Consider the following 55,792-nt stretch of genomic DNA (forward strand, 5'->3'; position numbering starts at 1 on the left):
ATCTCGAGGATCCGCCTACAAATACCCTTCTCCTGATGCGAAAGCACCTTACATCAAAAAACACGGCCTCAGGGCAAAGCCAATTTTCCTCTCCCTCGCCGGCCCGCGTCTGCTCCGCGCGGGCCGGCGCGTTCACGTCCTGGCACCGACTCTCGAATTGGAAAAGAGCGACCTTCGAGGCCGAGGCGCGTCCTGAGTGCGCACCCCGCCCTATCAATAGAATCCCGAAAAATCGCCTTCCAGTTTCACCATTCCGGACGAATTCTCCAATTTCCGCGATTTGCCCCATTTCAGGTCCGGTAGCAAGGTCATGTGGCCGAACCGCTCCGGGGCAGTCCGGCGGAACGGGCAAGAGCGTCTTGAAGAACGAAGCGCGAGTGGTCAGGTTAGGGAAGCGGGAACTTGGTCGTTAGGCGGCTCACATGGAAGGCGTCTCCGACGTGGACAGCTTCACCATCAACGGCTCCAAGTTCGGCATCGACGGCAACAAATCACGCCTTGCCTTCGCCCGAACTGCGGGCGGTACTTTTACGATGGACCTCATCGTCTACGGTGAACCTTCGACCTATGCCAGACTGGCAGAAGGCCCCGCTTGGTCCTGGTCTCTGTACCCGCCCAAGTTCTATCTGAACGATTACCCCGTTCCGAACGCTGATGGCTTCGTGGTCCATCTGACCGCTGAGGACTACGAGGACTACGACACGGCGATCTACATGATGGAACACAACCCGATCGAGTCCGTGGTGGTAAGGGTCACGCACGGTTCCAGGGTTGAAGCCCGCGGCAAAGTGGCATTGTCGGGCAGGATGGTCGAGTTCTCAATCTGCTGGACTGCTGCCGAAGCCGCCGCCTGATCTCACGCTGCATCGAACCCGGCCCGCCGCGGCGGCTTCTGGTCAGTCAACGGTACACTCGGCGGGCCGGTCCGCTGAGCCTGGTCGTTAGGCGGTGGGAGACAAGCCATGGCCGAATCCGCAGCGATCGACGCCATCCGCTCGAACGCCGCTCTCGTCCGCAGCGTCGCCCGCGACCAGCTCGGCGAGGAGCTCGCTTACGACGAGCAAGCCGTCCGCTGGCTCGACGGCTACATCCAGCGGCAGCACCAGTCTGGCGACCGAGCCGATCGCGACGCCTTGGTCAGCACCCTTGGTTCCTTCCTCGGCGAATGCCTCGTCCACAGCTTCGGCGGCCACTGGGCGATCATCGATGGATCGTGGGGGATTCGCTTCGACGAGAAGAATGCCGCTTTCCCGTTCGCCAAGGTCGCCAAACAGTTGGAGAACGGCTCGGCGGATTCGGTCCTGAGCTTCTTCACCGTGATCCCGATCGTATCCCGGCCGGCCGGAGGCACCGCCTAACCTCGTGCTGCATCGGCCCCCGAACCTGCGCCGGACTTTTAGTGCTATTATCGTGTTACTCGGCGGTGCAGGGCCGCTGAGCTTCGTTGTTAGGCGGCGGGGGCTCCCCGTGTGTCGTGGTATCTGACGATTCGCCGCGATGCCGCGTACTCCGAGTCTGTGCCGGCCAGCCGGGCCATCGGCCTGCTCGCGGGGCTGTCCGAACTCCGTCAGTCCGGCCCGGCATCCTTCGAGGGCGCGCCGGGCATGCCCTGGGTTCACGCCATCGTCGCTCAGGCCGGATCCTCCGGCAACTATGCCGTCGGCGATTGTGCCCTGTCGTCGGTAAACGTCATCGAACTGGTCTGCTCGTATTCCGAGGACGCGGCCTGGTACGACGCCCTGGCGGGCCGCATCGCCCGTGCGTTGGGCTGGGCGGCGGTCGAGGAGCATGAAGACCGACAGGTGTGGCCGCCGCGAGACTCGGCCGCCGTCTAACCTCGCGCCGCGGCGGCCCCCCGCACCGCCGCGGTGTCTTCCGTGCTATCATCGCGTAACTCGGCGGTGCGGGTCCGCTGAGTTTGGCTGTTAGGCAACAACAAAGGCACCTCGTGGAGTGATCGACATGCGACGATCCATCCCGCTCGCCGCGATCGCGGCGGCCCTGCTGGCAGCCTGGATTTCCTACGCCTTTGCCCAGGATGCGAAGCGGGGCGGCGGCGATGCCACTCGGGCTTGGGAATATCGGATCGTCGTCCTGACGGATGTCGTCAACGTTCAGCAGGCGTTCGGGCAGGAGCCCGGAAAGACGGCGGCCGCCATCGAGTCGAAGTTCAACGAACTGGGGCGGGATGGCTGGGATTATTGCGGCGAGTGGCCAGGCGTGGCGGTATTCAAGCGACCGAAGCCTTGAGCCGCCTGACCTCGCGCCGCAGCGGAACCGGCCCATCGCGGGCGCAATCGGTCGTTCATGTAGCTTATCGTCGGTGGTGCGGGCCCGCTGAGCTTGGTCCTTAGGCAAAGGGAGCAACGCGAGTCGATGACACGTCTTCGGGGAGCGATGGCCGGCCTCGTCGGTCCGCCAGTGGCGGTTACTACCATCGGTGCTGCCCTCGGCTTCGTCTGCGGTTGGGCTCCGTGCCACGGCGTCCCTTTCTCGTTCAGCGGTGCCTACTTCGGGGCGCTCGTCTTCGTCTGGTTTTTCGGGCTGCCGTCCGCAGTACTCGGCGTCGCCATCGGGGCGGCCTTCTCCCACGGCCTGCGCGGCTTGAGTATCGGCATGATGATGGCTGTGGTAGCGGCCTTGGCGGTGGCCCTCGGCCTCACGGTGCCGTACCTCCTGCCGGCTAGGGGCGCGGAACTCGCCCCCGTCGTCGCCGATCCGTAGCGCCGCCTACCTCGCGCTGCAGCGGACCCCGCACCGCGGCGGCGTTCTCCGTGATCTCATCGCTCGCTCGGCGGTGCGGGGCCGCTGAGCTTTGGCGTTAGGCGGCGGAGGGCACCCTTGACGTACGAGGTTTTCGAGGAGGATCGGCCGTCGTACCTCCCGTCGTACATCATGAGCGCGTTCTTGCTCGTCGCCGTCGTGTCGGTCGCCGACAAGGTGCCGGCGTGGCCCCCGGCCCCTGCCACGGTCTTCCTCGCCATCTGGTTCGGCGTCCTCTTCTACTGGATCGCCCGGAGCGCCAGCCAGCAGAGGGTGTTCAGCTCTCACCGGCTGTCCGTCACGGCCACCGCGTACCGGCACTCGTTCCGTTACGCGGTGGCGGAGGCCACTCACGTCGAATTGCCGCTGTCCGAGATCACGGAGGTTCGGATCACCGCCGACGAACCGCGTCTGATCGAGGTGACCGGGGTGTCGGACTCGGACCTCTGCTTCCTGCCGGCGTCCGCGGATATCGGGCAACTCGTCGCCGCGATCAAGGCAGGCAACCCTGGGGTGCGGGTCATCGCCGAACCAGGCGCTGCAGCAGACGTCGGGGCACGATAGGTTTCTGAGACTTCATGCTCGCCGTGGCCCCGCCGCTGCTGAGCTGAGTCGTTAGGCGGCCCTGGTTACCGGGACAAAGACGCCTTGGGGCTGCGTCCTGTGGGCGTCATCGAGACGTGCGAAATTGAGCGGTGGCTGGTGGTCATGCGGCGCGGCGTCACGTGGTGAAAGCGGCCTGGAGTCGGCCGACTAACCTGTCGCTGAAGCCGACCCGGCCACGCGGGCGGTTTGTGGTCATTCGAGCGGTTCCGGTACGTGGCCGGTCCGCCGAGCTTTTCTGTTAGGCGGCGTCAGTCCTCCGATGCTCGCGTGGCTCAGGAAGCGTCGTCTCCGCGTTGGTCGCGAGGTCGTCCGCTGGCCGGCGAAGGACCTCCGCGAGGATCTCCTCATCGCCGATGTGTCGCGGCTCTCTGAAGGTCTTGTCGGCGTGCGTCGCCGTCGCTACGGTGTCTATCGGCGCGTGGGGCCGCCCCCGCCGTACCCTGAGGATGTCGAGTATGTCGGCCTGTCCTCCGTGCGAGGCCGACGCCTAACCTCGCGCTGCAGTGGACCTGGACCGCCGCGGCGTGTGTGGCGAGATCGAATCTCGGCTTGGCGGGCCGGTCCATTGAGCTTTGTCGTTAGGCGGCGGAGAAGCCGATGCGAATCACCTGGAACGAACTCACCGTCAGCCCTTACGACCTGGACCTGGATGGGCTCTTGTGCGAATGGCGATGGCTCGTCGATGAGACGTTCCATCCCGTCGTCATCAGCGCCCTTGGCGACCTGTTCCTCCGGCACGACGACGGCCGCATCTTCTGGCTCAGTAGCGGGTGGGGCCAGCTCGCAGAGGTAGCCAGGGATGCCGACGAGTTCAAGCAATTCATGGTTCGGCCTGAGAATGCCGGGGCCTGGTTCATGCCTAACCTCGTCGGCGACATCCTGACGCAAGGCCAGAGGCTCAGCCCCGGCCAGTGTTTCGGGTACAAGGTCCCCCCGGTTCTCGGGGGTGAGTTCAAGCCCGACAACTTCGAGCCGACCGACTTGCAGGTGCATTTCGGCATCCTGGGGCAGATCCATCGCCAGGTCAAGGACTTGCCGACCGGCACGCCGATCAGTGAAATCAAGATCGAGGGCTTCGACGGCTAGCCTCGCGCAGCAGCAGAGTTGGCTCGCCTCGGCGCCCCTCGTGCTTTCATGTTTCCAGTCTCCGGTGACGGTTGGCGACGGACTTGCCAGAATCAGGAAGCGATGAGAGACCTTCCCGCTACCTCCGACTGCAGCGGACCCCGCACTGCCGCGGCGCTCTCTGTGCTATCATCGTCACCTCGGCGGTGCGGGTCCGCTGAGCTTGGTGGTTAGGCGGCGGGGCTCGATGCCACACGACCGGCTGAGCAGCGAAATGGTGCATGCTGTCGTCGCTGGCGATATTTGCCGCGTCATGGCGTTGCTCGACACGGGGATCGACATCGACGCCACGAACGAACACGGCGAGACGGCGTTCAGCTTCGCCTGCGCGAACAACGCTCTCGGAGTCGCCAAGGCCCTTTATCGGCGTGGTGCCGAGATCAACACGCTCGATGCGGGCGGTGGCTCACCGCTCGATTGGGCCGTATGTTGGGCGTCGCCAGAGTTCCGCAACTGGCTCATCAGCGTCGGCGGCGAGCGCCGCGACAACAGCTATGAGCCCTGGCCCTGGCCACCAAAGTCGGAGGGAGCGTGCCCAGGCACCGCCTAACCTCGCGCCGCAGCGCCCCCCGCAGCGCCGCGGCGGAACGTCGGAAATCCAAGGTCTTCTCGGCGGGTGGGTCCGCTGAGATTGGTCGTTAGGTGTTATCAGCCAGGAGTGGGCCGTCGCGATGGGCGTCGAATACCGTCTCCGCTTCGCTCACACCGACGGAGACGTCGTCGCATCCGTCCTGCGACGGCTCCCCCAATTGCGGGCGCTCGCCTCGCCCGGGGCCTTCGAGCTACGCCTCGCCGGTCCGTCCGAAGGCCCTCCAGATGCATCGCTGCAAGTCGAGCCTTGCGGCGTGTGCTTCTGCTGGTATGGTGTAGCCGGGCGCGAGTTCCTCGGCACCGTGATTGCCCGCCTCGTCAGTGAGTTCGGGCCGGTCACGGTCGAGGACTGGGAGTGACCCCTAACCTCGCGCTGCCGCGGACCCTCCTCCTGAGGCGCCGTGTGCTATCATCGCGTATCTCGACGGGTGGGGCCGCTGAGCTTGGTCGTTGGGAGACGGAGGCGCGAGTCTTGTTGATCAAGCTCAATCGTTTCACCGCCGGCGTTCTGCTCGTCGCGCTGGCCCCGATCGCTCTGACGATCAGGCTGTTTAACGCGGTGACGGGAAGGGGAAAGAAGCCGTCTTACGTTAGCACCATCGACGGCGATCCGCTTGAGTATGATGGCGAGCGGCCCATCCTGATCGCGGTCTGGGCCCCCTGGGCGAGCGTGTGGCGGGCCGCGACGGAGCATGTCGTCGAGCAGTTGCGCGACGAATTCGGGGGGCGTTGCGAGTTCGCCTACGTCGAATGTGCCGGCCGTTCCATCAAGGACGCCTATCGCGCCGATGTCGTGCCCGTCCTGATCCTGCGGAAGCAGGGGGCGGAGCTGGCCCGCTTCGCGAATACGCTCGAGCCGGAGGCGGTCCGGAAGGCGATCGCGGAGGTTAGCGACTGAGCTTCGACGCGCGGTCTCCGCCCGCCCTGGTCCTTCCCAGGTCGGCCAAACCCACAAGCCCACTCGGCGGCGCGGGCCGGCTCGACGGGTGGCCTGCTCGGCGGTAGAATGGTGACATGACCGTACAGGCCTTCCGTGAGCTCCTGACGCAGCGTCCGTTCAAGCCGTTCCGGCTCGTCATCTCGAGCGGCCAGAGCTACGAAGTGCGCCATCCTGAGATGGCCCTGCTCACTCGAACGAGCATCCTGGTCGGCGTCGACATGGCTGACGATGGGGTGCCAGCAGAATTCAAAATCTGTTCCCTCCTCCACGTCACGGCTATCGAGCCCGCCGAGCGTACGGCTACCCCGGCCTAACCTCGCGCTGCAGCGGACCGCGCACCGCCGTCGCGGTTTTCGTGGTGTCATCACTAACTCGGCGGTGCCGGTCCGCTGAGCTTGATCGTTGGGCGGCAATCCTGGGGGCCAGATGCTGGGGGCGATCGCGGGCGACATCATCGGATCGGTGTACGAGGGCAAGAAGCGGTGGCTGGTGGAGCGGTCCCCCGACTTCCAGCCGCTGTTCGCGCCGAAGGCCCGCTTCACCGATGATACGGTGCTCACCGCGGCCGTCGCCGACTCGCTGCTCCACGGCGGTGACCTGGCCGGCGTCTTGAAAGACTACTTCTGGCGCTATCCGGGTGCCGGCTTCGGTAGCGACTTCAAGGCCTGGGCGGCGTCCGAAGAAACCGGTCCGTACAACAGTTGGGGCAACGGCTCAGCCATGCGTGTCAGCCCCGTCGCCTGGGCATTCGACACATTCGATGAAGCCTTACATCGGGCGAAGGAGACCGCGCGGGTCACGCACAATCATCCCGAGGGCATCAAGGGTGCACAGGCGACGGTGACGGCGATCTTCCTCGCCCGAAAGGGCGCGGCCAGATGGGAAATCCAGGAGGAAGTGGAGCGACGGTTCCATTACGACCTGTCGTTCCGCCTGGATGACATTCGCCCCTTCTACTCATTCGATTCCTCGTGTCAGGGGACGGTTCCCCAGGCGATCGTCGCCTTCCTGGAGTCGACCGACTTCGAGAGCGCCGTCCGGTTGGCCATTTCGTTGGGCGGAGACTCTGATACGTTAGCCTGCGTCGCGGGCAGCATCGCGGCGGCATTTTATGGAGGTGTCCCCGACTCGATCCGCCAACAGGCTCTGGCACACCTGGACGAGCATCTGGTCGATGTCCTGACCGAATTCGAAGGCCGTTACCCCGAGTCGGCAGGCGCCGCCTAACCTCGCGATGCAGCGGCTCCTGCCCGCCGCGGCGATCATCGCGCCATCCTGGCCGTCTCGGCGTGCCGGTCCGCTGGGCCTGGTCGCCGGACACCTTCCCCAACAAGAGGAATATCGGCATGTCAAAAACGATCACCATCAGCCTGCCCGTGACGAACCTCGATCGATCCAGGGCGTTCTATTCCGCCCTCGGCTTCGAGCCCAACCCGGATTTCTCCGACCCCACGGCGGCGATGATGGTCTGGAGCGAGAACATCAGCGTCATGCTGCTAACCCACGACAGGTGGCGAACGTTTACCACTCGCCCGATCCCTCCGAACACCTCAAGTGAGGTCGCACTGAATATCTCGTGCGAGTCACGCCAGGCTGTGGATGCCATGGCCGAATCCGCGGGCCGAAATTGCGGGACGACCGACATCAACCCCGTCGAAGATCACGGCACCATGTACGGCCGGGACTTCTGCGACCCGGACGGACATGTGTGGGGCGCCATGTGGTTGGACGCCGATGCCGGGCCAAACGGGTGCAACCCCTCGTCGGGCACCTGACAATTCACCCTGGCCGACGCCGCGTCACGGCGGGGCTTGATCCGGGCGATAGGCGGCAAGGACCGTATGGCGTCTCCAGAGCTGCAAGAACGTTGGCGCAGGACGGCGGAGCTTCTTCGCGACGCTCGTTCGCATCTCTCCGAGGCTGCCGAAGGAATCGGCGCCGACGAGATTGCGGAGTTCGAGGATCACCTCGGCCACAACGAACTGGAACTGGCCTTGGACTCATTGGAGTCGGCCGTTTTCCGCTCCGGGCTCGAGTCTTCTCGCATCCTTGAATTCCTCATATCAGCGGCCGAGAGCATGGATCTGCAGCGTCACGTGGCCCGTTATCGTTCTGTCATCGGATCGACACGGCAGGACACGGGGCAGGGATGGTAGCGCCGGCCACCGCGATGATGCCGGCCAACCTGGTAAGTGCCTGGCCACCGACATCCCGACATCGTCGCTTTCGCGACCTCGTTCTCCGAGGAGAGACAACCGGCCATGGCCACTCTGGGCCTGATTCGGCCGGCGGGGTATGCTGGCTGGGGGTGAATTCGCCGCGATGCCGGCGAGGCCCCAGCCACGGAGAGACGGTGTCGTGGGGGGATGTGATGTCGCTCGCAGAATTGCTGCCCGTCGCCCGGAAACTGTCGCGGGTGGAGAAGCTCCGGCTCATCCAGGTTCTCGCGGCTGACCTGGCCGAGGCCGACGATCCTGCTCGGCTGACGTCGGAGGCAGCGTACCCGGTCTGGTCTCCCTTGCACGCCCACGAGGCTGCCGCGGTCCTCCTGAACGTCCTCGAGGCCGAACGGGGGCGATCGTGACCGTCGCCGGAGAGTCCTATCCCTTCGTCGAACGAGATCTCGGGTTGGGTGCGGCCAGCCTGGCCCCGATGCTTCCCATCACCCTGATCGGGGCGAACACGATCAAGGTGTCGGGCCTCCTGGATACTGGAGCAACCGTCAATGTCCTACCCTACTCGATCGGCGAGCAACTGGGTGCGGTCTGGGACCAACAGACCACGCCCGTGACCCTGAGCGGCAATCTCGCGGCCTGCGAGGCAAGGGCGCTGATGGCGACCGCTCAGGTTGGAGCCTTCCCTCCGATTCGGCTCGTCTTTGCCTGGACCCGAAGCGACGCGGTGCCCATACTCCTGGGTCAGGTCAACTTCTTCATGGAGTTCGACGTCTGCTTCTTTCGATCGCGATCCTTGTTCGAGATTCGACCGAGGGCGCCTGACGCATAAACGTGCACTTCCATATCGCCACCGCGGCGCCTTCCGCGCCAACATCGGATTTCGCGACGGTGCTGGTCCGTCAGGTTGGGTCGTGAGGTCGCCGGGAGCTTCCGCAAATGCTCGCACTTGGCCCGATGCCCGAGGCCGTCCGCGTGGCTGTCCGCCGACTCGTCGCCGAGGCTCGTAGGGAGCAACCGGGCTGCGACGTCCGCCTCGGCCTCCTGCTGTCCGGCGGGCCGTCGGGGTGCAGCTACCTCGACGCCGAGGGTGAGGTCTGGAACTGGTCAGCCTGGGACGAGACGATCGAACGGGTCGAGGACGGCCCCCTTAAAGTCGGCCTCGTCGCCATCGCGGCCGATCGGGTGCCCGAGCTGGCCGCGTGGCTGCCGCGCCCGCCGGCCGGGGCGGCGACGTGCGGCCCCTGTGCGGGCGGCGGCTGGTTGCTGCCGCCCTGGCCGCGAGTACAATGCCCGGAGTGTTCGGGCCTGGGATGGGTGCCGCCGGAGGGCGCCCCTTGATCTCGCGGAAGAGCGGTCCCACCCCACCGCTACCGTTACTCCTCAATCGTTTCTCGGCCCGGCAGTGCAGGTCCGATGAGCCTGGGGCGTCGGGCGGATTGGAGGCGACGATGGGGGCGGATGCGTTCCACGTCTGCTACGGTCTTCGCTGGGAGTTCGATGCTACCGACAAGGCCGTCGTGGACCTCCTCGAACGGCGGAGTGACCCACGCCAGCTCGCGGCCAGACTCCATCGCCTCGATCTCTGGTGGGGCACCACATCGGAGGACGGAATCGGCTTCCTGCTCGTCGGCAAGCTGGTCGGCCGCTTCGGTTGGGAGGGCGAGCGGTCCGCTCAACTCGACGATCCCAAGGCCGCTCGCCTCGCGGATGAGGTCCGACTGCGACTTCGGGCGGCCGGATTCACGGACGAGCCGGCCTGGCTCTTCCAGTTCGAGCCGGATCCCTGATGGCCAACCTCGCGCCGCCGCGAACCCCGCACCGACGCCGCGCGTCCGGTTTCATGAGCTTCGCTCGGCGGGTTGGTCCACCGAGCTCCCGTGTTCGGCGGCGGGAACCTCACCGATGGTAAGTGCCCTGCTCGACGAGACGCTCGCGGCCATCGCATCCGAGCGCGGGGGCGGATTCAACCGCAGCTTCTCCCTCGCGAGTGATCTGCTCGCCGAGTACGGCGAACCTCGCCTCGCGGAGCGGCTGATCACCGACATCCCGCCCACGGTACCCTGGGAAGTCGTCGCCGACCTGCTCGGGATCCTGAGCTGGACGACGAGCGACAACGGCTCGGCGAGCTTTCGAACCGCCGAGCGCTGGCTGAGGGAGGCCACCGACCTGCGACGCATCCTCATCGCCCTCAACCTGGATGTCTATCCGTTCCTCGACTCGAAGGAGATGGAGCGTGTTCTACTCCGGGTCGCGGATCGGCATCCCGAGGCATCCGGCAGGTGCCGCGAGCTGATCGCTGCACGTCGTCGCGAAGGTGGCGGCTCCTGACGTCACGCCGAGGCGGACGCGGCCCGCCCCGCCGGTCTTCCTGCTACGATGGACTTGCCGGACGGGGCAAGCCCCTGAACGATGCCATCGGGGAGCGGAGGTCGAGAGATGATGACGTACCTGGCGACGATGTTCCGCTACACGGCCTGGGCCGACCTGAGGACGCTCGCGGCCCTGCGTGCCGCGCCCGCCGCCCACGCCGAGGCCGTGCCGCTGCTGGCGCACCTGCTCGCCGCGGAGCACATCTGGCTGTCGCGACTGGAGCATCGGGATCCACGCCACCCGGTCTGGCCGACACTCAGCCTCGACGAATGCGACGCGCTCGCGGCCGAGAACGCGAGCGGCTACCGGGACGTGGTCGGGCGGCTTGGCGAGCAACAACTGGACGAGGAGATTCGCTACCGCACCAGCCAGGGGCAGGAGTGGGTCACCCCGATCCTCGACATCCTCACCCAGGTGATCACCCACGGGCCTTACCATCGGGGCCAAATCGCCAGGGTCATCGGCCGGAGCGGCGGTGTGGCGGTCAACACGGACTTCATCACGTTCGCGCGGGAGGCCCCGGACGCGTGAGAGCAGGCCGGACCATCCCTTCGAGATTCCTGGACCACCCCGCCCCCGTGACTGCCGAGCTTCTTCCCGAGGCGGCAACTCCATGATCGGCTTCCTCCGCGCCTTGTTGCGTCGCCTTCGCCGTGGGACGCCGGAGCCTGCCCTGGTGGTCTCCGACGCGGGCGTGACGCTGCTCGATGGCGACCGTCCTTGCGACCGATTCGCCTGGAGCGAGGTCCGGGAGATCGCCACCTTCAAGCGCGACTTCGGCACCTGGGATGACATCCGCCTGGCCTTCCGACTCGACGACGGCTGGGTCGAGGTCAGCGAGGAGTCCGAGGGCTGGTCGTCATTGACATCCGCCCTCGAGAGCCACTTCCCGACGATTCCGCCCGACTGGTATCGGGCGGTCATGCTGCCTCCATTCGAGACCTGCTATCGTGTCCTGTACAGGGGGGACTGACCTTGCGCATCGATGACGTCAGGAGCCGGACGGGCATGATCCGCGACGGCGAGCTCCTGAACGAACGACGGTGATCCGTCGCCTTACCCCTGCGTTGCAGCGGCCCCGCGGGCGCGTTAGGGTCGTCGGAACGGTCCCAGACCGTGACCTGGCGCGCTCAACTTGAATATTGGGCTGGAGGACTTCGCGGCGTGGAGTCGTACAGGATCTGGCAGGCAGGCGGACCCCGCGACGCCGCGTGGGTGCTGGCCTGCGATGGCGAAATGCTCACGCTCGACGCCCCCGACGGTGAGCGGGTGCTCGAGGCCCCCGTCTCCGAGGCCCACCGGCTCGTCGGGCTGTACGACCTGTACGCCGAAGGGAAGGTCCGCCTCGACACCGCGCGCGGATCGCTGGTGTTCAGGGAGCAGTCGGATAGTGAAGCCGCCGCGAAGCGGTGGGTCGAGGCCGGCATGGCCGCCGACCCCGAGTTCCGTGCCGACCTCCGCCGCCAGTCGCTGGGTGCCATCAGGCGCGGCCTGGTGATGTTCCTGGTCGGCGGCGGGCTCTTCGGGTTGTACTGCTGGTATGCGTCCTGGGCACCCGAACCACCGCCAGAGCACTGGATTCGACGGCTCAAGTGGCCCATACACGTGGTCCTGCTGCTCCTTGTGGGCCTTGGACTCTCCGGGCCGTTTGCGGCCTACTTCGGGCTCGTGCAGTTGTCGCGGGTTCGGCGCATCGAGCGGCAGGCGGTCGCGGCCCACGGGCGGCGGGTCGGCTAGGCCGCTCCGTCGCGGCCTGGGCATGAGCCTGATCATGGCCCTGTATCCACAAGTCTGGTCGAAGATCCCCCACGATTCCTCGAACATGGATGATCCGGAAGTCTGGCGGTCAAGACTCGCCACCATCCAGGTCCCCGACCGGCGTCGCGGCGAGGCAGCCCGGTGCGGCCGAGGCGGTCCCAGCGACGATCCGAGGTCACCCGGACGGCCTGGTTTGCTCCGCGTTATCGCCGAAAGGCGGGAGGGTGAAAGTGGGCTGGGCATCGGCGTACATCGAAAAGCTCCGAAGCGGCGAGCCCGTCGCGTTCCGCCCGCGGGGCAACTCGATGGAGGGAAAGATCGAGTCGGGCCAGCTCTGCACGGTCGAGCCCGTCGACGCCGCGTCCCTCCAGGTTGGCGATATCGTGCTGTGCAAGGTCAACGGACGCGAATATCTTCACCTGATCAAGGCGATCCAGGGTCATCGTTTCCAGATCGGCAACAACCGCGGCCGGATCAACGGCTGGGTGTCGGCCGGGGCGATCTACGGCCGCTGCGTGCGGATCGAATCCTGAGCCGACGTCCGGCCCCACGTCGCCACGGATCTCGGCCCGGCGCAGGCCGGTTCTGATACGATGAGGGGCACGCTCGGTGGCCCGATCGCCGAGCCCGATCACTCGACGGCAATCGCCCTGGAGCTCTCCGATGTGGGTTCCACGAACAGAGCAGGAGGTCGCCCGGTGGCACGAGATCACGCGCCAGGACGCCCGGTCGCACGGTCTGTGGATCGCGGTCCTCGTCGGGGTTGCGGTCGTCGTGTTCAGTTCCGCCGGCCTCTACTACACGCGGGCGGGCATCCTCCTGACGCGGAACAGACTCCTCGACGGATCCTGGAGGCGTCTCATCCTGTCAGGGATTTTCGTCGCGCCAATCTCGTACTGGATCTATCGCTCCGAATCGCGGAAGGAGTTGAGCAAGGCAACGCGCCGCACGATCTGCCCGGACTGCGGCCGCGCCGGCGAGGAGCCGGTGGGGACGGCCTGCGGCGAGTGCGGACAGGCCCTCGTCCCGCAGAGCACGATGAAATGGGTCGACGAGGCGTGACGCGGGGATCTGCCGGACTCCTCGCGGCGAGGATCCCGGAATGGCCGCGTCGATCGGGGATCATCCTCGGCGACTCGGCGGCGCGAGTCGTCGCCCGCCGGGGGCCAGGTACGACGCCGGGTTGAAGGCGAGCAGGCCGTGATGGACCGGCTTCGCCGGATCGAGCCGGATCGCCTCGCGGGAGAGGAGGCGGACGGGCACCGCGTCGGGGCTGAACGCGCCGAGCACGAGGACGCGACAGCCTGCCTCGGCCGCCTCGCGGAGCCGCAGCCGGGCGTCGCCCGGGGCGATATCGACCGAGGCGCCCCGAGACCGCCCGGCCCCTCCATCCTGAGGCGAAGCGGGTAGATCCCGTCCCGGGTCGTCGCTTCGCGGACAAATGGGGAGGAAACTTGGAATCAACGGCCGGCGGCGCGGGACTAAGGTTGCGTTCCGTCGAGATGAGGGACCGATCGCTGGGGAGAGAACATGAAAACGGCGCCGAAACGGCAAGCTGCCCCGGGGCCACTGGACGATGACGGCCCGTCGACCGACGGCGACCTGCTCCGCCGGTTCGGTGCGGGGCGGGGCGAGGACGCGGAGGACGCGTTCGCGGCCCTGATGCGGCGGCACGGGCCGATGGTCCTCGGCGTCTGTCGGGGGATCCTGGGCGACCGCGAGGATGCCCACGACGCCTTCCAGGCCACGTTCCTGGTCCTGGCCCGCAAGGCGAGGACGGTCCGCCGAGGGAACTCGGCGGCGAGCTGGCTGCACGGGGTCGCGCGTCACGTCTCGCTGCGGCTCCGGGCCGCCGAGGCCCGGCGACGGGACCATGAGCGGAGGACGGTGATCGTGCGCGAGGAACGGCCGGGCCTGACGCTCGAGGCGAGAGAGGTGATCCACGACGAGGTCGCCCGACTGCCGGCGAGATTCCGCGAGCCGGTCGTGCTCTGCTTCCTGGAGGGGCTGACCGCGGAGGAGGCCGCCGAGCAGCTCGGGTGCCCGCGGGGGACGGTCCTGTCGCGGCTCGCCAGGGCGAAGGACCGCCTGCGAGGGGGCCTGGCCCGACGAGGCCTGGCCGCGCCGGCCGTCGCCGCCCTGCTGGCGGGCGGCATGGTCGAGAAGGCCGAGGCCGGGGCCTTCGAAGCGACGGCCCGGGCCGTGCTCGATGGCAAGGTCGGCCCCGCCGCGGCGGCCCTCGCCCGGGGCGAGGTCGTCGCGAGGCTCTGGATGGCCGCGGCGGCCCTCGGGATCGGCGGCGCGGCGGCCCTCGCCTGGTGGGCGAGCCGGGCCAGCGAGCCGCCCGCGCCCCCGCCGCCGATCGTGCTGGGGCCGGCCCCGTCCGGGGACGAGGCGATCCCGCTGAAGGCGACGGCCCTCAGGCAAATCGGCCTGGCCATCATCGAGCGGGCATCCAGCATCCCCCCGACGAAGGTCCCCGCGGCCGAAGGGCGGCCGCTCCTGAGCTGGAGGGTGGCGATACTGCCCCTGATCGGCGAGCGCGACCTCTACGGCCGGTTCCATCTCGACGAGCCCTGGGACAGCCCCCACAACCGGGCCCTGATCCCCGAGATGCCGGCCGCCTTCCTCACCACGGGCGAGGAGACGCGTGCCGACGGCCTGACGCACTTCCGGGCCTTCGGGGGGCCCGACGCCGCGTTCGCCGGGCCGGACGGCGTCGAGCTGCGGGAGATGGCCGACGGGCGGGCCGACACCATCCTCCTCGTCGAGGCCGGCGAGGCCGTCCCGTGGACCCGCCCCGATGCCCTCGACCCCGGCCCCCCCTTGCCGCCCCTCGGCCGCCCCGACGGCGCGACCTTCCTCGCGCTCTTCGGCGACGGCGAGGTCCGGATCGTCCGCAAGGCGGCCGGAGAGGGGACGATCCGGGCCGCCGTCACGCGGTCGGGCGGCGAGCCGGTCCGGGGGACCGACCTCGGAGAAGTCGCCCCGTGATTGGCCGGTGTCCGCGTGGACGCCGGAATGCACCCTGCAAATCTGTTAAGGAGCGTTAGCGTGAGAGCGACCCCGTTCGTGAACGCCGCCCTGGTTGCCGTCGCGGCGGCCATCGGTCCCGCCGGGACGCGGGCGGACGATTCCTGGATCACGTTCCTGTCCCATCGGGAGGGCAAGAACATCCTCTACCGGATGCACCCCGGCGGCGAGCCGGAAGCCCTCTTCGGCGGCGAGATCAAGGACGCCCCCGGCCTGCCCGCCGGGATGAGCTGGCGGCGAGAGCCGCAGCGGAGCGTCCTGAGCCCGGACGGCTTGTACTTCCTGTCCCGGGCCCTCGATCGCGGCTCGCCGGCCGACCATTTCCGGTCGCCGCCGAGGTATCTCCTCCACCTGGGCCGGGTCGGCGGCGGCGAGACCCGGCTGCTCACGTCGGACGCCGGGGAGGCCTTCGCCTGGGCCCCGGACTCGAGGCGGTTCGTCTACGCCCGCTCGCTCTGGGGGCATCCGGCCACGATCCGCCACCCGGCCGCCCCTCGCACGGAGCTCGTCATCCAGGCCCTCGACGGGTCGGCCGAGGAGGTCATCCTGGACCGGCCGGGGTTCTGGGAGCCCTGCGACTGGTCGCCCGACGGCCGCCACCTGCTGGTCAAGTACCTGTCCACGCCGATCATCCAGTTCGCCTCGTCGGCGCTCTTCGAGCTGGACCTGGCCGCGGCCCGCAAGGCCCCGGACGCCGGCCGCGACGACCCGGGCGGCATCAAGGGGAGCGACAAGGAGCCGTCGGGCGGCGGCCTGCGGGCGATCCGGCCGCTGGCCCGGGGATTCCAGGGCGGGATGTCCCGCTATTCCCCCGACGGCCTGTCGATCGCGATCGCGAGCTCCTCCTTCAAGCCGCAGGGCGAGGGCCTGATCGATGCGTCGCGGTTCGCCTCGACGAACAAGGTCCTGAGCATCCGAGGGCGCGAAGGGGAGCCGGAGCGCATCCTCTGCGAGGGTTCGGACGTCTTCGACGGCCCGATCTGCTGGTCGCCCGACGGCAACCAGATCCTGTTCGCCCGCTGGGACGCGGGGAAGGGGCCCGTGGGCCCCGCCGAGGAGCCCGCCGGGGACGCCCTTTCGATCTGGTCGGTGGGCGCCGACGGCAAGAACCTGAGGCGGATCGCGAGCGGCTGGTGCCCCGACTGGCGAGGCAGATGAGGCCCGGGCCCGGGCCTCGAGGAGGATGGCTTCGATGAGCTCACCGATGCGGCGGGCGCAGTCCTGGATTCGCGGACGATCACGGCGGCTTCCCCTGGCCGCGTCGGTCCTCCTCATCGCCGTCGCCCTGGCCCCGACCGCCCCACTCTCCAACGAGGAGGGGGCGGCCGGGGCCGCCGGGCTTTACCGGACGATGGTGTGGATCGAGCTCGCGGTCGTCGCGACGACCGCCGTGGTGGGCGGCGGCGCGACGATCGCCGAGGAGCGGCGGCGGGGGACCTGGGACGCGATCCGTCTCACGGACTGGACCGACCTGGAGATCGCCGCGAGGAAGGCGATCGGGGTGCTCCTCCAGGTCGGGGCCGTCGTCGCGCTCGCCCTGCCGGCCCACGTCGTCGGCGGTTGGCGGGGGATGGCCTCGTGGCCCCTGATCGCGGCCGTGCACGCGGTCCTCATCGGCTCGGGCCTGGCGATGGTCGGGCTCGGGCTGCTGGCCTCGGCGTGGACCGACCGGGGTCTCCACGGGGCGGCGCTCGCGGCCGCGGCCGTGCTCTTCCCCTGGTTCGGCGGGCTCGACTGGCTCGCCGGCCGGGGGATCGCCCCCGCGCTCTGCCGGACGCTGCAACCGGTCCGCCTCCTGGAGAGGGCACTCGGCGCGGCGGGCCGAGGGCCGAGGGTCGAGCCCGGGCCGTCGGCGACCTTCCTCGCGACCGCCTTCGCGGTCCTCGCGGCGACGATGGCGGGCGCGGCGACGGGCGTGCGGCGGCTCGGCGAGCGAGCACCACTCCGCGCCGGATCCCGGGCCCGAAGGCGGACCCGGAGCGTCGGGGATGATCCCGTCCGCTGGCGGGAGGCCCGCGACCCGGGAGGGAGGCGGATCGCGCTGGGCGTCGCCCTGATCGCGGCCGCCGCCCTCGCGGGCGTCGTGGTCCGGGAATGGTCCCCGGGCGCGGCCGACGGCCGGCTCGGCCTCTCGGGGTCCGCGAACGGCGTCCTGCTCATCCTCACGCTCGCGCCGGCCGTGGCGGCGGGCCTGAGGTGTTCGGTCACGCTCGTGGACGAGCGCGCGCGGGGGACGCTCGACCTCCTCCTGATGGCCGGCCTGGAGGGCGCCGACCTGGTGCGTTCCAAGCTGGCGGCGATCCTCGCCCCGCTGGCGATGACGGTCCCCCTGGCGGCGGCCTCCGCCGTCTTCGCCTTCTCCGCCCACCCCCGTGGCCTCCTCGCCAGGAGGCCCTGGGTGGGCGCGGCGGAGGCCGCCCTCGTGGCCGCGGCCACGACCCTGGCGACGGTCGGCCCGTCGCTCCTGATCTCCGCGACCGCCCGCTCGACCCGCCGGGCCCTGGTGCTGGGCCTGCTGCTGCTCGCCTGGATCGCGGCGGGCCCGCTGGTCGTCCTGATCGCCGCCCCTCCCGGCCTCCCCGCGCCGGCGGCCCAGGCGATCGCCAGCTTCGATCCGATCTACCAGGTCTCCGCCGTCGGCGCCCACGGCACCGGCTTCCTTTTCCCGGTGAGCACGCCGATGCTCCTCGCGGTGCTCGGCGTCGAGTCGTGCCTGGCCTGGGCCTTCCTGATCGCGGCCGGGCGGTGGTACGGCCGCAGGAGGCACGTCGTCCGCGTCACGGCTCGACGGAACGGCCCGCGCCGCGGGTTCACGCTGATCGAATTGCTCGTCGTGGTCCTCGTGGTCGCGATCCTCCTCGCCCTGCTGTTCCCGGCCGTCCAGGCCTCGCGCGAGGCATCGCGGCGGCTCCGGTGCATCAACAATCTGAAGCAGATCGGGGCGGCGCTCAACGCCTACGCGGCCTCGACCGGGTCCTTGCCCCCCGGGAGGTCGTGGAACGGGTACTCCTTCTTCGTCCCGGTGCTGCCGCACCTCGACCAGTCGCCGCTCCACAACGCGATCAACATGAGTGTCCCCGTCTCCATGGCCGAGGATTACCCGGCCGGGACGCGGCCGGACGCCCACTACACGGCGGCCCTGACGAGGCTGGATGTCCTGACCTGCCCGAGCGACGGGCCGGCATCCTGGAACTCGGGGACGACCAGCTACGCGGGCTGCGTGGGCTACGGACGCCGCGGGGCGATCGAACCCGCCCGCGGGGTCTTCGCCGACGAGTGGTCCCCGGCCGCCGAGGTGACGCTCCTGTCCCAGGTCAGCGACGGCACCTCGAACACGATTGCGGCCTCGGAGTGGGTGGTCGGGGCGGGACTCGGCGTGTCGTCCGACCCTCGGGGCAATATCTACACGATCCGCGACGCGCCCGACTTCGCCGCGTTCGTCGAGGCCTGCGACGCGAGCATGGGAGCCCGCCCGATGCTGCCCAACGGCAAGCGCTGCTTCTGGCTCCAGACGGGCCTGGCCTCGACCCTGTACGACCACAACCAGGGGATCGGACGGCCGTCGTGCGACGACGGCGGCCACGCGACCGCCGACGGCTCCTGGACCGCCGCCAGCCGCCACCCCGGCGGGGCCTGTACCCTGGCCCTGGACGGGCACGTCAGCTTCCGGAAGGAGGCGACGGCGCGGGCGGTCTGGCGGGCGCTGGGGACCCGATCGGGCGGCGAGGCCGTCACGGCGGCGGAATGATCAGGAGCCTTTCCTCCGCCTCGTCCCCCCGCCCCCGGCGGCCGATCGTCGCGCGTCCCCGGCGCGGGTCGCTCCGGCCGCCTCCGCGCGCAACCCCGAGATGAGGACGTCGACGAGGCGACGGGCCGCGGGCTTCCAGCTCGGGCCGGGGCCGATGCTGGCGACGCCGGCCAGCGCCCTGAGGAGGTCGAGCGGGTCGAAGTCCATGTGGATCTCGCCGGAGGCCCGCCCCACCAGCATGGTCAGCGACTGGCTCACCACCTCGCCGGACGCGGCGCGGAGCTCGCACGTCCCCCGGACGAGGGAGTCGAGCGCCTCGGTCATCCCGTACTTAGTCTCGAGGTAGTCGACGAACACCAGCAGCCATTCCCGCAAGGCCTCCACCGGCGGGGACGCGGCGGACAGCCTCCTCGCCGCCTCTCCGAGCTGGTCGACCTCGTTGCGATAGACCGCCTCGATCAGGGCGTCGCGCGTCGGGAAATGGCGGTAGAGCGTCCCGATCCCCACGCCGGCCCTCCGCGCGATCTCGTCCAGGCTGGCCCCCGAGCCCTTCTCCGCGAAGGCCGCCTTCGCCACCTCCAGCAGGTGGGCACGGTTCCGCTGCGCATCGGCCCGCGGCCTGCGTGCCGGCGGCTCGCCATCACCGGGCATGAAGATCACCCCTTGAAAAACGGAGACATCCTCCGTATTTTTCCGGAGACGCTCTCCGTTTCAATCCTACTCCATCCGGGGCGGAATGTCATCCGCCGGGCGGAGCGGGGCGGCAGAGGGAGGAGATGGCATGGCGGGGACTTTCAACGCGAGCTCGACGACCGACGAGGTGCTCGAGGGCGTGGACCTGGGCGGCAAGCGTGTGCTGGTGACCGGGGTCTCGGCCGGGCTGGGCGTCGAGACGGCGCGGGTGCTGGCGGCACGCGGGGCGCGAGTGGTCGGCGCGGCCAGGGACCTCGACAAGGCGAGGAGGGCGACCGCGCACGTCCTCGAGGGGGCGGCGAACGGCGGCGGCCTGGAGTTGATCGAGCTGGACCTCGCCTCGCTGGCGAGCGTGCGGGCCCGTGCCGACGCGCTCGTGGCGGATGGGCGGCCGTTCGACGTCGTGATCGCCAACGCGGGGGTGATGGCCACGCCCTTCGGGCACACGGCCGACGGCTTCGAGACGCAGTTCGGGACCAACCACCTGGGCCACTTCGCCTTCGTCAACCGGATCGCCGGGCTGATCGCGCCGGGCGGTCGGCTGGTGAACGTCTCCTCCGCCGGCCACCGCTACTCGGACGTGGACCTGGACGACCCGAACTTCGAACGGACGCCCTACGACCCGCGGGTCGCCTACGGCCGCTCGAAGACCGCCAATATCCTGTTCGCGGTCGAGTTCGATCGGCGGCATCGGCCGCGAGGCGTGCGGGCGACCGCGCTCCACCCGGGCGGGATCCGGACCGAGCTGGCACGCCACATCGGCGAGGACACCATCGCGGCGATGCTCGAGCAGATCAACGCCCAACTGGCCGCGGAGGGCCGGCCGCCTTTCCGGTGGAAGACGATCCCGCAAGGGGCGGCGACGTCCGTCTGGGCGGGGTTCGTCGCCGCCGCCGAGGAGGTCGGCGGCCGCTATTGCGAGGACTGCCACGTCTCGACGGTCACCGACGGCCCGATCAATCCCGCGCTCGGCGGCGTCCGCGCCTACGCGCTCGATCCGGATCGCGCCCGGGCCCTCTGGGCGAAGAGCGAGGAGATGGTGGGCGAGCGATTCTGAGGCTCATCGATCCGGCCGAGCGGCGGTCAGCCTCCGACCGCCGAGGACGAGGTAAGACGCCAGGTCCGATCGATCATCGGTCCAGGGCCGGGCCCCGGCGCGGGGCGTCGGCGCCCGCCAGCGTTCGTCGCCGACGATGGGACCGAGGTCGGAGTCGGAGCGGGCCATCACGGCCCAGATGGAGGGCTGCTTGCCGGCCCGTCGCTCGGCGTCGTCGATCTTCACGTCGTAGCGGATTCGGCAGACGAGCCCGGCGTCGGCGGCCTGGAGGGCCATCAGCGGATCCAGGTCGAGGTAGCGGTTGGAGATGTTGAAGACGAGCAGGCCGTGTGGGTCCAGCTTCGTCAGGTAGAGGCGGATCGCCTCGCGGGTGAGGAGGTGGACGGGCACCGCGTCGGAGCTGAACGCGTCGAGCACGAGGACGCGATAGCCGGCCTCTGCCGCCTCGCGGAGCCGCAGCCGGGCGTCGCCCAGGACGATATCGATCGAGGCGCCCCGAGATCGAGCATCGGACAAGTAGGTGAAATACTCCGCATTCCCGGCGATGACCGGCACGGCGGGGTCGATCTCGTGGAAGGTCCACGACTCATCGGGCCGGGCGTAGCAGGCGAGGGTCCCGGCGCCCAGGCCGACGATGCCGGTCCGGCGGGACGACGACGACGCGACCGCCGCGAAGACGTCGCCGATCGGGCCGGTCCGCGCGAAGTAGGCGGTCGGCTCGCCGCGGAGGGCCGGATCGAGCGACTGCTGGCCGTGGAGCGTACTCCCCTGGAGGAGGCGATGGGCGCCCGCCGCCCGATCGTCCAGGACGCGGAGGGTGCCGAAGAAGTCGCGCGAGCGGAGCAGCACGGTGCCGCCGGGCTCGCGGGCCAGGCCGCTGGCGAGCAGCACGCCAGCCGCGGTCATCGCGAACCGCCGGGGCCGGCGCAGGCCGGTGATGCAGGCATAAACGCCCAGGCCCGCGGCCAGCGTCACGCCGAGCATCCCCGGCACCGTGTCCACCAGGCCGGGCGGGCCGGTGACCAGCAGGGCCGTCAGGCCGGCCACGGCGAGGGGCAGGGCGACGTCGAGGATCGGTCCCAGGTCCCGGGATCGGGACGATCTCTGCGTCTTCCCGGCCCCCACTCCCGGCGAGGCCAGGCATCCCAGCACGATCGCCAGCGGGTACTCGACCAGGCGGTCGAAGACCATCGGCGCGACGAGCGCGTTGAATAGGCCCCCCAGGACGCCTCCGGCGGCGATTACCAGGTAGAAGGCCGTCGCCCGATCCGCGGGCGGGCGGGTCGCGGCGATCCGGCCGTGGCAGAGCAGGGCGCCCAGGAAGAACGCCAGCAGGTGCAGCGGCATCCAGAAGAGGTGGACGAACCCCGCGGCCAGGATCATCACCAGCGGCACGGCCACGAGTGGGAGCAGCGCGATCGCGAGCGACGTCGCCCGCCCCGCCCCCTTGCCGAAGGCCAGGATGTACGTGACCAGGTAGAGGGCCAGGGGGATGGTCCAGAGCATCGGGATCGCGGCGAGGTCCGTCGTGATGTAGGTCGTCACGCCCAGGAGCCAGCTCGACGGGATCGCCGCCAGGGCGGACCAACGGAGGAGGGCAGGCCATCCTCGCGCGTTGTTCGTCCCGGGAACCCCATGCCCTGGAGAGTCAACGCCCGCTACAGGCGAGCCCTCCGGTCCCCTCCCCCCTGGTGGGGGAGGGGACCGGAGGGGCCGCTGCGCCCGCGCAATGGCCCCGCCGCTGGCCAGGATGAGGACGGCGAGCAGGCCGAAGCCGAATCTCCATGCCTGCAACTGATGCGGCAGGCTGAGCCACGGCTCGATGGCCCACGGATAGGCGAGCAGCCCAACCAGGCTGCCGGCGTTGCTTGCCGCATAGAGGAAATAGGGGTCGCGCGCCCGCGGGTGCCCGGAGAGCGAGAACCACCGTTGGAGCAATGGTGCCGTCGCCGAGAGGCAGACCATCGGCAAGCCCGCTGCGCCGGCCAGGACGCCGAACAGCCAGAGCGGCGGCGCCAACCCGCCGGCGCCCGGCGGCGACAGGTCCACCGGCAGGGCGATCGGCAACATGCCGCAGGCCAGCCCCAGGCCCAGGGCGTGCAGGAGATACTGCATCGCGAAGGAGAGTCGCCGCGATCCTCCGTGCGCATAGGCATAGCCGCCCAGGAGCGCCGCCTGGTAGAACACCATGCAGGTGTTCCAGACGCCCGGCGTGCCGCCGAGGAGCGGCAGGACCAGCTTGCCGACCATCGGCTGGGCCGCGAACAGGAGCATCGCGGCGAGGAAGATCGCGCCGCCGTGGAGCCAGGCGAGGGCCAGGTTTCTCATCGGGGGTCCCGGGTCCGTGTCGCGCCGTCACTCGACGATCTCGACGGCCCCACTACAATACCAGCAAGAGGCCGGCCCAGCCCGAGGCCGGCCCGGCCCGTAAAGAGGATGCGCCCTTGTCTCTCCACCGCAGGATCGGCAGCCGCCGGCGGTTCCTCGACTACCTCAAGCGCTATCGCGAGCTTCTCAGGACGCCCCGGCCCCGGCGCGAGCCGCTGAACGCGCCGGAACGCGATTCGGATCCGTCCGACGGCAAGCCCGCGGTCCGCCACCGGTCGTTGCCGCTCCTCTACCGCAAGCTCTACGGGCTCCTCGGCGATCAGCGGAAGTCGCTGGCCATGGCGCTGCTGGGCCTCTCGCTGGCGACGCTCCTGAAGCTGATCCCGCCCGCGGCGACGAAGGCGGCCATCGATTACGTGCTCCTGGGCCGGCCGGTGCCCGCCTCGGTCCAGGCGTGGAGCCCCGTGCCGATCCCGGAGTCGCCCCGGATGCGGCTCTTCCTCCTGGTCGCCGTCACGGCGGCCGTGTCGATCGTCGGGACGATGGTCGGGCTCTGGAGCCGTTGGCTGGCCACGTGGACCACCAAGCGGGTCCAGGTCTCGGTCCGGCGCAAGGTCTACGAGCATGCGATGCGGTTGCCGCTGCATCGCGTCTATCAGCTCAAGAGCGGCGGGGCCTCGAGCCTGCTCCGCGAGGATGCCGGCGGGGTGGGTGACCTGGTCTTCAGCATGATGTACAACCCGTGGCGGGCGATCGTGCAGTTCCTGGGCGGGCTGTTCGTGCTCGCCTGGGTGGACTGGCGACTGCTCCTCGGGGCGCTCTGCCTGGTGCCGTGCGTCTATTACGCCGACATGCTCTGGAACCGGCGGATCCGGCCGCTCCACAAGGACATCCGCAAGCAGCGCCAGCAGATCGACGCCGAGACCACGGAGGTCTTCGGCGGGATGCGGATCGTCCGGGCCTTCGGCCGCCAGCGGAGCGAATCCGCGCGGTTCATGGGGCAGAGCCATTTCATGAGCCGGCTCGAGCTCCATTCGTGGTGGCTCTCCCGGCTCGTCGAGCTCCTCTGGGAACTGATCTTGCCGATGGCCTCCGTCGGCCTGCTCCTCTACGGCGGCCTCCAGGTCCTGGACGGCCGGCTCTCGATGGGCGACCTGATGATGTTCCTCGTCTACCTGACGATGCTCCTGGAGCCGATGGCCGTGCTCGCCACCAGCGTGACCCAGCTCCAGAACAACCTCTCGGGATTCGACCGGGTGCTCGACATCCTCGACGAGCCCCGCGAGATGGCCGGCCACGAGGGCCATCGCCGGCTATCGAAGCGCGCGGTCCGCGGGCAGATCACGCTCGAGGGGGTCGGCTTCCGCTATCCGGGCACGGATCGGCCGGTCCTCCGCGAGATTGACCTGGACGTCGCCCCGGGCGAGACCATCGCCCTGGTCGGCCGGAGCGGATCGGGCAAGACGACGCTCTGCAACCTGGTCGCCCGGTTCTACGACCCGACCGAGGGGGTCGTCCGGCTCGACGGCGTGGACCTCCGCGAGATCGAGGTGGAGAGCTTCCGGAGGATCCTCGGGATCGTGGAGCAGGACGTCTTCCTGTTCGACGGCACGATCGCGGAGAACATCGCCTATGGTGACCGATCCGCCTCGCCGGAGCGGATCGCCATGGCCGCGGCCGCGGCCAATGCCGCGGAGTTCATCGACCGCCTGCCGGACGGATATGACACCCTGATCGGCGAGCGTGGGGTGCGGCTCAGCGGCGGCCAGCGGCAGCGGCTGGCGATCGCCCGGGCGATCCTCGCCGACCCGAAGGTGTTCATCCTCGACGAGGCGACGAGCAACCTCGACTCCGAGAGCGAGCGGCTCATCCAGCAGGGGCTCGCCACCCTGCTGGAAGGCCGGACCTCGTTCGTGATCGCCCACCGCCTGAGCACGATCCGCCACGCCGACCGGATCCTCGTCCTGGACGACGGCGAGATCGTCGAGTCCGGCACCCACGACGAACTCATGGCGGCCGCGGGGACGTACCGGGACATGGTCGACCTGCAGCGGCTGGAGGCGGCCGGGTCGCGATGACCCGGCCGGGCGGGGCCGGCTCCTGCCGGGGCGGTCAGAACAGACGGCCCGGGGCCTCGTCGGCCTTCGGCCCGTGCAGGAACCCGTTGAGCAGCGTCCCGAGCTCCGGGGCGCTCGGGATCTCCTTGAACCGGAGGATCGGGCCGGAGAGCTCGGCGAGGGCCCCCTCGTCCACCTTCAGCTTGTCGGAGACGATCAGCACGAACCGCGGCGGGCCGTGGCGGGGCAGCAGGCGGAGGAGGCGGTCGAGGCTGGACTTCTTCCAGAAGCCGAGGACCTCGATGAACACGTCGGTCCCCGTGGATTTATGCACGGCGCGATAGTCGGGGACCCAGACCCCCTCGCGGCCGAGCTCGATGACGTCGGTGGTGTCGGTCAGCTCCCAGTCGGGGACGACCTGGCGGAACCGCTCGACGAAGGCCGGGATCTCGGCCGGGACGTACGTCCCCTGATCGAGCTGGTGCGTCGTCAGGCCGACGCCGGCGTCCAGGTGGAAGCTCCGGGGCTCGCGGCGGGGTCCCCAGCGGAGCTCGGCGTCGAGGCGGAAATCGTCGCAGTGGAGCAGCACGGGCAGGAACATGGCCATCTGGAGGCCGTACCGCGTGGTCGCGCTGAAGAGGCTGGCCGGGCCGTCGATGAAGATCGTGTAGCCGTCGTCCATCGTGCCGTTCACCTTGTAGACGAGCCGATGGAACTTGAGCCGGCGGAAGATCTGGCGGTATCGCGTGGGGCCCTCGTTGCGGACCTCCACCTCGACCCGGACCGACCGCAGGAGCACCGCCTGGGCGAGCGCGACGTTGTAACGATCGATGAGCCGCTGGGCGGTCATGTCGTCGAACTTCAGGAGGCGGTTCTCGTCGCGGAGGTCGGCGAAGAGGCCCTGGAGGATCACGTCCGGCTCGAGCTTCAGCTCCGCGGAGACCGCCGCCAGGACCTCGTCGCGGTGGAAGGACGGGCGCGCGGACAGGACCAGGCCGTCGGTCGAGCCGGCCGGCTCGGGGGCCTTCTCACGCTGGCGGAGCCGGCGGCGGGCCTCGGCGGCGGCCGAGAAGACCTTGTCGCGGATCGTCTCCGGCGGGACGTCCGAGACGACCTCGAACTCGGCGCGGTCCTCCAGCACCTTGGCGAGCCCGCGGTGCACGAGCGTCGCCTTGCCCCCGCCGCCGAAGAGGTCGTCGATCTCCTCCTCGATCTCCCCGCGGGTCATGCCGACGTTCTCGCGGAAGATCGCCAGCAGGCTCTCGGCCGCCTCGAGCCATTGCTCGCTGTTGCGGTTCAGGTAGAGCGGGATGATCCGGTCCTTCGAGCCCCGGACGCGGACGAGGTCACCGGTCAGCATGGGCAGATCCGGAAGGGGGAGAGACTAACCACAGAGGCACAGAGGCACGGAGAAGAGGAGACGGAGGAGAGAATGAGGGTCCCGATCGATGATCATCACGAGCCCTGGCCTCCTCGGCCCTGCGCCCATTCGCGGTCCTCGGGGGGGATGGGCCATCCCTTCGGCAGGGGCAAATCGTACCGCAACGTCTGGTCATAGCGCCCGTCTTCATACACGAGACTTGCCAATTCACCGAGAGGGAGCAACGCGTCCGGGGCGGGAGCCTTTAGCGGGATCGGCAGCGTTGGCAGCGGGTCGCGCAAGGTCCAGCCGTAGACTCGGGCCTGTGGCAGGGTCGCCCCCGTCGCAACGACGGCGAAGTAATCCGCCCCGCGAAGTGGCGGTTTCATGGGCACCCGATGGCCGCCCAGAAGCAGGTCGATCTCCACGAGATTGATCTTCTGCTCGTAGAGATCCTGCCTCTTCTCCAGGTAATCGATCCGCGACAGCCCGGACTTGTTGGACGGGGAAAGGACCTCGATCACCGTGACAAGTTCAAGCTCAGGCAGGCGCCGGATCTCCAGGAAGGCCGTGCGGACTTCTTCCGGGTCTCGATCTGTTACCTCGGCTTGCCAGGGCTCGAGCATGACATCGCTGATACCGGTCTTCGATGTGACCGGGGCCTGCGAAGTCGCGAGCCCCCGTCGATGAGCGAGCAGAATGTCAGGCTTGTAGCTCGTCGTGGAATCCTCGCCAAAGTCGGCAACCTCGATGCGTGTATCCGATCGTGCCACATAACCCCTGGGTAGGCTACGTCCCAGCACCCTCCGCATCTCACTGATCAGGTTGTTGTGGAAATCCTCCCAGTCGATCTGGGCTTCGATATACGGGTCCATCCCGGGAAATGGTCCGACCATGAGCGGGGTCTCCAATGCGAGGGACACGCGCGGGATACAACCATCATATCCCAGGGTTCGGATTCGGAGAAGCGAGGCCGATCGTCCAAGCCACATCGCCGCGGACCTACCTCGGTCTGAAGGAGAAATCGAGCAGCAGGAATGTCCCAAACTGGATCATGGCGACCATCGTCCACCGGACGAAGGGCTCCGGCGGGTCGACCCGAAAGGAAAGCAGGCACATGCAGCCCCCTACGCCGACGACCACCGCGGCCAGGTTGCCGAGCAGCATCAGGACCTCTGCCTGTGCCAGCAGGTACAGCCCGCTCTGGGAGTCGAAATGCCCGAGATGAGCCCAGAGGTGGACGCCGATCGCGTAAAGCAACATGCTGGAGACCGCGGCGCGGTACGACAGGCAGATGGCCCGCAGCCAGGGCGCGGGCTTGCCCTGCGGATCGGTAGTCTCCAACGGCGCGGTCATGGCTTCAATTCCCATCATACGCACTGTGCTGCCGCCGCCGGTTCGACGTGAATTCCTCGACCGTGCCCCTGGTGATGACCTCGTAGAGGACCGCCTCCTTGTCGCCCGACTTGCGGAGGATCCGGCCCAGCCGCTGGACGTGCTCGCGGACGGAGCCGGAGCCGGACAGGATGATCGCCACGTTCGCCTCCGGCACGTTCACCCCCTCGTTGAGGACCTTCGACGTGGCGACGATCGGATAGGTCCCCTCGTTGAACCGCAGCAGCACCTCGCGGCGTTCCTTCGTCTTGGTCTGGTGGGTGATCACGGGGACCAGGAACCGGCGGGCGATCGTGTACACCGTGGCGTTGTCGTGCGTGAAAATGATCACGCGATCATTCCCGTGGCGATCGAGGAGGTGCTCCAGGAGCTTCAGCTTGGCGGGGGCGGCCAGGGCCAGCGTCTTCTGCTCGCGGTAGGCGTGGAAGGCCTCGCGGCCCTCGGGGGATCGGAAGGCCATGAACAGGAACCGGCTCCAGCCGTCGGGCTTGCGCATGTCGATGCCGGACGCCTGCACGAAGTTCCGGTAGAGCTCGCGGGCCTCCTCGTAGCGGGCCCGCTCCGGCTCGCTGAGCGAGACGTACAGCGTCATCACCCGGTACTCGGCCAGGAACTGGCCGCGGAGCTGGGTGATCTCGCGGCGATAGACGATCGGGCCGATCAGGGCGTCGAGCTGCTGGTGGGCGTTGTCCGCGCGTTCCGGGGTCGCCGTCAGGCCCAGGCGATACGGCGCGATCGAGTCCATCGCCGACAGGCCGTAGGTCGGGCCCGGCAGGTGGTGGCACTCGTCGAAGACGACCAGGCCGAAGCGGTTGCCGATCCGGCCGATGTTCTGATAGGCCGAGTCGTACGTCGTCACCGTGAGCGGGCGGAGGTCGTTGTAGCCGCCGCCGAGGAGGCCGATCTCGGTGCCGAAGCTGAGCGTCAGCTCGTCGTACCACTGGTTCATCAGGTCGATCGTCGGGGTGACGACCAGGGTGGGCCGGCCGGCCTTCTCGATCGCCATGTTGGCCAGGTGCGTCTTGCCGGTCCCCGTCGGCAGCACGACGACCCCCCGGCCGCCGGCCTTCCACCAGGCCGCGAGGCCCTCCACCTGGTGCGGGAACGCCTCCTTGGCCACCTGGATCTTCCAGGGCGTCGGCCCGTCGTAGCCCCTCGCGTGGTCGATGTAGGGGATCCCGTCGCGGCGGAGCTGCTCCACCAGGCTGCGGTAGAAGATCGAGTGCGCGCGATGGGCGCGGATCCTGGGATCGTACTTCACGCCGGCCAGGCCGAGCTCCACCTCCTGCCCCTCGGCCAGCCCCTCGACGATCAGCGTGCCGTCGTCGAAGACCAGGCGGAGGGCCTCCGGCGTCGCGTCCTTCGGCGTCGGGGTCGTGGTCATTAAAATTCGCTTTCCTCGATCTCGGGCCCATGCACGTGACATGGAAGCAAGAGCGTCCGAAGGTCGTGACCACGATCGTCAGATCGTGGTTCGGACGGGCGAAGCATCCAGCCTCGCACGTCAGTGCGATCCGAGGACGGTCGCCGTTGCTTCCGAGTTCGGCAAGTGGGCACCGCCGCATGGCTGTCGGGCTCACGCCCGAGGTTGGAGGCTTCGCCCGTCCGAACCACCCGCTTACGCGGGTGGTCATTACAGTGAGACCCACGAACTTTCTGCTAGTGTACCCCGGTCTACGACCCACCGCGAGGCCGCCTCGCTCGTCGCGGCGGGCAGAGGGCCCGCAGGGCGGCGACCTCGCGATCGTCGAGGGCCCGGCACTCGCCCGGCGCCAGGCCGTCGAGCGTGATCGGACCGATGGCGATGCGCACCAGCCGCAGGGTGGGAAAGCCGACGGCGGCGGTCATCCGGCGGACCTGGCGGTTGCGGCCCTCGCGGAGCGTCAGCGAGAGCCAGGCCGTCGGGACGTTCTTGCGGAACCGGATCGGCGACGGGCGGTCGGGCAGGGGGGGTTCATCGATGAGCAGCTCCACCTCGGCGGGGCGGGTCGGGCCGTCCTTGAGGACGAGCCCCCGTCGAAGCGACTCGAGGGCCTCGGCATCCGGCACCCGCTCGACCTGGACGAGGTACGTCCGCGGGTGCTCGAACCTCGGATCGATCAGCCGGTGGGCGAGCGGCCCGTCGTCCGTGAGCAAGAGCAGCCCCTCGCTGTCGCGGTCGAGCCGGCCGACGGGATAGACGCCCGGCTCGGCCACGTGGTCCGCGAGCGTGGCGCGACCCGAGTCGTCGGTGAACTGGCAGAGGACGTCGTACGGCTTGAACAGCCGGAAGTAGCGCGGGCGGGCCATCGGCGGGATCCCCGGCGGAGCGGAATCGATCAACTCCCCTCGGGCGTCTTCACCCGGAACTCCCGGGTGCTGAAGACGATCGCGCCCAGGATCCCGGCGACGGCGGCGATGCCGGCCAGGACGAGCACGCAGGTGGTCGCCTCGGGGGCCCTGGCCACGTCGATCCCCCAGTCGTCGCCGGGGAGGTCCAGCCAGCGGATGAAGAGGGTGCGGAGGTAGAACATCACGGTGGACCAGCGGATGGAGAAGTCGATGTTCGCGAAGGCCCCCTCGAAGGCGACGATGTACGCCACGCCCGCCAGCAGCGCCCGCCGGATCACCAGCCCGAGCAGCCCGAAGAGGGCCGCATACGCCGCCAGGCCGAGCGTCAGGATTCCGGCGAGGATCGCCGCCCGCCGGGCCAGGGCCGCGAGGTCCATCAGGCCCGTCCCCCAGTAGACGGCGGCCAGCGCCATCGCCGTGAACGCGGCCGTGACCAGGGCCAGCACCAGCCACGTCCCCGCCAGCTTGGACGCGTACACGAGCCATCGCGGCACCGGCCGGATCAGCAGGTAGGTCAGCGTCTGCTCGTCCACGTCGTCCTGCACCATCCCGGATGCGAACAGCAGCGCCGCCAGCGGCACCAGGGCCTGGGGGATCATCCCGAAGACCAGGACGTCCTCCGCCTGCCTGGCCTGGTAGGGGACGTCGAAGCGATGCGCCAGCGCGGCGAAGAGGATCGGCAGCGAGAAGAGGACGCAGAGGACCAGCAGCTTCCGCCCGCGGACCTGCCGATCGGCCGTGATCCGCAGGATGGTCGAGATCGCCGAGAACGGCACCCATCGCGACAGCCGCACCGGCGGCCCGTCGTCGAGGTCGCCGGGGGCGGGCAGGCCGGTGGCGATCGCCGGATGGCCGGGCTGCCGGGTGGTCTCGATCGCCGCGTCGTTCATCGTGCCTCCTCCAAGCCTCGCATCCCAACTTGCCCTTGACGCCTCGCCGCGAGTCGATAGCGTGCGGCGAGGAGGTGGGCCATGCGTCGTCGGATCTTCCTGGTCCTCGGGCTGATCTTCATGAGCGGTTGCACCGGTCTACTCGACCGCGAGGAGCGGCGCTACCGTATCGCAAAGTGGTGGGAAAGTCTCCAGGAAGGTAATGGCTCGACCGGGGGTTACCAGGCCCAGAGCGATGTCGAGAAGGCTCGTCACGAGCGAACGGTTATCAACGAGCTGAATTCCTTGGTCGGGAATTCGCCCAACCATCGTTGACTCCGAGTCCGCCCCATCAAGACGTCACCAGATACCGGAACACGGCCTCCAGGTTGTCGTCGTCCGAATAAACCTCGGAGATCGGCGTGTCCCCCTCGAGGCTGAGCGCGGGGAGCCGGCCGTAGAAGGCGTCCGGGGCGCGGGTCTCGACGACGATCGCGCCGTCGTCGCGCTGGAAATCGACGCCCACGACGTCGTCCCAGCGCACCAGCTTCGCCGCCAGGGTCCTCGGCTCGGGGCACTTCAGGACGATACGGTGGGGATGGGCGTCGATCAGGTCGCGGATCTGGCGGACGTCGCCGTAGGCCACGAGCTTGCCGCGGTTCATGAGCACGATCTGGCGGGTGAAGCCCTGGACCTCCTGGAGGACGTGGCTCGAGACGACGATCGTCCGCCCCTCGCGGCCGAGCCTGGCGACGAGCTCCACCAGCTCGTGGCGGGCCACGGGGTCCGTCCCCGTCAGCGGCTCGTCCAGGAAGAGGATCCGCGGGTCGTGCACCAGCGCCTGGGCCAGCTTGGTCCGCTGCCGCATCCCCTTGGAATAGCCGCGGACGGCGCGATGGGCGTGCTCCGTCATCTTGACCGTCTCGAGCACGCGGTCGACGGCGTCCCTGGCCGCGCGGCGGCCGAGGCCCGCCAGGAGCGCGCACGATCGCAGGAACTCGCGGCCGCTCATCCATTCGAAGAAGGCGTCCTGCTCCGGGCAGAGGCCGATCAGCCGATTGAGCGCGGCATTGTTCCAGGGCCGATGCCCGAGGACCCTCACCGCCCCCTGGCTGGGCCGGAGCTGCCCGGTCGCGAGCTGGAGGAACGTGCTCTTGCCCGCCCCGTTGGGCCCGAGCAGCCCCGTCACGCCGGGACCGATCCGGATCGAGAAGTTGTTCACGCCGATCACCGGGCCGTACCACTTCGAGACCGAGTGGAAGGCCACCGGGACGGCCTGACGGCCGGAGACATCGGACTCGTGAGTTTCCAGACCTGCGCCCATGGCCGCCTCGCCCATTTCCACCGGCCCTCCCTTTCCCATCATCTCAGCCGGTCCAGCGAGCGGATGCGGACGGAGAGGATCCCCACCGAGAGGACGCCCAGTCCGGCCAGGACGGCCAATGACCACGGCCAGGGGAGATCCGCCGCCTTCTCGTCGGTCGAGGTCCCGCTCGGGCCGTTGAGCCGGGGCGGCTCGGGCGGGCGCGGGAGCGGCGGGGCCATGTTGTCCGGCCCCCTGCGACGCCTGCCGCCGAGGAGCGACGGCCTGGCCCCCTGGCGGAGCTGGTCCTGGCCGGCCTGGAAGAGCGACCTCAGCCGCTCGTAGGCGGCCGGCGTGTCCAGCAGGCCCTCGCGGATCCGATCGAGGTTCCCGACGTACGAGACGAGCGGACACCACGGCTGGCGGACGACCGCCCCGAGCTGCCCGGCCGCGATCCCGCTGACGATCCAGATGCCCACCCACATCGCCCCGACGTACCGCGAATTCTTCGAGAGCGACGACACGGCGAGGATGAGCGTCCCCGCCGAGACCACCACGATCGCCCCGTAGGCGAGCGTGCCGGCGAAGATCCGCCAGGTGTCGCGGAACACCAGCGGGTCCAGGCTGAAGCCGACGCCCAGGGCGTAGGCGAGGACCACCGGCACGAAGATCACCGCCGAGAGGAACGCCGCGACCACGCCGAACTTGCCGAGGAAATAGTCGATCCGCCGCACCGGCCGCGAGAAGTACAGCGGGATGGCGTTGAACCGGAGGTCCTGGCTGATCAGCTCCGGCCCCGCCAGCAGCACGAGGAGCATCGAGAAATAGAGCTCGACCCGGAGGAACGTGTTGAAGGCGAGCGTCCAGAAGGTGGTCCGGAACCCCCGGGGCCCCGCGCGAAGCTCCTCGGGCAGGCCCTGGAAGAGGAAGAGCAGGGGGGCCAGGACGCTCGACTTCTGCTCGAACAACCCCCAGAAGACCAGGAACCCCGCCAGCACCAGCGCCGGCGTGAAGGCGCCCAGGAAGATCCAGCGCAGCCACTTGTTGCCGGCCTGGGCGCGGATGCCCTGGCGGGTGATGGCCGCCCATCGCCAGGCGTGACCGTGCAGGCTCCCGGCCCAATGTTGATAGCCCTGTTCGAGGATCGGCATCGGCTCAGCTCTGCTCCCCCAGGGCCCCCAGGAAGATCTCCTCGAGCGTGCTCCGCCGCGGCCGCAGGGCGCGGATCTGCTCGCCGGCCCGCCCGGCCGCGGCCCACAGGACGCCCGCCGATTCGCCCTTCGGCAGCCTCACCCGCAGGTGGTCGTCGGCCACGCTCGCCTCGGCCCCGAACCCGGCCAGCCTGGCGGCGAAGGCGGGCAGGTCCCCCTTCACCCGGACCTCGAACTCGTCGTCGTGCGGCCGCTTCAGGTCCTCGATCCGCCCCTGTGCCAGCAACCGGCCGCGGCCCATCACCATGACGTGGTCGCAGACCCCCTCGACGTCCGGCAGCAGGTGGCTGGAGAAGACCAGGCTCATCCCCTTCGACCGCGAGAGGTCGCGCGCCAGCGTCAGGATCTCCTCGCGGCCCTTCGGGTCCATGCCGTTGGTGGGCTCGTCCAGGATCAGGAGCCGCGGGTCGTGGACGATCGCCGAGGCGATCTTCAGCCGCTGCTTCATCCCCGTCGAGTACGACTCCACCCGCCGATACCGCGCCTCCCCAAGGCCGACGTAGTCCAGCACCTCGTGGGCCCGCTGGAGGGCATCGCGCGAGGCCATCCCGACCAGCTCCCCCGCGTACGCCACGAACCGGACGCCGATCAGGCCGGGGAAGAGGCATTCGTCCTCGGTCGCGAAGCCGACCGCCTGGCGGATGTCCATCCGATCGGAGCGGATGTCCATCCCGAGCACTCGCCCATTTCCCGCATCGAGGGAGATCAGCCCCAGCAGGCAGCGGATCATCGTCGTCTTGCCCGCCCCGTTGGGCCCGAGCAATCCGATCGCCCCCTCCGGCAGGGCCACCGACAACCCGTCCAGGGCCGTGACCTTGCCGTAGGTCTTCGTCACGCCGTCCAGTTCGATGAGCATCAACGGCCCCGATGGCGACTCCAACCCGCGGCCCGGGACGATCCCGCGGCACGATACGTCTTCGCCGCGGCGGCCGGATTGTTGGAAGGACCAGACGAGGATACGCGAAGCGACCGTGCCGGGTAAACCGCCGCAACCGCGAGGGAGGTGAAGAAGAACGTCGGAATACTGGACAAAATATCACATTAAAGACTAGAATCTCGATCGGTGCCAATCAACCCGACCACGTCCCCGGGGGCCGCTCCGATGACTCGCGACGACCATCCTCTCGCCGCCGGCCGAGGCGCCCGGGTCAACCCGCCGAACCGGTTCGAGCGGACGCACCACGAGCTCGACCTGTCGGAGCTGGACTCCGACGACGACGCGGATTACATCGCCTCCCTGGGCCGGCCACCCACGACGTTCATCCCCGACCATTCCCGGACCATCCTCTGCCGCAACGACAGCCCGGACGTCGGCTTCGAAGTGAGCATCAACCCGTACCGAGGCTGTGAACATGGCTGCGTCTATTGCTACGCGAGGCCGGGCCACGAGTACCTGGGTTACTCCGCCGGCCTGGATTTCGAGACGCGGATCCTGGTCAAGCACGACGCGCCGGAGCTGCTCCGCCGGGAGCTGATGAAGCCGAGCTACGCGCCGAAGGTCCTGGCGCTCAGCGGCGTGACCGACGCGTACCAGCCGGCGGAGCGGCGATTGAGGCTGACGAGGCGGTGCCTGGAGGTCCTGGCCGAGTTCCGGCACGCGGTGGGGATCGTCACCAAGAACAGGCTGGTGGTCCGGGACCTGGACCTGCTCCGCGAGCTGGCGTCGCACGGAGCCGCGGGCGTGATGCTCTCGGTCACGACGCTCGACCCGGGGCTGGCGCGGGATCTCGAGCCGAGGACGTCGCCGCCGGCGGCCCGCCTGGAAGCGATCCGGTCGCTCGCCGCGGCGGGCGTCCCCGTGGGCGTGATGGTCGCGCCGGTGATCCCGGGGCTGACGGACCATGAGATGCCGGCGATCCTCGAGGCCGCGGCGGGGGCCGGCGCGACGATCGCCGGCTACGTCGTCCTCCGGCTGCCGATGGCCGTCGCCCCGCTCTTCGAGGACTGGCTGGAACGCCATCGGCCGGCCGTCAAGGACCGCGTCCTGGGGCGGATCCGCGCCCTCCGCGACGGCCGCCTGAACGACCCGCGGTTCGGGTCGCGGATGCGCGGCGAGGGGCCGCTCGCCGAGCTGATCCACCGGGTCTTCCACGTCGCCTGCCGCCGGCATGGCCTGAACCGCGAACGCTGGTCCGTCTCCCCCTCGGCCTTCCGGAGGCCGGAGGGATCCGGGGCGGGTCGGCAGTTGCGGCTGTTCGAATGACGCGGCCCGCACGATCGACCGATGGATCGGCCGCCCGCGTTCCTGGTACAACCACAAGAACCGGCAAGGTCCGGCGAATACCCCGGGACTCGCCGTCCTGCGCATCCCGCGCGGGCCCGGCGGGTCCCGCGGATGGACACGAAGGAAATCTCGAGGATCGCACCATGACACGTACCGGCCGGATACCCGGCATCGCCCTGTCGCTCGCCCTCCTGACGGGGCCCGTCGCATTCGCCCAGGAGAAGCCCGCGGACGGCCAGAAGCCCGCGACATCCCCGGCAAAGGAGGCCAGGCCGGAGCCGCCTCCGAAGCCGAAGATCGCCGTCTTCCGCCTCAGCGGGCCGATCCAGGAGACTCCGAAGGATGATGTCCTCAATCTCGGCGGCGAGGTCGGGGTCCCCTTGCAGACGCTGGTCTCCCGGCTGGACAAGGCGGCCGGCGATCCCGCGGTGAAGGCGGTGGTGATCCTGCTGGAAGGGCCGGAGATCGGCGCGTCCCAGGTGGAGGAAGTGCGGCAGGCGATCGGCCGGGTCCGGGCGGCCGGCAAGGAGGTGTACGCACACGCCGACGAGATCGGCGGGATGGGCCATTATGTGCTGCTCACGGCGGCCTCGACGATCTCCGTGACGCCGACGAGCGAGCTGGCGATCACCGGCCTCTACGGCGAGTCGCCCTACCTCCGCCGGCTCCTCGACAAGATCGGCGTGAAGCCCGATTTCCTGACCTGCGGCGACTACAAGAGCGCCGCGGAGATCTTCCTCCGCGACGGCCCCAGCAAGGAGGCCGAGGCCATGCAGAACTGGCTGCTGGACAGCCTCTACGAGACGGCCGTCGCGCGGGCGGCCTCAGGCCGGAAGGTCGGCCCGGCGATCGTCCAGGCGTGGATCGACAGCGGCCCGCACTCGGCGGAGAAGGCGAAGGAGCTGGGGATGATCGACGCCGTCGAGCATCGCCAGGACCTGGAAGCCCGGCTCGCCGGCAAGTACGGCAAGGACGTGGCCTTCGACCGCAAGTACGGCCGCAAGGCGGAGCCGAAGCTCGACGCATCGTCCCCGTTCGGCCTGTTCAAGTTCTGGGGCGAGCTGCTGGGCGCGTCGAAGGCATCGGACTCGAAGAAGCCGGCCGTCGGCGTCGTCTACGTGGAAGGGCCGATCGTGGTCGGCGGGGGCGGCGCCTCGGACCTCTTCCAGGACGCGGCCGCCTCCGGCGTGAAGCTCCGCCGGGCGCTCGACCAGGCCGCCGGGGACGACGCGATCAGGGCCATCGTCCTGCGGGTGGATTCGCCCGGCGGCTCCGCGCTCGCGAGCGAGATCATCCTGGACGCCACCCGCCGCGTGAAGGCGAAGAAGCCGTTCGTCGTCTCCATGGGGGACGTCGCCGGCAGCGGCGGCTATTACGTCGCCTGCGCCTCGGACACGGTCTTCGCCGACGCGTCCACGATCACCGCCAGCATCGGCGTGGTCAGCGGCAAGCTCGCGACCAAGGACGTCTACGACAGGCTGGGGGTCGACTTCAAGTCGTACCGCCGCGGCCAGAACGCCGGGATGCTCGCATCCGGCGAGGTCTTCTCGCCGGGCGAGAAGCTCAAGATGCGCGCCCTGATGGACGAGACCTACGGCGTCTTCAAGGGCCACGTCGTCGCCGCTCGCGGCAATCGCCTCAAGAAGCCGATCGACGACCTCGCCGGCGGACGGGTCTTCACCGGCAAGCAGGCCCTGGAGCTCGGCCTGGTGGACCGGCTCGGCACGCTCCACGACGCGATCGCGTTCGCGGCCGATCAGGCCAAGGTGAAGGACTACGAGATCCGCACCGTGCCCAGGCCGCGGTCGTTCCTCGAGCAGCTCCTGGACGAGGGCTCCGACGACGAGGGGGGCAAGCGTTTGAATGTCCTCCAGCGGCCCTCGCTCTTCGAGCTGGCCGCGCCGCACCTGAAGGCCCTCGACCCCGCCCGCGCGTCGCTCGTCCGCGCCGCGCTCGGCCGGCTCGAGCTGATCCGCCGCGAGGGGGTCGTCCTCATGATGCCGGAACTGGCCGCCGGGCGCTAAACCCCGATGCTCCGTCGCGGTAGACTATGGCCACCCCCCCGAGGCGGCTGAGCTCTCATCGGCCGCCCCGCGGGGACTTACAAGGCCAGGCAGGAGACCGCATCATGATGACGCCGCGACGCATCCTCTCCCTCGGGCTGGCGGTCGGACTCGCCGCCTCCACGGCCCTCGCGCAGGCACCGAACGCCGGCGGCCGACCGCGATCGCCCAACGACACGCTGAAGTCGGTCGAGGTCTCGCCCGACCACAAGGTCACCTTCCGGATCTACGCGCCGAAGGCCGCCGAGGTCTCCGTGGGCGGCGACTTCGCGGGGGGCGGCAAGCTGTCGAAGGACGAGCAGGGCGTCTGGTCGCTGACCGTCGGTCCGCTCCGACCCGACTATTACTCCTACACGTTCAACGTGGACGGCGTGAGGACCGTCGACCCGAAGAACCCGATGATCAAGCAGGGGATCTCGAGCCTCGACAGCATGCTCCTGGTCCCGGGCGACGAGAGCGAATTCGAGGCGACGAAGGACGTACCCCACGGCGAGATCCGCCAGGCCTGGTATCGATCGACGACCCTGAACGAGCCCCGCCGGCTGCACGTCTACACGCCCCCGGGCTACGGCGAGGGGACCGAGAAGCTCCCGGTCTTCTACCTGCTCCACGGCGCGGGGGACGACGACTCGGGCTGGAGCACCATCGGCCGAGCCGGGTTCATCCTGGACAACCTGATCGCCGCCGGCAAGGCCCGGCCGATGCTCGTGGTCATGCCCAACGGCAGCCTGCCCCGGCCGACGAATTTCCCGAGGATCACCCCCGGGACCACGCCCTCCCCCGAGGCCCGCGCGGCGATGGAGGCCATCCAGAACCGATTCACCGACGAGCTGCTGAAGGACATCGCGACGTTCGTCGAGGGCCATTACCGAGTCCTGCCGGGCGTGGAGAACCGGGCCCTCGCGGGACTCTCCATGGGGGGCGGCCAGACCCTCCGCGTGCTCACCACCCACCCCGACCGCTTCGCGTACGTCGGGATCTGGAGCGCCGGGCTCTTCGGCGGCAATCCCGACGAGTGGGAGAAGCGGAACGCCGGGTTCCTCGAGCGGGCGAAGTCCGTCAACGACACCGTCAAGCTCCTCTCGATCCGGGTCGGCGACGGCGACTTCGCCCTGGCCGGGACGAAGAGCCTGTCGGAGGTCCTGAACCGCCATAACGTCAAGTATGAGCTGACGATCAACGACGGCGGCCACACCTGGATCAACTGGCGCAAGTATCTGAACGAGCTGGCGCCGCGGCTGTTCCGCTGACCGTCATCGTCAAGAAAGCGCCCCGACATGCCGATGTGAGCACGGACGTCCGTCGGCATGCCGAGGCCACTCCTCCCGCGATCGTCTCCCGCGCCGAGCTCGATCTCGCAATTCCGCGCAATCCAGACGTCTCGCCCTTCTCGATGCAAGGAACTCAGGTCCGGAGGGGCCGGCCATGTCGATCCGAGTGCAGTGCGAATGCGGGAAGAAGCTCAAGGCGAAGGATGAGATGGCCGGGCGCACGTCGCCCTGCCCGGACTGCGGTCGGATGCTGACGGTCCCGATCCCCGCGCCGGCACCGCCGGCCGAGGAGGATGAGGTCATCGGCCTCGCCGACGAGCCGGCGAGGGGGTACGAAGACGCCCTGGACGATCCCGTCGCGCCGCCGCGTCCTCGTCGGGCGCCCGCCAGGGCCATGGCGACGACCGCCCCGGCGAGCCTGGGGGAGGGTGAGGGCAGGTCCTCGCCCCGCGAGTTCCTCTACCTGATCCTGGTCCTGGCGCTGGTCCCCCTGGGGAGCTCGATCGCGAGCCCGGACCGGAGCGATTTCGGCGCACGCCTGGAAGCCGCCGTGAATCACGCCGACGCCGAGACGAAGTCGCGGCTCGAGGCCCTGGAGTATCGCGAGGGGGTGGGCCTCGGCGATCTGCTGGAGGCCTTCCCCGGCGGCAAGGTCGACGACGCCGCGCACCTGCCGCATTCCACCTGGGTCCACTGGATCTACGCCGCGATCGCCGCGGCCGGCTTCCTGGGCCTGGCGCTCCTGATGTTCCCGAAAGAGCCGAAGTCGCCCCATCACCTGCTGCTGGCGGGGCTGTTCACCGCCACGGTCGGCATCGTCCTGCTGCTGGCCTTCCAGCTCGCCGCGGCGGCCACGCAGGGGGTCTGGGTCCGGGGCCGGGGCCGGGGGATCGTCCTGGTGCTCTTCTACATCGTCAAGTTCATCGGCTGGTCGTACGCCTCGGCGAGCGCCGCCGATTCGAACTTCTGGCTCAGCTTCCTCGGCTACACCTGCGGCGTCGGCCTCTGCGAGGAGCTCTGCAAGGCGCTGCCGATCCTCTCGCAGTTCTTCGGCGGCAACGACCGGATGGGCTGGAGGAACGCCGCGCTCTGGGGCCTCGCGTCCGGGGCCGGCTTCGGCGTCGCCGAGGGCATCATGTACTCATCCCGCTTCTACAACGGGATCTCGCCGGGGGAGATGTACCTCGTCCGGTTCGTCTCGTGCGCCGCGCTGCACGCGATCTGGACCGCGGCCGTCGGCATCGTCATGTGGCGGCGGCAGGACACGCTTCGCCAGGGCGAGGACGGCGCCGGGCTCGCCCTGGCCGTCCTCCAGATCCTGGCCGTGCCGATGGTCCTGCACGGGCTGTACGACACGCTCCTGAAGCAGGATATGGATGTCTACGCCCTGGGCGTGGGCCTGGCCAGCTTCGCCTGGCTGGTCCTCCAGGTGGAGCGTGCCCGCGCCGGCGACGACGAGAAGGCTCTCGCCCGCAAGCCGGCCTGGGCGTGAGAGCCCCGCGGGAGCCGGGTCCGTGCGATATCCTGCAAATCCGGCCCGGCGATCTCTCCGGCCCCCGAATCCCCCTCGAATTGCCATTGGCCGGATTCGGGGATTTCTGTAAAGTCCCGGCGTCTGGGAGCCGAGAAGGAACTCGGGGCCCGGTCACCATCCACGTCGATCCGCCCCACGTCCTCGGCTGACCGGCCGGCCGCCCGTTCGTGAACGGGTTGCGGCTCTGCCTTGCCTTGCCGCCGTCCACTTCCCTGACTAGATGTGTCTCGCCGGGATCCGACTCCGGGTCCGGAACGGACACGGAGGTTCGCCATGCGGAACACCCCCCGGATCAGCCTGCTCGGGCGCGAGGCGAGGCGAATCGTCCTGGCCATCGGCCTGAGTTCGTGCAGCCTCGGCTGCCATCATCACTACTACTATTATGGCAACCCGCCCACGACCGCCATGGGCTGCCCGCCGACCACTGGCGGCACCACCATCATGCCCAGCGCCGTGACCACCACCGGCCCGGTCTGCGACGTCCCCGAGGGGTCGACCACGCGCGTCTCCAGCGTCGGCGACGGCCGGCCGTCGCGCGTCGTCGTCAGCGAGCCCTCCAAGAGCAAGACCTACAAGTTCGGCTGGCGGCCGTCGGACCCCGAGGAGACTCCCACGGTCACCCAGGTCGAGGGCACGCTGGACGGCGGTACGGTCAAGAAGTGACGCCGGCCCGCGATTCCGGCTAGAATTACCGGCATGGCACAACGAGAATGGCATGAGACCCGCACCCTGGTCACCGGGGCGTCATCGGGCCTGGGCCGGGCCATCGCCGAACACATCGTCCGCGCCGGCGGCAACGTCCTCCTCACCGGTCGCTCGATCGAGCGGCTCGACGAGGTCGTCGCGAACCTGAAGCGAGACGGGGCCGACCCGGCCCGGATGTTCGCGGTCCCCGCCGACCTTACGATCGAAGCGGATCGCGCGCGGCTATTCGACGAGGCCCGCGATCGATTCGGCTCGCTCGACGTCGTGGTCAACAACGCGGGCGTGGGCGCCAACGGCCAGTTCGACACCCACGACGCCACCGACCTCCGGCGCGTCTTCGAACTCAACGTCTTCGCCATGATCGAGGTCTGCCGCGGCTCGCTGCCGCTCCTGGCAGAGGGCCGCGATCCGGTGATGGTCCTGATGGGCTCGGTCAACGCCCGCCGCGGCCTGCCGGGGCGATCCGAGTACAGCGCCAGCAAGTTCGCCCTGAGCGGATTCGCCGAGTCGATTCGGATCGAGTGGCGACGGTTCGGGATCCACGTCCTCCAGGTGAACCCGGGCTTCACCGCCACGCCGTTCGACGAGAACGCGGTGGCGAAGACCGCCAGGGTCTCGGTGCAGGACCGCCGGACGATGTCGCCCGACGTCGTCGCCCGCGCCACGCTCCGCGCCATCGAGGCCCGCCGCAGGGAAATCATCGTCTCGCCGCAGGCGAAGCTCTTCCTCCTGGCCAGCAAGCTCGCCCCCGGATTCGTCGACTGGGCCCTGACCCGCTGGCTCCTCCGCCACTTCCCGGACGCGCCGGCCCTCCGGGCCGCGAAATCCCGAGCCGGCCGCCCACCGGAGGCCGGGGAGGGAGCCTCCTCGTGACGACACTCCTCCTGACGCTGTCCTCGATCGCGATCGCCGCGGCCCAGCCCCCCTCGCATCTCGCCGCCGGGCCGGCCCAGGTGATCGCCTACAGGGTCGTCGTCTACTATCGCCGCGACCGGCCCCTGGACACCTTTCAGTACCAGATCTACGACCTCCGCAAGGGGGAGTACAACAAGGCCGTGGAGGACTGGGAGGCGCTCATGAAGTCCCGCTTCCCGGATTACGAGGTCCGCGTCCGCCCCGTGGACCTCGCCCGCGAGAAGGGGGAGACCGAGAAGCTCAAGGTCGGCGCGGTCATCCAGCGCGAGCTCCTAGCCGCCGCCGCCCTCCAGGGCGTCTTCGTCGGCGGCCCGCCGATGATCGTCCCCGCGGCGTCCTCCCCCGCGCCTCGCCGTCTTTCCCCTTCGCCGGCCTTGCCGGGGCTCTCGCCCCCGGACGGCAGATTCACGCCCCTGAACCTCGGCCCGCCGGCCTATTCGTTCCCGGTCCCGGTGCCGTACCCGCGGCCGTTTCCGTGAACGCATCTCCACGTTCTGACCTCCGAGACACAGCCTGAGTTCGACGCGAGGTCAGGCCTTCCATCGCCGAGGCCACAGAGAGCGGCGTTCGGATGGACAGATCAACCAGATGGTTACAAGAAGGCTGAGCCAGAAGATGGTTATCGGCACGAACAAGAGGATTCGGACCGGCCAGAAGCACAGGCGGACCCAGAGGGGGTCGGGTGGGGTCACCGATGCCCGCTCGACGAGTTGCCGCGACAGCGGCGAAGCTCCCCAACGCCGACGGCAATCCTGGCAGCACCAACCGGGGTCTTCGCCGGTCACGCGGCACCCGCCCAGGACGATTTCGCCGGCCTCGAGCTGGGCTTCCAGGCCGGGCGTGAACTCGACGAGCCCGTAGACGATCCGAGCCTGGCGAGGCGACCCGCAATCGGGGCATGTTCGCTCGCAGGAGGTCGCGTCCATCGTCTCCGCCCCCTGGTGTGATCGCTGCTCGGACGCACGGATCAGCCGTCATCCGGCCTCGACGATCAAGGGCCCTCATCTCTTCCAGATGCACCGGTAATTGAACCGTCGGTTCGGTGCGCTGTCGCCGCTGACGCAGAGCGAGATCACGTCCTTCAGGTCGGCCGGATGGTCGCACCAGTGGAAGTCGAACGCGAGGTCGTCGGCCGTCGGGCCCAGGAGACGGCGGGGGATGGCGAGTTCCAGCTTGTTGCCCGCATATCGGCAGGGGAGCCGGGACTCGACGACCCAGGGGCCCTTCTCGGCGCGAGGGTCGTACCGCATCAGCGTCGTCGTGTGATCATCCGGGACGTTCCCGTTCACGAGGAGGTCATAGCCGTTCCATCCGGTCTTGTGGTCCCGGTCGGCGTCGATGAACAGGAGCATCCAGTTCTCGCCGGTGTGGGGCGTGAGGGGCTCGCGGGTCTCGGCATAGAAGGCGACGTGCTCGTCGCCGACCGCGACCTTGCACGTCACGATGTCGTTGCGGCCCGATTCATCCTTGTAATGCAGGCCGCCGTAGCCCGGATAGTCACGATGGATCGTGTCGCCGATCGTGTCGCGGTACTCCACGGTCACGCTCGACCAGTCGGCGAAGGCACCATCGATCGCCACGGCCTGCCGGCCCTTCAATTCCGGGATCGGCCTGATGCCCTTGTAGCGCCGGATGTTCTGGGCCATCTGCATGTAGTAATTGTCCGTGTAGCCCCCCTTCATCGGCTGGATCGTGCGGTTGAACTCGGCGTTGTACTGATCGACGAAGAAATACGAGTTCTTCCGCCGCATGAAGGAGACGGTCTGGTCCTTCTCGGGCTGGTACTTTCCCGCCGTCCATTCGTTCCAGTCGTTGAGGTAGAGGAACTGGGGGTTGCCCAGCAGGGCCTCGTCCCAGCGCTCCTGGAAGTAAGCCCCGCGGCCCTGCGGGTCCGGCACGGTCTTCCCCATCCAGGGGACCAGGCCGGTCGCGGGCAGGTCCTGCTCGTTCAGGGGCGGCTCGCCGTATTCCCGCGTCCAGGACTTGCCCGTGAGGCTCGATGGGTGCTGCGCGGGCGTGACGGCGGCCTCTTCCCTGGCCCCCCGATGCGTCGAGACCAGGTCCTTCGGGTTCATCGCCTTGACGTGGTCGTCGCCCATGTCATAGCCGAAGCTCCAGTTGTCCTCCGTGCCGACGAACCGCTTGCCGGCCCAGTTGTAGTAACCCCACCACATGGTCCGGAGGGTGAAGAACTCCTTCACGGCCTTCGTGTAGTCCTTGTAGAATTCCTCGGCGTAGTCGGGGTCGCCGTAGTGGGGATGATTGCGGTCGGTCCTCGCCTTCGGGTCGTAGTTCGGATTCCTGTTCTGCGGGACCGCCGCCGTGGAGTCGACGCCGGGCGTCCCGTTGTAGAGCAGGAGCGGCTTGCCGTCCCAGTGGAACCAGAGGTCCCTGTACCTCCCGGCCTTGTAGATCTTCTCGTAGAGGTCCTGGACCACGGTGATGGACGGCCCGTTGAAGGCCCAGAAGCAGAACCGCGGGACCTGGTTCCCCTCCGCCTTCATCTGCTGCATCACGGGGAAGACCACGTCCCATTCGTCCCAGTAGCGCACGGCGTTGGTGACGTCCATCACGAGGACGTCCACGCCCGCATCGGCGAGCATCGACATGTCCCGGCGGATCACGAAGCGGTCCTTGCTCAGGAAGTAGCCCAGCTCGGGCTCGCCCCAGTGATAGGAGCCTTCCGTCCACCGCGGGTGCTTCGCGTCCAGCCGCGCCCCGGGCGCGGCGGCGAGGATCTTGCTGACGTCGGCCGCGTAAGGCGACTTCAGGCCGGCCAGGCCGTCGCCGTGCCAGGTGATGTAGAACATGCCCACGACCCGCCGCTGGTCCGGCTTCACGGGGCCGACGCCCGCGAAGTCCGGCATCGTCCGGCCCAGGGCGTCGGTCGCGACCCAGGTATCGGCGTACAGGTCGCGAGCCGGAGGATCGCCCGCGAAGGCGCCACGAACGCCGCAGAAAAGGGCCAGGATCGCCAGGACGATTCCATGATTCGTTTTTATCTTCATTCTCGTGACTTCCTGAATTCGTAGCGTATCGTTCCGTTTGATAGTGGGCTCGGTGCGGGCCGATCGCCACGCCGCATTGGACCCGCCCGGGCGTGCCCACGCAAGGCTCTGCCACGCCTCGCCGCGGAATCCGATGGGCCCTTGAGGAACAGGGAGCCTGGGCGGTCATCCGCGCTCCCGATCGCCCTCAACGGTCCTTAACCTCCACCGCCGGCATCGTGATGTCGTCTTGCCCCGTGGGCAAGCCGGTGAACGCGGCGAGGTCGGCGAGGAGGCCGTCGAGGAGCTCGTCGCCGCGGCGGCCGGCCTGCGGCGGGCAACAATCCGGTCGCGGCCGTACATGCCGGCGGGGCCGCGAGCCCATCCGTTTCCGGTCCCGGTGCCGTACCCGCGGCCGTTCCCGTCAGGAGGCCGACGCCGCGACGGCGATCCTACCAACGGTTCGATCGGCCTACTCGCCGCGACTCGACGCTCGCCGGAAGGCCGACAGCGTCGATTGAGAAGGTGACGTGTCCAGAACCGAGAAGACGACGCGATCGAACCGGCCCGACCAACGGCCCTGCCTGAGGTGAGCGGCGAAGGACTCGGCCACGACGCCGGGATCGTTGCGGAAGACGCCGCAACCCCAAGCGCCCAGTACCAGTTGCCTGTAACCTTGAGAGGCTGCCAGGGTGAGCACATACTCCGAGCGCCTGCGGAACACGCCCGGTACGGACGGCAACTCCGCGGGCCGGTTGTCGGCGGCGGCTCCGGCGTTCGGGGCCGCGCTCGTGATGAAAGCCGCCATTCGGGGCTCGTCGAGGAGCTTGCCGTCATCGTCTCGAAAGATCGGGCAGCCGGGCGAGAGGATCATCGCATCGGAATACAGCGGGGAGGATGATGCTCGATGGCGCTCATAGAATTCCCAGGCCCGCATCTGAGATGCGTGCAAGGCCGAGCTTCGGGCCAGAGATTCCTCCTGGGCATGGCTGCCGTTGAGAAAGCCCCCCCCGGGGTTCTTTGCCGAGGCGAAGTTCAGGACCGCGACCGGCCCTCGCCCGTGTGAGAGCACGCGCGCGATGCCGGAAAGGGTCGTTTCATTGACCACTTCGATGACCGTGGGATGATCGTTGCCCGGATGGCCCAGGAGGTCCCCTCGAAGCCGCTCGAGCTCCTCGGGTGGGTAATAGCGGGTGGCTTCGAGGCAGTCGCGGACAGGATGGGCGATGTCGACGAGTCGGCCGGAAGCCGAGCGGTAGGAACCTCGCTCAACGATCTCGACCGTCTCCCTCGCCAGTTCCGCCCGTGTCGATCGTTTCATGTGTCCCCGCGGCAACGCATCGCCTGGAAATCGGACCGGGATCGTCCCCGACGCCGGCCCAAGCCTGACAGACACCGAGGGGGCATGGAGGGTTCGCTCCGACGCGACGGTTTCCCGGAGACCGCTCGCCGAAGCCGACACGCCGAGGCTTTGACCCGCAAGAAACATGATCCTCCCTACCAGCCGGGAGGCTCGGCGACGCCCCTCCGAGCGAACAACGCGCCAACAGAGCCGTTCAAGAGCCTTCCACCTCCACCGCCAGCATCGTGATGTCGTCCTGCCCGGTGGGGGAGCCGGTGAACGCGGCGAGGTCGGCGAGGAGGCCGTCGAGGAGCTCGTCGCCGCGGCGGCCGGCTTGCAGGTGAGAGACGATCCGGTCGCGGCCGTACATGCCGGCGGGGCCGCGGGCCTCGGTCACGCCGTCGGTGTAGAGGAAGATGGCGTCGCCGGGGGCCAGCGGGTGGGACCTCTGCTCGTAGGGGACGTCCATGAAGACGGACGAGAGGATCGGGCCGGTCGAATCCAGGAGGACCGGCTCGCCGCCGCCGGGGCCGAGCAGGATCGGCTCGGGGTGGCCGGCGTTGACGTAGCGGAACTCGCCCCGCGCCGGGTCGACGCGGCCGCAGCAGAGGGTGACGAACCGCGCCGGGTCGAAGTCGCGGACGCTCTCCTTCAGGCGGTCGATCACGGCGGAGGGCTCGTAGTCCTCCGCGTGCGCGGCGCGAAAGGCCGCCTTGACCACGGCGGTCATCATCGCGGCGGAGGTGCCATGTCCCACCACGTCGGCGATCAGGACGGCCGCGCCGACCCCGAGCGGAACGTAGTCGTAGAAGTCGCCGGCCAGCTCGTGGCAGCCCAGATAGCGGGCGGCGACGGACAGGCCGGGGAGCTTCGCCCGCTTCGGCGGCAGCAGGCTCTGCTGGAACTCGCGGGCCTGGTCGAGCTCGCGGGCCACCCTCGCCAGGAATCGCTCGCGGTCGCGGCGGAGGGCGCGGAGCTCCAGGCAGCGGGCCACCAGGGTCAGCAGCACCCGGCGATTGAAGGGCTTCTGGATGAAGTAGAACGCCCCCTCGTCGATCGCCCGGATCAGGGTCTCGTCGGGCTCCTCCGTGTCGCCCGTCATGATGATGACGTCCACGTCGGGGCGGATCGCCTTGAGGGCCCGGGTGACCTCGAAGCCGTTCATCGCGGGGAGCCAGATGTCGACGATGGCCAGGTCGGGGCGGAACGTCTCAGCGGCCTCGAGCCCGCGCTCGCCGCTGCCGACGCACTCGACGACGTGCTTCTTGCCGAGGATCCGCGACACCGCGTGGAGGATGTTCGGCTCGTCGTCGACGACGAGGATCCGGGCCTTGCCGGCGGGCTCGGGATTCATGGAGCGGACTCCTCTTGCGAGATCGGGAAGACCGCCCGGACGCGCGTCCCGGCGCCGGGGGAGCTGTCGATGTGGAACTGGCCGCGGAGCTCCGCCATGATCGACCGGCAGATGGCCAGGCCCAGGCCGTGGCCGTTCGCCTTGGTGGTGAAGAACGGCTCCTTCACCCGGGCCAGGTGCTCCGCGGGCATGCCGCAGCCGTCGTCCTCGACGACCACCTCGATCGCGCCGCCGCCGAATCGCGCCCGGATCGAGACGTTCTGCCCCGGCCCGGTGGCGTCGCGGGCGTTGCTCAGCAGGTTGATGAAGAGCTGCTCGACGTCCGCCTGCACCGCCAGCAGCGGCGGCAGGTCCGCCGGGACGTCCACCGTCAGGCCCACCCCGCGACGGACCAGGCCCTCGCGGAAGATCGCGAGCGCCCCGTCCACCGCATGGTTCAGGACGATCGCGGAGGGGTTGCGCGCCGTGCCCCGGGCGAAGTGGACCATCGCCCCGAAGATCCGCTTGCAGACCTGGATCGACCGCTCGACGCGGCGGAGGTCCTCGGCGGCGGTCGGGGCGTCGAAGTCCCCCTCGTCGAGCTCCGCCACGAGCTGCTGGACCATCGGCAGCACCGCGCCCAGCGCGTTGTTGACGTCGTGCGAGACGCCCCGGGCCAGCTCCGCCATCGCGTGCTTCCGCTCCGCGATCAGCACCCGCTGCTCCAGCAGCTCCGCCCGCTGCGCGTTCTGGAGGGCGACGGCCGCCTGGGGCAGGAACTGCGAGATCAGGTCGACCTCGTACGCGCAGAAGGCCCCCGGGTGGACCGAGGCGATCTTGAGGATGCCGAGCAGCCCCCCCTTGGTCGCGAGCGAGGCGCAGAGGATGGCCCCCTCCGCCGGGACCGCCGGCACGTCCGGGCCGCCGGCGCGGGAGCCGTGGGCGTCCTCGTCGTAGTCCAGCAGGTCGGCCAGGCCGGCCGTGTCGGTCCCCGTCCAGTTGATCCAGCCCTTGCCGTTGCGGTCGAAGCCGCAGACGTACGGGCGGTCGAGCACCTCGCGGAGGGGCGGCGGCAGCGGCAGCTTGCGGCCGACGTTACGCCCCTTCGCCTTCTGCCAGGCGATCTGCTCGGCGACGATCTCCAGCGAGCCGGATTCGCCGTCGTGGATCAGGAGCGCGGCCGAGTGGTCATAGCCGGTCAACGAGCGGATCCCGTGGAGCAGCTCGTAGGAGAGATGCTTGGGGAGGCTCTGTTCGAGGATCTTCCGGTCGACCCGGGCACGGACCTCGCGGATCCGCTCGCGGTCGATGCCGTCGATGATCTCGTTGGCGACCGAGCCGAGCATCGAGAAGCCCTGGCGCGCGTCCCAGTTGAACTCCCTGCGCGTGTCGCGGACGGCGAGGATCCCCCACATCCGCCCCTTGCGGCGGATCCGCGCCAGCATCAGCTCGGGGGGGATGCGAACCTTCCGGCCGCGGAGGAAGTCGGAGAGCATCGTCCGGTCCCAGGCCGAGCCCTCCGGGATCGTCGCCTGGAGCCGGATCCCGACGGGCCCCGGCTCGCCCACGACCACGGCGCCCTCGGCCGCCCCGAAGAGGTCCATGGCCAGCTTCGTGGCCGCGCGGAGGACCTTGTCGTCCTCCCGGCCGTCGCGGTACTGGAGGCGGAACTGCCAGAGCTGCGGGACCAGGCCGGGCAGGGGGGCGGCGGGGCCGCTCGCCTCGGCGGCGTGCGCCGGGCCCTCGTTCGCCGCGATCCGCTTCTTTTCCGGGTTCGATTTGCCCACGAACGCGCCCTGATCCCGCATGGCCAACCGACCGAACGTCCCCGATCATTGTTCCAGGATCGGCCCCCTCGCCGCAATGGCGGGATCGTCCTGGCGGGCGCTTGAAAGGGCCGCGGCCCTTGCCGTAACCTGACATCAACGAATTGGCCCGCCGCCCGCAGGAGGACGCCAGATGCTGATCGTCCACGTCCAGATCGAGGTGAAGCCCGAGCACGTCGACGCCTTCAAGGTCGCCTCGGCGGACAACTCGCGGAACAGCCTGATGGAGCCGGGGATCGCCCGGTTCGACGTCCTCCAGCAGCAGGACGACCCCACGAAATTCGTCCTCGTGGAGATCTACACGACGGAGGACGCCCCCGCCGCCCACAAGCAGACCGACCATTACAAGCGCTGGGCCGCGACCGTCGCGCCGATGATGGCCGCGCCCCGGACCGGACTGAAGTACAGCAAGCTCTTCCCCCAGGACGGCACGCCTTGAAATTCGAGTTCGCCACCGCCGGGCGCGTCCTCTTCGGCCGCGGCGCGATCCGCGAGGTCCCCGACCTGGCCCGCGGCCTGGGCCGGCGTGCCCTCCTGGTCCTGGGCAAGTCCGGCCGGGGCGGCGACGCCATGGCCACCGCGCTCGACGCGGCCGGCATCCCGAGCGCCCGCTACCGCGTCGCCGGCGAGCCGACCACGACCATGGTGGACGAGGCCTCGGCCCTGGCCCGGCGATCCGGCTGCGACCATGTCGTTTCGCTGGGCGGCGGCAGCGTGATCGACCTGGGCAAGGCCGTCGCCGGGATGCTCGCGAACCCCGGTGAGGTGCTGGACTATCTGGAAGTCGTCGGCCGGGGCCTGCCGCTGGCCAATCCCGCGCTGCCGTCGATCGCCATCCCGACCACGTCCGGCACCGGCGCCGAGGTCACCCGCAACGCCGTGCTCGACGTCGCCGGCAAGCACGTCAAGGTCAGCCTGCGGAGCTATCATCTGCTCCCCCGCGCGGCGGTCGTCGATCCGGCGCTCACCGACGAGCTGCCGCCCGCGATCACGGCGTACACGGGCATGGACGCGGTCACGCAACTGATCGAGGCGTTCGTCAGCCACGCCGCCAGCCCGATGACCGACGGCGTCTGCCGCGAGGGCCTGCGGCTGGCCGCCGGGGCCATCGTCCCCGCCTTCGAGGACGGCGCGAACCGGGCCGCGCGCGACGCGATGAGCGTCGCGGCCACCTTCAGCGGCATGGCGCTCGCCAACGCGAAGCTCGGCGCCGTGCACGGCTTCGCCGGAGTCCTCGGCGGGGTCACCGGCCACGCCCACGGCGCGATCTGCGCCCGCCTCCTGCCGTTCGTCTGCGAGGCCAACGTCCGCGCCCTGCAAGAGTCCGGATCTCCCGAGGCCTCTCGCACGCTCGACCGCTACGCCGAGGTCGCGCGGATCCTCACCGCCGACCCGTCCGCGCGGCCCGAGGACGCCGCCGCCTGGGCCCGCCGCGTCGGCGAGCGGTTCGCGATCCCCCCGCTCGGCGCCGCCGGCCTGAAGTCATCCGACTTCCCGGCCATCATCCCCGCCGCCGAGCGGGCCAGCAGCATGCAGGGGAACCCGATCAAGCTGCCGGCCGATGAGCTGCGAGCGATCCTCGAGGCGGCGATGTGATGCCCGCGGGGCACGGCCCGGGCTCAGTAGGACTCGGCGGAGACCACCTCGCCGCCGGCCCGCGTGCTGAGGGCCACATCCAGGTCGCCCGGCTCACCGATTCCTTGATCGAACGGACGCTGCCGTCCAGGAACGCCGCGTTGACCACCTGCGGGTGGTACGAAGATGCCGGCTTGATCATGAACCACCAGTGCTGATCGTTGATCTCCGTGAAGGCATCGTCGACGCAGCAGGTCTGGTTCGGGCCTCGCATGGTGTTGAACCAGTTCCGCCAGAGGGAGCCGTTCAACCAGGGATAGCCCTTGAATCGCCACATGTCCCAGGGGATCGGGCTCGTCGGCCACGACACCGCGTCGCACATCGCCATGGCCTGATCGGCGGTCGTGTCGGGGCCGATGGCCGCCCTGAAGCATTCCGAGACGCGCGTCCGAGGGGCCGCGGGATTGATGGGGCCGTTCGCGACCTCGGAAAGCAAGAGCGTCTGGCTGGACCCGTCGAGGCACGATTCGATCCCGATCGCGCCGAGCGGAGGATCGGGGGGTGCGACAACCTTCTTGCTCATCCGGTACGACCGCCCGAAGAGGCCGTCCCAGGAACGCGTCCGGAGCCACCACGTCCCCGAATTCCAGGCGTAGTTCGTCGCCCAGTACGAGGGCTGCCCGCGGAGCCAGACCGGGTCCGGGGAATCGACGTGGATCTCGGACGGACACACATACAGGCCGATGCGCGTCTGGCCGGCCGTCACGGAGATGGCGTCCATCCACGTCGGATCCTTGTCACCGGAGCCGAACCCCTCCGACTTCGTCAGCACGATGAAGTTGATCGAGTCGTAGATGGTATGCTGTTCGAGATACGGGAGGATGGCGACGTGCGCGGAGAAATCCCCGGGCATCTCGCCCATCGGCAGCTTCTGATTGGCGTCGTGGTACTGCGAGACGGCCAGGGCCATCTGCTTGAGGTTGCCCAGGCACTGGGCCCGCCGGGCCGCCTCGCGGGCCAACTGGACCGCCGGCACCAGCAACGCGACGAGGATGGCGATCACGACGACGACGACCAGGAGCTCGATCAGCGTGAATCCGGATCGTTCGGGCGCCTTCGCGCCCTTGACTCTCGCCATGGCATCGTACCCCCGATGGTCGGCCAGTCGAACATGGTGGCGGCATCCACCCGCGTCCCCGGGGCACGATGATACCCCCCCGAACACCGAGGAACAACGGAGACTCTGACGGTTGTCTAACAAACATGCCAGCTTTCGTGTCGCCGCGATCACCGGTGGTGTCGTCGTGATGCTCATCGCCCTGCCCGACGTCGGCGCCGACGAACCACCCGTACTCCCCGTCGGCCTCGACGCCGTCCGCCAGTGGGAGCGCTGGCCGCTCCTGCGGACGGGCGTGCGGACATACATGCGCAGCACCTACGACCGGACGGGCGGGAACGAGGGGGCCGACGCCGGCCATTTCCTCTACCAGGAGGCGGACGACGCCAATGTGACCCTGGACCTGGCCGGGCCGGGGCTGATCTGCTTCACGCGGTTCAACCACTGGCACGGCAGCCCGTGGGCCCACGAGGTCGACGGCGTCCGCCGGATCGTCCGCGAATCGAGCACGGCCGACCCGCTCCATCCCGACCCCAAGGCCACGTTCCTCCCCGCCGACCTCTTCCCGGAGCCGCTGGCCTTCACCTGGTCCACGACGAAGGGCGCGGACCTGTCGTGGGTCCCGATCCCCTTCGAGGAGACCTATCGCCTGGCCTACGGCCGGACGCACTACGGCACCGGCTACTACATCTTCCAGCGGTTCCTCCCCGGGCAGAGGCTCTCCGCGCCGATCCGCTCGTGGGACTTCGCCACGCCGCCGGCCGCGGACGTCCTGGAGCTGCTGCGGCGATCCGCCGACGAGCTCGCGCCGAGGGCCGGCGGCGCGGAGGCATCGGGGGTCGCGAGCCTCAGGCCCGGCGACGCCGCCCCCTTGAGCGGCCTCCCCGCCGGCCCGGCGATGATCCGCGCGGTCACGCTCAGCGCCCCGCGAGCCCAGGCCCTCGCGCTCGGCCGATCGCGGCTGCGGATCACCTGGGACGATCGCGCGGAGCCGTCCGTCGACGCTCCCGTCGCGCTCTTCTTCGGCGCCGGGACGCTCTACAACCGCGACGGCCGCGAGTACCTCGTGAGGGCCTTCCCGGTCTCCGTCCGGTTCGACGCCGACCGCGTGAACCTCGCGTGCGTCCTCCCCATGCCCTTCTTCCGCTCGGCTCGCGTCGAGCTGATCGGCGGCACGGATCCGGTGGACGACGTGCGCTGGTCCGTGCGCTGGTCGGGCCTCGCCGACCCCGCCGATCACCTCGCTCACTTCCACGCGACGTACCGCGACCACCCCACGCCCGAGCCCGGCCGCGACCTGATGCTCCTGGACACGACGCGGGCGGAAGGGGGCGGCGACTGGTCGGGGCACCTCGTCGGGACCTCGTTCGTCTTCTCGCACCGCGCCGTCCTGACCACGCTGGAGGGGGACCCGCGGTTCTACTTCGACGACGGCGAATCCCCCCAGGCCCAGGGGACCGGCACCGAGGAGTGGGGCGGCGGCGGCGACTACTGGGGCGGCCGGAACATGACCTTGCCCTTCGCCGGCCACCCCGTCGGCGCGATCGACGCGGCCCACGCGAGGGACCCGGAGGACCTCATCGAATCCGCCTATCGCTTCCTCCTCTCCGACCTGATGCCATTCGGCAAGAACGCAAGGATCACCCTCGAGCACGGCGGCACGAACGAATCGACCGAGCACTACGAGACCCTGACCTACTGGTACGGCCGCCCCGGCGCGACGCTCATCCGCACCGATAGCCTCGCCGTCGGCGATCCCGAGTCCGAGCGCGCCCACGGCTACCGCTCGCCCGACGCCTCGGCCCCGTACGAGATCGTCTCGCGGTTCGAGCGGGGCGTGGACCACCTGCACGGCAGGGAGATCTACCCCGCGCAACGCGAACGCGGCCGGTCGACGACGGGGACCTCCGAGTTCACCCTCAAGCTCGCCCCGTCGAATTCGGGCGTGATGCTCCGCCGCCGCCTCGATTACGCCTTCCCCGACCAGCGGGCCGAACTGGATGTCGCGGACGCGGACGCGCCGGGCGAGCCCGCCTGGCAGCCGGCCGGCACGTGGTATCTGGCCGGCTCGAACACCTGCGTCTACTCGAACCCGAAGGGGGAGCTCGACGGCCCGCAGCACATCGTCCAGACCTCCAATCGACGCCTCCGCGAGGATGAGATCCTGCTGCCCATCTCCGCGACTCGGGGCCGCAAGGCCATCCGCGTGCGGGTCCGCTTCAGGCCCGTGAACCGGCCGCTCTTCCCCGGCCGGCCGATGGCGGCCCGGGCGTGGAGCGAGATCCGGTATGAGGCGTGGTGCTACGCGAGGGCTGAGAGAGCCTTCTGACAGCGGCGTGACGGAACTGACGCCCTGTGATAGGCTCGAGGTACAGGCACGGAATGGGGAGAAACGAAAGCATGGAACGAATCAACGACTCGATGGCTTTTCGCGATTTCCTCGACGCCAGGCTCGCTGAAGGGGGCGGACCTGTGCGTCTCGATGAAGTCCTGAAACTCTGGGAATACGAGAACCTGACCGAAGAAGAACGTTCGGAGGTGCTGGCCTCGATTCGCCAGGGTTTGGCCGACGCCGATGCGGGCAGGGTCCGATCGATCGAGGAATTCGACCGGGACTTCCGGGCGAGGCGAGGGCACCCTGGCTGAACCACGACAGGATGCGTCCAACACTTGTAGGGTGTGTCAAGCGAAGCGCAGACGCACCGGATCGGCTCGGCCCCGAGTATGGCGCAGGCCCCGTCTCGCACAGGGCTCGTGGCCCTCGGATTCCCGGCTCTTCCCCCATACCCAAGCGGTTCGGTGCGTCTGCGCTTCGCTTGACACACCCTACAAGACACGTTGATATTATCGTTTGTGCATTTCATACTCACGCGATCGACATTCCCGCCGGATGAGCCGGCAAGATCCTATCCACGGGGCGACTCATGGAAGACTGGCTCTCCGACTATCTCCGCCGCATCCTGACCGCCCGCGTCTATGATGTCGCGATCGAGTCTCCCCTGGAGCGGGCCGCCAGGCTCTCGGCACGGCTCGGGAACCGGGTCTGGCTGAAGCGTGAGGACACGCAGCCCGTCTTCAGCTTCAAGCTCCGCGGGGCGTACAACAAGATGGCCGGGCTCTCGGACGAGCAGCGGGCCAGCGGGGTCATCTGCGCCTCGGCGGGGAACCACGCACAGGGCGTGGCG

The 55,792-nt window shown here is 69.3% G+C and carries 59 protein-coding genes (1 of these 59 cut by a window edge); 42 read left to right on the plus strand and 17 right to left on the minus strand.

Features of this window, described 5'->3' with window-relative positions; genetic code table 11:
* Positions 1–422: 422 nt before the first annotated feature.
* The 24 genes from G6O54_RS22210 to G6O54_RS22325 all read left to right on the plus strand — a co-directional run bounded on the left by G6O54_RS22210 (position 423) and on the right by G6O54_RS22325 (position 13,392).
* Positions 423–854, plus strand: a complete 432-nt coding sequence (locus G6O54_RS22210) for a hypothetical protein (RefSeq protein ID WP_165228158.1) — start codon at positions 423–425, stop codon at positions 852–854.
* A 108-nt stretch (positions 855–962) separates the two neighbouring features.
* Positions 963–1,358 carry a hypothetical protein gene (locus G6O54_RS22215; RefSeq protein WP_165228160.1) on the plus strand — a complete coding sequence of 132 codons (396 nt, stop codon included), beginning with the start codon at positions 963–965 and terminating at the stop codon, positions 1,356–1,358.
* A 111-nt stretch (positions 1,359–1,469) separates the two neighbouring features.
* On the plus strand, positions 1,470–1,835 hold the full coding sequence (locus G6O54_RS22220; RefSeq protein WP_165228162.1) for a hypothetical protein: 366 nt from the start codon (positions 1,470–1,472) through the stop codon (positions 1,833–1,835).
* Between the two features lie 127 nt (positions 1,836–1,962).
* Positions 1,963–2,250 (plus strand): hypothetical protein, encoded by a 288-nt coding sequence (locus G6O54_RS22225; RefSeq protein ID WP_165228164.1) that lies wholly within the window; start codon positions 1,963–1,965, stop codon positions 2,248–2,250.
* A gap of 147 nt (positions 2,251–2,397) precedes the next feature.
* The gene (locus G6O54_RS22230) at positions 2,398–2,724 is read left to right on the plus strand and encodes a hypothetical protein (RefSeq protein WP_165228166.1); all 327 of its coding nucleotides are present in this window, start codon (positions 2,398–2,400) and stop codon (positions 2,722–2,724) included.
* A 117-nt stretch (positions 2,725–2,841) separates the two neighbouring features.
* Positions 2,842–3,327 (plus strand): hypothetical protein, encoded by a 486-nt coding sequence (locus tag G6O54_RS22235; RefSeq protein ID WP_165228168.1) that lies wholly within the window; start codon positions 2,842–2,844, stop codon positions 3,325–3,327.
* Between the two features lie 639 nt (positions 3,328–3,966).
* Positions 3,967–4,455: a DUF1851 domain-containing protein gene (locus G6O54_RS22240; RefSeq protein WP_165228170.1), complete on the plus strand. Its 489-nt coding sequence runs from the start codon at positions 3,967–3,969 to the stop codon at positions 4,453–4,455.
* A 226-nt stretch (positions 4,456–4,681) separates the two neighbouring features.
* Complete coding sequence (locus G6O54_RS22245; RefSeq protein ID WP_165228172.1) at positions 4,682–5,044, plus strand: ankyrin repeat domain-containing protein; 363 nt, start codon at positions 4,682–4,684, stop codon at positions 5,042–5,044.
* A 121-nt stretch (positions 5,045–5,165) separates the two neighbouring features.
* On the plus strand, positions 5,166–5,444 hold the full coding sequence (locus G6O54_RS22250; RefSeq protein WP_165228174.1) for a hypothetical protein: 279 nt from the start codon (positions 5,166–5,168) through the stop codon (positions 5,442–5,444).
* A 113-nt stretch (positions 5,445–5,557) separates the two neighbouring features.
* Complete coding sequence (locus tag G6O54_RS22255) at positions 5,558–5,983, plus strand: thioredoxin domain-containing protein (RefSeq protein WP_165228176.1); 426 nt, start codon at positions 5,558–5,560, stop codon at positions 5,981–5,983.
* A gap of 116 nt (positions 5,984–6,099) precedes the next feature.
* A complete protein-coding gene (locus G6O54_RS22260) occupies positions 6,100–6,339 on the plus strand; it encodes a hypothetical protein (RefSeq protein ID WP_165228178.1) in 240 nt (79 codons plus the stop codon).
* 112 nt (positions 6,340–6,451) lie between these two features.
* Positions 6,452–7,252 carry an ADP-ribosylglycohydrolase family protein gene (locus tag G6O54_RS22265; RefSeq protein ID WP_165228180.1) on the plus strand — a complete coding sequence of 267 codons (801 nt, stop codon included), beginning with the start codon at positions 6,452–6,454 and terminating at the stop codon, positions 7,250–7,252.
* A 119-nt stretch (positions 7,253–7,371) separates the two neighbouring features.
* On the plus strand, positions 7,372–7,800 hold the full coding sequence (locus tag G6O54_RS22270) for a VOC family protein (protein WP_165228182.1): 429 nt from the start codon (positions 7,372–7,374) through the stop codon (positions 7,798–7,800).
* Positions 7,801–7,866: 66 nt separating this feature from the next.
* A complete protein-coding gene (locus G6O54_RS22275; protein ID WP_165228184.1) occupies positions 7,867–8,181 on the plus strand; it encodes a hypothetical protein in 315 nt (104 codons plus the stop codon).
* A gap of 215 nt (positions 8,182–8,396) precedes the next feature.
* The gene (locus G6O54_RS22280) at positions 8,397–8,609 is read left to right on the plus strand and encodes a hypothetical protein (RefSeq protein WP_165228186.1); all 213 of its coding nucleotides are present in this window, start codon (positions 8,397–8,399) and stop codon (positions 8,607–8,609) included.
* Positions 8,606–9,031, plus strand: coding sequence for a pepsin/retropepsin-like aspartic protease family protein (locus tag G6O54_RS22285; RefSeq protein WP_165228188.1), 426 nt, complete (start codon positions 8,606–8,608; stop codon positions 9,029–9,031). Before G6O54_RS22280 ends, G6O54_RS22285 begins: the two co-directional genes overlap by 4 nt.
* A gap of 107 nt (positions 9,032–9,138) precedes the next feature.
* Complete coding sequence (locus G6O54_RS22290; RefSeq protein WP_165228190.1) at positions 9,139–9,540, plus strand: hypothetical protein; 402 nt, start codon at positions 9,139–9,141, stop codon at positions 9,538–9,540.
* Positions 9,541–9,650: 110 nt separating this feature from the next.
* Entirely contained in the window at positions 9,651–9,989 is a 339-nt protein-coding gene (locus G6O54_RS22295; RefSeq protein WP_165228192.1) for a hypothetical protein, read from the plus strand.
* A gap of 115 nt (positions 9,990–10,104) precedes the next feature.
* On the plus strand, positions 10,105–10,530 hold the full coding sequence (locus G6O54_RS22300) for a hypothetical protein (RefSeq protein WP_165228194.1): 426 nt from the start codon (positions 10,105–10,107) through the stop codon (positions 10,528–10,530).
* Between the two features lie 108 nt (positions 10,531–10,638).
* Positions 10,639–11,103 carry a DinB family protein gene (locus tag G6O54_RS22305; protein WP_165228196.1) on the plus strand — a complete coding sequence of 155 codons (465 nt, stop codon included), beginning with the start codon at positions 10,639–10,641 and terminating at the stop codon, positions 11,101–11,103.
* A gap of 82 nt (positions 11,104–11,185) precedes the next feature.
* Positions 11,186–11,545 carry a hypothetical protein gene (locus G6O54_RS22310; RefSeq protein WP_165228198.1) on the plus strand — a complete coding sequence of 120 codons (360 nt, stop codon included), beginning with the start codon at positions 11,186–11,188 and terminating at the stop codon, positions 11,543–11,545.
* Between the two features lie 191 nt (positions 11,546–11,736).
* The gene (locus G6O54_RS22315; RefSeq protein ID WP_165228200.1) at positions 11,737–12,309 is read left to right on the plus strand and encodes a hypothetical protein; all 573 of its coding nucleotides are present in this window, start codon (positions 11,737–11,739) and stop codon (positions 12,307–12,309) included.
* A 251-nt stretch (positions 12,310–12,560) separates the two neighbouring features.
* Positions 12,561–12,863, plus strand: coding sequence for a S24/S26 family peptidase (locus G6O54_RS22320; protein ID WP_165228202.1), 303 nt, complete (start codon positions 12,561–12,563; stop codon positions 12,861–12,863).
* Positions 12,864–12,993: 130 nt separating this feature from the next.
* A complete protein-coding gene (locus tag G6O54_RS22325; protein WP_165228204.1) occupies positions 12,994–13,392 on the plus strand; it encodes a hypothetical protein in 399 nt (132 codons plus the stop codon).
* Between the two features lie 60 nt (positions 13,393–13,452).
* Here the strand turns inward: G6O54_RS22325 and G6O54_RS22330 are convergent, their stop codons facing one another.
* The gene (locus G6O54_RS22330; RefSeq protein WP_165228206.1) at positions 13,453–13,620 is read right to left on the minus strand and encodes a hypothetical protein; all 168 of its coding nucleotides are present in this window, start codon (positions 13,618–13,620) and stop codon (positions 13,453–13,455) included.
* Between the two features lie 240 nt (positions 13,621–13,860).
* Between G6O54_RS22330 and G6O54_RS22335 the strand changes: the two genes are divergently transcribed.
* The 3 genes from G6O54_RS22335 to G6O54_RS22345 are packed head-to-tail and all read left to right on the plus strand — an operon-like array spanning position 13,861 to position 19,111.
* Positions 13,861–15,324, plus strand: coding sequence for a sigma-70 family RNA polymerase sigma factor (locus G6O54_RS22335; protein WP_165228208.1), 1,464 nt, complete (start codon positions 13,861–13,863; stop codon positions 15,322–15,324).
* Positions 15,325–15,384: 60 nt separating this feature from the next.
* The gene (locus G6O54_RS22340; RefSeq protein ID WP_165228210.1) at positions 15,385–16,521 is read left to right on the plus strand and encodes a TolB-like translocation protein; all 1,137 of its coding nucleotides are present in this window, start codon (positions 15,385–15,387) and stop codon (positions 16,519–16,521) included.
* Between the two features lie 34 nt (positions 16,522–16,555).
* Entirely contained in the window at positions 16,556–19,111 is a 2,556-nt protein-coding gene (locus tag G6O54_RS22345; RefSeq protein ID WP_165228212.1) for a DUF1559 family PulG-like putative transporter, read from the plus strand.
* Here the strand turns inward: G6O54_RS22345 and G6O54_RS22350 are convergent, their stop codons facing one another.
* Positions 19,112–19,762, minus strand: a complete 651-nt coding sequence (locus G6O54_RS22350) for a TetR/AcrR family transcriptional regulator (protein WP_165228214.1) — start codon at positions 19,760–19,762, stop codon at positions 19,112–19,114.
* Positions 19,763–19,892: 130 nt separating this feature from the next.
* Here G6O54_RS22350 and G6O54_RS22355 point away from each other — a divergent pair, with 130 nt between their 5' ends.
* On the plus strand, positions 19,893–20,861 hold the full coding sequence (locus G6O54_RS22355; protein WP_165228216.1) for an SDR family NAD(P)-dependent oxidoreductase: 969 nt from the start codon (positions 19,893–19,895) through the stop codon (positions 20,859–20,861).
* A 3-nt stretch (positions 20,862–20,864) separates the two neighbouring features.
* Here G6O54_RS22355 and G6O54_RS22360 read toward each other — a convergent pair whose 3' ends face one another.
* Positions 20,865–23,189: a spermidine synthase gene (locus G6O54_RS22360; RefSeq protein ID WP_165228218.1), complete on the minus strand. Its 2,325-nt coding sequence runs from the start codon at positions 23,187–23,189 to the stop codon at positions 20,865–20,867.
* Between the two features lie 116 nt (positions 23,190–23,305).
* Here G6O54_RS22360 and G6O54_RS22365 point away from each other — a divergent pair, with 116 nt between their 5' ends.
* The gene (locus tag G6O54_RS22365; RefSeq protein WP_165228220.1) at positions 23,306–25,267 is read left to right on the plus strand and encodes an ABC transporter ATP-binding protein; all 1,962 of its coding nucleotides are present in this window, start codon (positions 23,306–23,308) and stop codon (positions 25,265–25,267) included.
* A gap of 34 nt (positions 25,268–25,301) precedes the next feature.
* On the opposite strand, the gene G6O54_RS22370 is transcribed toward G6O54_RS22365, so the two are convergent.
* From G6O54_RS22370 to G6O54_RS22395, 6 genes are all read right to left on the minus strand, one after another.
* Positions 25,302–26,606, minus strand: a complete 1,305-nt coding sequence (locus G6O54_RS22370; RefSeq protein WP_165228222.1) for a DUF790 family protein — start codon at positions 26,604–26,606, stop codon at positions 25,302–25,304.
* 95 nt (positions 26,607–26,701) lie between these two features.
* Positions 26,702–27,502, minus strand: a complete 801-nt coding sequence (locus G6O54_RS22375) for a DUF4058 family protein (protein WP_165228224.1) — start codon at positions 27,500–27,502, stop codon at positions 26,702–26,704.
* Positions 27,503–27,608: 106 nt separating this feature from the next.
* Positions 27,609–27,962 (minus strand): hypothetical protein, encoded by a 354-nt coding sequence (locus tag G6O54_RS22380; RefSeq protein ID WP_165228226.1) that lies wholly within the window; start codon positions 27,960–27,962, stop codon positions 27,609–27,611.
* 4 nt (positions 27,963–27,966) lie between these two features.
* Positions 27,967–29,385, minus strand: a complete 1,419-nt coding sequence (locus G6O54_RS22385; protein ID WP_165228228.1) for a DEAD/DEAH box helicase family protein — start codon at positions 29,383–29,385, stop codon at positions 27,967–27,969.
* 290 nt (positions 29,386–29,675) lie between these two features.
* On the minus strand, positions 29,676–30,290 hold the full coding sequence (locus G6O54_RS22390; RefSeq protein WP_165228230.1) for a pseudouridine synthase: 615 nt from the start codon (positions 30,288–30,290) through the stop codon (positions 29,676–29,678).
* A gap of 29 nt (positions 30,291–30,319) precedes the next feature.
* Positions 30,320–31,222 carry an ABC transporter permease gene (locus G6O54_RS22395; RefSeq protein ID WP_165228232.1) on the minus strand — a complete coding sequence of 301 codons (903 nt, stop codon included), beginning with the start codon at positions 31,220–31,222 and terminating at the stop codon, positions 30,320–30,322.
* An 81-nt stretch (positions 31,223–31,303) separates the two neighbouring features.
* Between G6O54_RS22395 and G6O54_RS22400 the strand changes: the two genes are divergently transcribed.
* On the plus strand, positions 31,304–31,537 hold the full coding sequence (locus tag G6O54_RS22400) for a hypothetical protein (RefSeq protein ID WP_165228234.1): 234 nt from the start codon (positions 31,304–31,306) through the stop codon (positions 31,535–31,537).
* A gap of 16 nt (positions 31,538–31,553) precedes the next feature.
* On the opposite strand, the gene G6O54_RS22405 is transcribed toward G6O54_RS22400, so the two are convergent.
* Genes G6O54_RS22405 through G6O54_RS22415 form a run of 3 tightly spaced genes read right to left on the minus strand, consistent with a single transcriptional unit; the run spans position 31,554 to position 34,571 of the window.
* Positions 31,554–32,525: an ABC transporter ATP-binding protein gene (locus G6O54_RS22405; RefSeq protein ID WP_165228236.1), complete on the minus strand. Its 972-nt coding sequence runs from the start codon at positions 32,523–32,525 to the stop codon at positions 31,554–31,556.
* 38 nt (positions 32,526–32,563) lie between these two features.
* Positions 32,564–33,655, minus strand: coding sequence for an ABC transporter permease (locus G6O54_RS22410; protein WP_165228238.1), 1,092 nt, complete (start codon positions 33,653–33,655; stop codon positions 32,564–32,566).
* Between the two features lie 4 nt (positions 33,656–33,659).
* Positions 33,660–34,571 carry an ABC transporter ATP-binding protein gene (locus G6O54_RS22415; protein ID WP_165228240.1) on the minus strand — a complete coding sequence of 304 codons (912 nt, stop codon included), beginning with the start codon at positions 34,569–34,571 and terminating at the stop codon, positions 33,660–33,662.
* A 246-nt stretch (positions 34,572–34,817) separates the two neighbouring features.
* On the opposite strand from G6O54_RS22415, the gene G6O54_RS22420 reads away from it, so the two are divergent.
* The 7 genes from G6O54_RS22420 (at position 34,818) to G6O54_RS22450 (ending at position 42,906) form a co-directional block, all read left to right on the plus strand.
* A complete protein-coding gene (locus G6O54_RS22420; RefSeq protein ID WP_165228242.1) occupies positions 34,818–35,918 on the plus strand; it encodes a PA0069 family radical SAM protein in 1,101 nt (366 codons plus the stop codon).
* A gap of 164 nt (positions 35,919–36,082) precedes the next feature.
* On the plus strand, positions 36,083–37,963 hold the full coding sequence (sppA, locus tag G6O54_RS22425; RefSeq protein WP_165228244.1) for a signal peptide peptidase SppA: 1,881 nt from the start codon (positions 36,083–36,085) through the stop codon (positions 37,961–37,963).
* 104 nt (positions 37,964–38,067) lie between these two features.
* On the plus strand, positions 38,068–39,252 hold the full coding sequence (locus G6O54_RS22430) for an esterase (protein WP_165228246.1): 1,185 nt from the start codon (positions 38,068–38,070) through the stop codon (positions 39,250–39,252).
* A gap of 175 nt (positions 39,253–39,427) precedes the next feature.
* Entirely contained in the window at positions 39,428–40,765 is a 1,338-nt protein-coding gene (locus G6O54_RS22435; protein ID WP_165228248.1) for a PrsW family glutamic-type intramembrane protease, read from the plus strand.
* Between the two features lie 315 nt (positions 40,766–41,080).
* Positions 41,081–41,470, plus strand: a complete 390-nt coding sequence (locus G6O54_RS22440; RefSeq protein ID WP_165228250.1) for a hypothetical protein — start codon at positions 41,081–41,083, stop codon at positions 41,468–41,470.
* A 33-nt stretch (positions 41,471–41,503) separates the two neighbouring features.
* Positions 41,504–42,385, plus strand: coding sequence for an SDR family NAD(P)-dependent oxidoreductase (locus tag G6O54_RS22445; RefSeq protein ID WP_165228252.1), 882 nt, complete (start codon positions 41,504–41,506; stop codon positions 42,383–42,385).
* Positions 42,382–42,906: a hypothetical protein gene (locus tag G6O54_RS22450; protein WP_165228254.1), complete on the plus strand. Its 525-nt coding sequence runs from the start codon at positions 42,382–42,384 to the stop codon at positions 42,904–42,906. The genes G6O54_RS22445 and G6O54_RS22450 overlap by 4 nt, the downstream gene beginning before the upstream one ends.
* 522 nt (positions 42,907–43,428) lie before the next feature.
* On the opposite strand, the gene G6O54_RS22455 is transcribed toward G6O54_RS22450, so the two are convergent.
* From G6O54_RS22455 to G6O54_RS22470, 4 genes are all read right to left on the minus strand, one after another.
* Positions 43,429–45,435 carry a hypothetical protein gene (locus G6O54_RS22455; protein ID WP_165228256.1) on the minus strand — a complete coding sequence of 669 codons (2,007 nt, stop codon included), beginning with the start codon at positions 45,433–45,435 and terminating at the stop codon, positions 43,429–43,431.
* A gap of 451 nt (positions 45,436–45,886) precedes the next feature.
* Complete coding sequence (locus G6O54_RS22460) at positions 45,887–46,735, minus strand: TIGR02452 family protein (RefSeq protein WP_165228258.1); 849 nt, start codon at positions 46,733–46,735, stop codon at positions 45,887–45,889.
* A gap of 235 nt (positions 46,736–46,970) precedes the next feature.
* The gene (locus tag G6O54_RS22465; protein WP_165228260.1) at positions 46,971–48,110 is read right to left on the minus strand and encodes a PP2C family protein-serine/threonine phosphatase; all 1,140 of its coding nucleotides are present in this window, start codon (positions 48,108–48,110) and stop codon (positions 46,971–46,973) included.
* Positions 48,107–49,876, minus strand: coding sequence for an ATP-binding protein (locus tag G6O54_RS22470; protein ID WP_165228262.1), 1,770 nt, complete (start codon positions 49,874–49,876; stop codon positions 48,107–48,109). Before G6O54_RS22470 ends, G6O54_RS22465 begins: the two co-directional genes overlap by 4 nt.
* A 172-nt stretch (positions 49,877–50,048) precedes the next feature.
* Between G6O54_RS22470 and G6O54_RS22475 the strand changes: the two genes are divergently transcribed.
* Positions 50,049–50,354, plus strand: a complete 306-nt coding sequence (locus tag G6O54_RS22475) for a putative quinol monooxygenase (protein ID WP_165228264.1) — start codon at positions 50,049–50,051, stop codon at positions 50,352–50,354.
* Positions 50,351–51,511 carry an iron-containing alcohol dehydrogenase gene (locus G6O54_RS22480; RefSeq protein WP_165228266.1) on the plus strand — a complete coding sequence of 387 codons (1,161 nt, stop codon included), beginning with the start codon at positions 50,351–50,353 and terminating at the stop codon, positions 51,509–51,511. The genes G6O54_RS22475 and G6O54_RS22480 overlap by 4 nt, the downstream gene beginning before the upstream one ends.
* Here the strand turns inward: G6O54_RS22480 and G6O54_RS22485 are convergent.
* On the minus strand, positions 51,462–52,628 hold the full coding sequence (locus G6O54_RS22485; RefSeq protein ID WP_250847028.1) for a DUF1559 family PulG-like putative transporter: 1,167 nt from the start codon (positions 52,626–52,628) through the stop codon (positions 51,462–51,464). The genes G6O54_RS22480 and G6O54_RS22485 overlap by 50 nt on opposite strands.
* Positions 52,629–52,740: 112 nt before the next feature.
* On the opposite strand from G6O54_RS22485, the gene G6O54_RS22490 reads away from it, so the two are divergent.
* The 3 genes from G6O54_RS22490 to ilvA form a co-directional block, all read left to right on the plus strand.
* Positions 52,741–54,936 (plus strand): DUF2961 domain-containing protein, encoded by a 2,196-nt coding sequence (locus G6O54_RS22490; protein WP_165228268.1) that lies wholly within the window; start codon positions 52,741–52,743, stop codon positions 54,934–54,936.
* Positions 54,937–55,007: 71 nt separating this feature from the next.
* Positions 55,008–55,253: a hypothetical protein gene (locus G6O54_RS22495; RefSeq protein ID WP_165228270.1), complete on the plus strand. Its 246-nt coding sequence runs from the start codon at positions 55,008–55,010 to the stop codon at positions 55,251–55,253.
* 278 nt (positions 55,254–55,531) lie between these two features.
* Positions 55,532–55,792, plus strand: partial view of a threonine ammonia-lyase, biosynthetic gene (gene ilvA, locus G6O54_RS22500; protein WP_165228272.1) — the 5' end (the start) only. 1,260 nt of this gene lie beyond the right edge of the window; only the first 261 of its 1,521 coding nucleotides appear in the window; the start codon lies at positions 55,532–55,534; the stop codon falls past the right edge of the window.

The organism is Aquisphaera insulae (assembly GCF_011064615.1).
GTDB classification, from domain to species: domain Bacteria; phylum Planctomycetota; class Planctomycetia; order Isosphaerales; family Isosphaeraceae; genus Aquisphaera; species Aquisphaera insulae.

Coding starts and splice junctions, on each gene's coding strand:
- G6O54_RS22370 (WP_165228222.1), bottom strand. CDS start 26,606: ATGCTGACCGGTGACCTCGTCCGCGTCCGGGGCTCGAAGGACCGGATC.
- G6O54_RS22260 (WP_165228178.1), top strand. CDS start 6,100: ATGACCGTACAGGCCTTCCGTGAGCTCCTGACGCAGCGTCCGTTCAAG.
- G6O54_RS22495 (WP_165228270.1), top strand. CDS start 55,008: ATGGAACGAATCAACGACTCGATGGCTTTTCGCGATTTCCTCGACGCC.
- G6O54_RS22230 (WP_165228166.1), top strand. CDS start 2,398: ATGGCCGGCCTCGTCGGTCCGCCAGTGGCGGTTACTACCATCGGTGCT.
- G6O54_RS22440 (WP_165228250.1), top strand. CDS start 41,081: ATGCGGAACACCCCCCGGATCAGCCTGCTCGGGCGCGAGGCGAGGCGA.
- G6O54_RS22290 (WP_165228190.1), top strand. CDS start 9,139: ATGCTCGCACTTGGCCCGATGCCCGAGGCCGTCCGCGTGGCTGTCCGC.
- G6O54_RS22240 (WP_165228170.1), top strand. CDS start 3,967: ATGCGAATCACCTGGAACGAACTCACCGTCAGCCCTTACGACCTGGAC.
- G6O54_RS22405 (WP_165228236.1), bottom strand. CDS start 32,525: ATGGGCGCAGGTCTGGAAACTCACGAGTCCGATGTCTCCGGCCGTCAG.
- G6O54_RS22300 (WP_165228194.1), top strand. CDS start 10,105: ATGGTAAGTGCCCTGCTCGACGAGACGCTCGCGGCCATCGCATCCGAG.
- G6O54_RS22360 (WP_165228218.1), bottom strand. CDS start 23,189: ATGAGAAACCTGGCCCTCGCCTGGCTCCACGGCGGCGCGATCTTCCTC.
- G6O54_RS22390 (WP_165228230.1), bottom strand. CDS start 30,290: ATGGCCCGCCCGCGCTACTTCCGGCTGTTCAAGCCGTACGACGTCCTC.
- G6O54_RS22350 (WP_165228214.1), bottom strand. CDS start 19,762: ATGCCCGGTGATGGCGAGCCGCCGGCACGCAGGCCGCGGGCCGATGCG.
- G6O54_RS22310 (WP_165228198.1), top strand. CDS start 11,186: ATGATCGGCTTCCTCCGCGCCTTGTTGCGTCGCCTTCGCCGTGGGACG.
- G6O54_RS22465 (WP_165228260.1), bottom strand. CDS start 48,110: ATGAATCCCGAGCCCGCCGGCAAGGCCCGGATCCTCGTCGTCGACGAC.
- G6O54_RS22265 (WP_165228180.1), top strand. CDS start 6,452: ATGCTGGGGGCGATCGCGGGCGACATCATCGGATCGGTGTACGAGGGC.
- G6O54_RS22415 (WP_165228240.1), bottom strand. CDS start 34,571: ATGCTCATCGAACTGGACGGCGTGACGAAGACCTACGGCAAGGTCACG.
- G6O54_RS22430 (WP_165228246.1), top strand. CDS start 38,068: ATGATGACGCCGCGACGCATCCTCTCCCTCGGGCTGGCGGTCGGACTC.
- G6O54_RS22250 (WP_165228174.1), top strand. CDS start 5,166: ATGGGCGTCGAATACCGTCTCCGCTTCGCTCACACCGACGGAGACGTC.
- G6O54_RS22400 (WP_165228234.1), top strand. CDS start 31,304: ATGCGTCGTCGGATCTTCCTGGTCCTCGGGCTGATCTTCATGAGCGGT.
- G6O54_RS22215 (WP_165228160.1), top strand. CDS start 963: ATGGCCGAATCCGCAGCGATCGACGCCATCCGCTCGAACGCCGCTCTC.
- G6O54_RS22245 (WP_165228172.1), top strand. CDS start 4,682: ATGCCACACGACCGGCTGAGCAGCGAAATGGTGCATGCTGTCGTCGCT.
- G6O54_RS22395 (WP_165228232.1), bottom strand. CDS start 31,222: ATGAACGACGCGGCGATCGAGACCACCCGGCAGCCCGGCCATCCGGCG.
- G6O54_RS22375 (WP_165228224.1), bottom strand. CDS start 27,502: ATGGTCGGACCATTTCCCGGGATGGACCCGTATATCGAAGCCCAGATC.
- G6O54_RS22335 (WP_165228208.1), top strand. CDS start 13,861: ATGAAAACGGCGCCGAAACGGCAAGCTGCCCCGGGGCCACTGGACGAT.
- G6O54_RS22380 (WP_165228226.1), bottom strand. CDS start 27,962: ATGACCGCGCCGTTGGAGACTACCGATCCGCAGGGCAAGCCCGCGCCC.
- G6O54_RS22485 (WP_250847028.1), bottom strand. CDS start 52,628: ATGGCGAGAGTCAAGGGCGCGAAGGCGCCCGAACGATCCGGATTCACG.
- G6O54_RS22225 (WP_165228164.1), top strand. CDS start 1,963: ATGCGACGATCCATCCCGCTCGCCGCGATCGCGGCGGCCCTGCTGGCA.
- G6O54_RS22275 (WP_165228184.1), top strand. CDS start 7,867: ATGGCGTCTCCAGAGCTGCAAGAACGTTGGCGCAGGACGGCGGAGCTT.
- G6O54_RS22385 (WP_165228228.1), bottom strand. CDS start 29,385: ATGACCACGACCCCGACGCCGAAGGACGCGACGCCGGAGGCCCTCCGC.
- G6O54_RS22445 (WP_165228252.1), top strand. CDS start 41,504: ATGGCACAACGAGAATGGCATGAGACCCGCACCCTGGTCACCGGGGCG.
- G6O54_RS22305 (WP_165228196.1), top strand. CDS start 10,639: ATGATGACGTACCTGGCGACGATGTTCCGCTACACGGCCTGGGCCGAC.
- G6O54_RS22420 (WP_165228242.1), top strand. CDS start 34,818: ATGACTCGCGACGACCATCCTCTCGCCGCCGGCCGAGGCGCCCGGGTC.
- G6O54_RS22460 (WP_165228258.1), bottom strand. CDS start 46,735: ATGAAACGATCGACACGGGCGGAACTGGCGAGGGAGACGGTCGAGATC.
- G6O54_RS22325 (WP_165228204.1), top strand. CDS start 12,994: ATGTGGGTTCCACGAACAGAGCAGGAGGTCGCCCGGTGGCACGAGATC.
- G6O54_RS22270 (WP_165228182.1), top strand. CDS start 7,372: ATGTCAAAAACGATCACCATCAGCCTGCCCGTGACGAACCTCGATCGA.
- G6O54_RS22355 (WP_165228216.1), top strand. CDS start 19,893: ATGGCGGGGACTTTCAACGCGAGCTCGACGACCGACGAGGTGCTCGAG.
- G6O54_RS22455 (WP_165228256.1), bottom strand. CDS start 45,435: ATGAAGATAAAAACGAATCATGGAATCGTCCTGGCGATCCTGGCCCTT.
- G6O54_RS22295 (WP_165228192.1), top strand. CDS start 9,651: ATGGGGGCGGATGCGTTCCACGTCTGCTACGGTCTTCGCTGGGAGTTC.
- G6O54_RS22280 (WP_165228186.1), top strand. CDS start 8,397: ATGTCGCTCGCAGAATTGCTGCCCGTCGCCCGGAAACTGTCGCGGGTG.
- sppA (WP_165228244.1), top strand. CDS start 36,083: ATGACACGTACCGGCCGGATACCCGGCATCGCCCTGTCGCTCGCCCTC.
- G6O54_RS22475 (WP_165228264.1), top strand. CDS start 50,049: ATGCTGATCGTCCACGTCCAGATCGAGGTGAAGCCCGAGCACGTCGAC.
- G6O54_RS22345 (WP_165228212.1), top strand. CDS start 16,556: ATGAGCTCACCGATGCGGCGGGCGCAGTCCTGGATTCGCGGACGATCA.
- G6O54_RS22435 (WP_165228248.1), top strand. CDS start 39,428: ATGTCGATCCGAGTGCAGTGCGAATGCGGGAAGAAGCTCAAGGCGAAG.
- G6O54_RS22210 (WP_165228158.1), top strand. CDS start 423: ATGGAAGGCGTCTCCGACGTGGACAGCTTCACCATCAACGGCTCCAAG.
- G6O54_RS22410 (WP_165228238.1), bottom strand. CDS start 33,655: ATGCCGATCCTCGAACAGGGCTATCAACATTGGGCCGGGAGCCTGCAC.